General features: G+C 64.8%; 49 protein-coding genes and 1 tRNA gene (2 of these 50 cut by a window edge). 19 read left to right on the top strand and 31 right to left on the bottom strand.

Annotated features, from left to right (window positions below):
• The 3 genes in view from WFP39_RS00795 to WFP39_RS00785 are tightly spaced (at most 54 nt apart) and all read left to right on the top strand, a layout consistent with a single transcriptional unit that may run on beyond the window.
• A protein-coding gene (locus WFP39_RS00795) for a hypothetical protein (protein WP_336917198.1) crosses the window boundary here: on the top strand, positions 1-783 show its 3' portion. It extends 333 nt beyond the left edge of the window; only the last 783 of its 1,116 coding nucleotides appear in the window; its start codon lies beyond the left edge, outside the window; its stop codon occupies positions 781-783.
• 54 nt (positions 784-837) lie between these two features.
• Positions 838-1,602 carry a glycosyltransferase family 2 protein gene (locus tag WFP39_RS00790; protein WP_336917521.1) on the top strand — a complete coding sequence of 255 codons (765 nt, stop codon included), beginning with the start codon at positions 838-840 and terminating at the stop codon, positions 1,600-1,602.
• 5 nt (positions 1,603-1,607) lie between these two features.
• Positions 1,608-2,897, top strand: coding sequence for a nucleotide sugar dehydrogenase (locus WFP39_RS00785; RefSeq protein ID WP_336917197.1), 1,290 nt, complete (start codon positions 1,608-1,610; stop codon positions 2,895-2,897).
• Between the two features lie 22 nt (positions 2,898-2,919).
• Here the strand turns inward: WFP39_RS00785 and WFP39_RS00780 are convergent, their stop codons facing one another.
• From WFP39_RS00780 to WFP39_RS00770, 3 genes are read right to left on the bottom strand one after another with little or no spacing between them, the layout of a single operon-like run.
• The gene (locus WFP39_RS00780) at positions 2,920-3,738 is read right to left on the bottom strand and encodes an NTP transferase domain-containing protein (RefSeq protein WP_336917196.1); all 819 of its coding nucleotides are present in this window, start codon (positions 3,736-3,738) and stop codon (positions 2,920-2,922) included.
• The gene (locus WFP39_RS00775; RefSeq protein ID WP_336917195.1) at positions 3,735-5,159 is read right to left on the bottom strand and encodes an MmgE/PrpD family protein; all 1,425 of its coding nucleotides are present in this window, start codon (positions 5,157-5,159) and stop codon (positions 3,735-3,737) included. The genes WFP39_RS00780 and WFP39_RS00775 overlap by 4 nt, the downstream gene beginning before the upstream one ends.
• Before the next feature lie 36 nt (positions 5,160-5,195).
• A complete protein-coding gene (locus tag WFP39_RS00770; RefSeq protein WP_336917194.1) occupies positions 5,196-5,933 on the bottom strand; it encodes an SDR family NAD(P)-dependent oxidoreductase in 738 nt (245 codons plus the stop codon).
• A gap of 145 nt (positions 5,934-6,078) precedes the next feature.
• Here WFP39_RS00770 and WFP39_RS00765 point away from each other — a divergent pair, with 145 nt between their 5' ends.
• A complete protein-coding gene (locus WFP39_RS00765; RefSeq protein WP_336917193.1) occupies positions 6,079-6,861 on the top strand; it encodes a succinate dehydrogenase iron-sulfur subunit in 783 nt (260 codons plus the stop codon).
• A 1-nt stretch (position 6,862) separates the two neighbouring features.
• Positions 6,863-7,990, top strand: a complete 1,128-nt coding sequence (zapE, locus tag WFP39_RS00760) for a cell division protein ZapE (protein WP_336917520.1) — start codon at positions 6,863-6,865, stop codon at positions 7,988-7,990.
• Here zapE and WFP39_RS00755 read toward each other — a convergent pair.
• The 12 genes from WFP39_RS00755 to WFP39_RS00700 form a co-directional block, all read right to left on the bottom strand.
• A complete protein-coding gene (locus WFP39_RS00755; RefSeq protein ID WP_336917192.1) occupies positions 7,987-9,882 on the bottom strand; it encodes an XrtA/PEP-CTERM system amidotransferase in 1,896 nt (631 codons plus the stop codon). The genes zapE and WFP39_RS00755 overlap by 4 nt on opposite strands.
• Before the next feature lie 10 nt (positions 9,883-9,892).
• Positions 9,893-11,449 (bottom strand): exosortase A, encoded by a 1,557-nt coding sequence (gene xrtA, locus WFP39_RS00750; protein WP_336917191.1) that lies wholly within the window; start codon positions 11,447-11,449, stop codon positions 9,893-9,895.
• On the bottom strand, positions 11,439-12,662 hold the full coding sequence (locus WFP39_RS00745; protein ID WP_336917190.1) for a TIGR03087 family PEP-CTERM/XrtA system glycosyltransferase: 1,224 nt from the start codon (positions 12,660-12,662) through the stop codon (positions 11,439-11,441). The genes xrtA and WFP39_RS00745 overlap by 11 nt, the downstream gene beginning before the upstream one ends.
• Positions 12,662-13,735 carry a FemAB family XrtA/PEP-CTERM system-associated protein gene (locus WFP39_RS00740; protein WP_336917189.1) on the bottom strand — a complete coding sequence of 358 codons (1,074 nt, stop codon included), beginning with the start codon at positions 13,733-13,735 and terminating at the stop codon, positions 12,662-12,664. The genes WFP39_RS00745 and WFP39_RS00740 overlap by 1 nt, the downstream gene beginning before the upstream one ends.
• The gene (locus WFP39_RS00735; protein WP_336917188.1) at positions 13,732-14,634 is read right to left on the bottom strand and encodes an XrtA system polysaccharide deacetylase; all 903 of its coding nucleotides are present in this window, start codon (positions 14,632-14,634) and stop codon (positions 13,732-13,734) included. Before WFP39_RS00735 ends, WFP39_RS00740 begins: the two co-directional genes overlap by 4 nt.
• A gap of 14 nt (positions 14,635-14,648) precedes the next feature.
• On the bottom strand, positions 14,649-15,821 hold the full coding sequence (locus tag WFP39_RS00730) for an XrtA/PEP-CTERM system-associated ATPase (protein ID WP_336917187.1): 1,173 nt from the start codon (positions 15,819-15,821) through the stop codon (positions 14,649-14,651).
• Positions 15,822-15,842: 21 nt separating this feature from the next.
• Positions 15,843-17,513, bottom strand: coding sequence for a preprotein translocase subunit YajC (locus tag WFP39_RS00725; protein ID WP_336917186.1), 1,671 nt, complete (start codon positions 17,511-17,513; stop codon positions 15,843-15,845).
• Position 17,514: 1 nt separating this feature from the next.
• A complete protein-coding gene (locus WFP39_RS00720; RefSeq protein ID WP_336917185.1) occupies positions 17,515-18,567 on the bottom strand; it encodes a P-loop NTPase family protein in 1,053 nt (350 codons plus the stop codon).
• A 10-nt stretch (positions 18,568-18,577) separates the two neighbouring features.
• A complete protein-coding gene (locus WFP39_RS00715; protein WP_336917184.1) occupies positions 18,578-20,095 on the bottom strand; it encodes an XrtA system polysaccharide chain length determinant in 1,518 nt (505 codons plus the stop codon).
• A 16-nt stretch (positions 20,096-20,111) separates the two neighbouring features.
• Positions 20,112-20,756, bottom strand: coding sequence for an XrtA/PEP-CTERM system exopolysaccharide export protein (locus WFP39_RS00710; protein WP_336917183.1), 645 nt, complete (start codon positions 20,754-20,756; stop codon positions 20,112-20,114).
• A 195-nt stretch (positions 20,757-20,951) separates the two neighbouring features.
• Positions 20,952-22,178: a pyridoxal-dependent decarboxylase, exosortase A system-associated gene (locus WFP39_RS00705; RefSeq protein ID WP_336917182.1), complete on the bottom strand. Its 1,227-nt coding sequence runs from the start codon at positions 22,176-22,178 to the stop codon at positions 20,952-20,954.
• Complete coding sequence (locus tag WFP39_RS00700; RefSeq protein ID WP_336917181.1) at positions 22,175-23,701, bottom strand: acyl-CoA ligase (AMP-forming), exosortase A system-associated; 1,527 nt, start codon at positions 23,699-23,701, stop codon at positions 22,175-22,177. Before WFP39_RS00700 ends, WFP39_RS00705 begins: the two co-directional genes overlap by 4 nt.
• Positions 23,702-23,727: 26 nt before the next feature.
• On the opposite strand from WFP39_RS00700, the gene WFP39_RS00695 reads away from it, so the two are divergent.
• From WFP39_RS00695 to WFP39_RS00680, 4 genes are read left to right on the top strand one after another with little or no spacing between them, the layout of a single operon-like run.
• Complete coding sequence (locus WFP39_RS00695) at positions 23,728-24,699, top strand: GNAT family N-acetyltransferase (protein WP_336917180.1); 972 nt, start codon at positions 23,728-23,730, stop codon at positions 24,697-24,699.
• A gap of 9 nt (positions 24,700-24,708) precedes the next feature.
• Entirely contained in the window at positions 24,709-24,978 is a 270-nt protein-coding gene (locus WFP39_RS00690) for an acyl carrier protein (protein ID WP_336917179.1), read from the top strand.
• A 6-nt stretch (positions 24,979-24,984) separates the two neighbouring features.
• Positions 24,985-25,650, top strand: a complete 666-nt coding sequence (locus WFP39_RS00685) for an alpha/beta hydrolase family protein (protein ID WP_336917178.1) — start codon at positions 24,985-24,987, stop codon at positions 25,648-25,650.
• Positions 25,647-26,444 carry a hydrolase 1, exosortase A system-associated gene (locus tag WFP39_RS00680; protein ID WP_336917177.1) on the top strand — a complete coding sequence of 266 codons (798 nt, stop codon included), beginning with the start codon at positions 25,647-25,649 and terminating at the stop codon, positions 26,442-26,444. The genes WFP39_RS00685 and WFP39_RS00680 overlap by 4 nt, the downstream gene beginning before the upstream one ends.
• Here WFP39_RS00680 and WFP39_RS00675 read toward each other — a convergent pair.
• From WFP39_RS00675 to WFP39_RS00645, 7 genes are all read right to left on the bottom strand, one after another.
• A complete protein-coding gene (locus WFP39_RS00675) occupies positions 26,397-27,611 on the bottom strand; it encodes a class I SAM-dependent RNA methyltransferase (protein ID WP_377923207.1) in 1,215 nt (404 codons plus the stop codon). The genes WFP39_RS00680 and WFP39_RS00675 overlap by 48 nt on opposite strands.
• A complete protein-coding gene (locus tag WFP39_RS00670) occupies positions 27,602-28,996 on the bottom strand; it encodes an NAD(P)H-hydrate dehydratase (protein WP_336917175.1) in 1,395 nt (464 codons plus the stop codon). The genes WFP39_RS00675 and WFP39_RS00670 overlap by 10 nt, the downstream gene beginning before the upstream one ends.
• On the bottom strand, positions 28,983-29,369 hold the full coding sequence (locus WFP39_RS00665; protein WP_336917174.1) for a hypothetical protein: 387 nt from the start codon (positions 29,367-29,369) through the stop codon (positions 28,983-28,985). The genes WFP39_RS00670 and WFP39_RS00665 overlap by 14 nt, the downstream gene beginning before the upstream one ends.
• A gap of 1 nt (position 29,370) precedes the next feature.
• A complete protein-coding gene (gene ilvD / locus WFP39_RS00660) occupies positions 29,371-31,227 on the bottom strand; it encodes a dihydroxy-acid dehydratase (RefSeq protein ID WP_336917173.1) in 1,857 nt (618 codons plus the stop codon).
• 103 nt (positions 31,228-31,330) lie between these two features.
• On the bottom strand, positions 31,331-32,062 hold the full coding sequence (locus tag WFP39_RS00655; protein WP_336917172.1) for an N-formylglutamate amidohydrolase: 732 nt from the start codon (positions 32,060-32,062) through the stop codon (positions 31,331-31,333).
• A 10-nt stretch (positions 32,063-32,072) separates the two neighbouring features.
• Complete coding sequence (locus WFP39_RS00650; RefSeq protein WP_336917171.1) at positions 32,073-32,882, bottom strand: 4-(cytidine 5'-diphospho)-2-C-methyl-D-erythritol kinase; 810 nt, start codon at positions 32,880-32,882, stop codon at positions 32,073-32,075.
• 10 nt (positions 32,883-32,892) lie between these two features.
• On the bottom strand, positions 32,893-34,536 hold the full coding sequence (locus WFP39_RS00645) for an electron transfer flavoprotein-ubiquinone oxidoreductase (protein ID WP_336917170.1): 1,644 nt from the start codon (positions 34,534-34,536) through the stop codon (positions 32,893-32,895).
• 76 nt (positions 34,537-34,612) lie between these two features.
• Here WFP39_RS00645 and WFP39_RS00640 point away from each other — a divergent pair, with 76 nt between their 5' ends.
• The 4 genes from WFP39_RS00640 (at position 34,613) to WFP39_RS00625 (ending at position 38,904) form a co-directional block, all read left to right on the top strand.
• A complete protein-coding gene (locus tag WFP39_RS00640) occupies positions 34,613-35,374 on the top strand; it encodes a hypothetical protein (RefSeq protein WP_336917169.1) in 762 nt (253 codons plus the stop codon).
• Entirely contained in the window at positions 35,371-37,098 is a 1,728-nt protein-coding gene (locus WFP39_RS00635; protein ID WP_336917168.1) for a lytic transglycosylase domain-containing protein, read from the top strand. Before WFP39_RS00640 ends, WFP39_RS00635 begins: the two co-directional genes overlap by 4 nt.
• Entirely contained in the window at positions 37,098-37,625 is a 528-nt protein-coding gene (moaB, locus tag WFP39_RS00630) for a molybdenum cofactor biosynthesis protein B (RefSeq protein WP_336917167.1), read from the top strand. Before WFP39_RS00635 ends, moaB begins: the two co-directional genes overlap by 1 nt.
• A gap of 112 nt (positions 37,626-37,737) precedes the next feature.
• A complete protein-coding gene (locus WFP39_RS00625) occupies positions 37,738-38,904 on the top strand; it encodes an OmpA family protein (protein WP_336917166.1) in 1,167 nt (388 codons plus the stop codon).
• Between the two features lie 77 nt (positions 38,905-38,981).
• Here WFP39_RS00625 and dnaE read toward each other — a convergent pair whose 3' ends face one another.
• From dnaE to WFP39_RS00610, 3 genes are all read right to left on the bottom strand, one after another.
• On the bottom strand, positions 38,982-42,449 hold the full coding sequence (gene dnaE / locus WFP39_RS00620) for a DNA polymerase III subunit alpha (protein WP_336917165.1): 3,468 nt from the start codon (positions 42,447-42,449) through the stop codon (positions 38,982-38,984).
• Positions 42,450-42,528: 79 nt separating this feature from the next.
• Complete coding sequence (locus tag WFP39_RS00615) at positions 42,529-43,203, bottom strand: ABC transporter ATP-binding protein (protein WP_336917164.1); 675 nt, start codon at positions 43,201-43,203, stop codon at positions 42,529-42,531.
• Complete coding sequence (locus WFP39_RS00610) at positions 43,196-44,437, bottom strand: lipoprotein-releasing ABC transporter permease subunit (protein WP_336917163.1); 1,242 nt, start codon at positions 44,435-44,437, stop codon at positions 43,196-43,198. The genes WFP39_RS00615 and WFP39_RS00610 overlap by 8 nt, the downstream gene beginning before the upstream one ends.
• A gap of 129 nt (positions 44,438-44,566) precedes the next feature.
• On the opposite strand from WFP39_RS00610, the gene WFP39_RS00605 reads away from it, so the two are divergent.
• On the top strand, positions 44,567-45,784 hold the full coding sequence (locus tag WFP39_RS00605) for a diguanylate cyclase (RefSeq protein WP_336917162.1): 1,218 nt from the start codon (positions 44,567-44,569) through the stop codon (positions 45,782-45,784).
• A 13-nt stretch (positions 45,785-45,797) separates the two neighbouring features.
• Here the strand turns inward: WFP39_RS00605 and WFP39_RS00600 are convergent, their stop codons facing one another.
• Positions 45,798-47,159 carry an aldehyde dehydrogenase family protein gene (locus tag WFP39_RS00600; protein ID WP_336917160.1) on the bottom strand — a complete coding sequence of 454 codons (1,362 nt, stop codon included), beginning with the start codon at positions 47,157-47,159 and terminating at the stop codon, positions 45,798-45,800.
• A gap of 100 nt (positions 47,160-47,259) precedes the next feature.
• Entirely contained in the window at positions 47,260-49,320 is a 2,061-nt protein-coding gene (gene recG, locus WFP39_RS00595; protein ID WP_336917159.1) for an ATP-dependent DNA helicase RecG, read from the bottom strand.
• A gap of 45 nt (positions 49,321-49,365) precedes the next feature.
• Here recG and WFP39_RS00590 point away from each other — a divergent pair, with 45 nt between their 5' ends.
• Positions 49,366-49,638, top strand: coding sequence for an FAD assembly factor SdhE (locus WFP39_RS00590; RefSeq protein WP_336917158.1), 273 nt, complete (start codon positions 49,366-49,368; stop codon positions 49,636-49,638).
• Between the two features lie 119 nt (positions 49,639-49,757).
• Positions 49,758-53,255 carry a transcription-repair coupling factor gene (gene mfd / locus WFP39_RS00585; RefSeq protein WP_336917156.1) on the top strand — a complete coding sequence of 1,166 codons (3,498 nt, stop codon included), beginning with the start codon at positions 49,758-49,760 and terminating at the stop codon, positions 53,253-53,255.
• Here the strand turns inward: mfd and WFP39_RS00580 are convergent.
• Positions 53,252-54,082 carry an EAL domain-containing protein gene (locus WFP39_RS00580; protein WP_336917155.1) on the bottom strand — a complete coding sequence of 277 codons (831 nt, stop codon included), beginning with the start codon at positions 54,080-54,082 and terminating at the stop codon, positions 53,252-53,254. The two genes, mfd and WFP39_RS00580, sit on opposite strands and share 4 nt — an antisense overlap.
• A gap of 70 nt (positions 54,083-54,152) precedes the next feature.
• Between WFP39_RS00580 and WFP39_RS00575 the strand changes: the two genes are divergently transcribed.
• The 3 genes from WFP39_RS00575 to WFP39_RS00565 all read left to right on the top strand — a co-directional run bounded on the left by WFP39_RS00575 (position 54,153) and on the right by WFP39_RS00565 (position 55,642).
• The gene (locus WFP39_RS00575) at positions 54,153-54,950 is read left to right on the top strand and encodes an NAD kinase (RefSeq protein WP_336917154.1); all 798 of its coding nucleotides are present in this window, start codon (positions 54,153-54,155) and stop codon (positions 54,948-54,950) included.
• An 81-nt stretch (positions 54,951-55,031) separates the two neighbouring features.
• A tRNA-Asn gene (locus tag WFP39_RS00570) sits at positions 55,032-55,106 on the top strand.
• Entirely contained in the window at positions 55,073-55,642 is a 570-nt protein-coding gene (locus tag WFP39_RS00565; protein WP_336917153.1) for a YkgJ family cysteine cluster protein, read from the top strand. Before WFP39_RS00570 ends, WFP39_RS00565 begins: the two co-directional genes overlap by 34 nt.
• A 3-nt stretch (positions 55,643-55,645) precedes the next feature.
• Here WFP39_RS00565 and WFP39_RS00560 read toward each other — a convergent pair whose 3' ends face one another.
• From WFP39_RS00560 to WFP39_RS00550, 3 genes are all read right to left on the bottom strand, one after another.
• A complete protein-coding gene (locus tag WFP39_RS00560; protein ID WP_336917152.1) occupies positions 55,646-56,395 on the bottom strand; it encodes a class I SAM-dependent methyltransferase in 750 nt (249 codons plus the stop codon).
• Between the two features lie 38 nt (positions 56,396-56,433).
• Positions 56,434-56,751 (bottom strand): MliC family protein, encoded by a 318-nt coding sequence (locus WFP39_RS00555; RefSeq protein WP_336917151.1) that lies wholly within the window; start codon positions 56,749-56,751, stop codon positions 56,434-56,436.
• Positions 56,752-56,909: 158 nt separating this feature from the next.
• Positions 56,910-57,671 carry the 3' portion of an MFS transporter gene (locus WFP39_RS00550; protein WP_336917150.1) on the bottom strand. Its footprint extends 450 nt past the window's final position, so the window shows 762 of its 1,212 coding nt (coding positions 451-1,212); the start codon falls outside the window, past its right edge — the gene reads right to left on this strand; its stop codon occupies positions 56,910-56,912.

Genomic DNA, 57,671 nt, shown 5'->3' with positions numbered 1-57,671 from the left:
TTCCATATCAGCCGCTGCGGATCGACCTTGACCGGCAAGGCGCTGGCGCGCACCCCGCGCCATCTTGTCATCAACCAGGGCGGCCCCTTGCAGCGCGGGTTCTGGGCCACACTGACTCGCGATTTCACGCAGGCCCTGGAGACAAGCGCGGAGAACCTTGCGGCCTTTCGCAATCTCACGCTGGCCATGATGCGGCGGCGCCTGCCGCAGCAGCAATTTGCCTTCATGAAGTTCATCAGCTGGAACACGCTTTACATGGATTTCGCCATGCAGGCCTTTCCCGGCGTGCCCGCACTGTTCCTGTATCGCGATCCGGTTGAAGTGATCGCCTCTGTGCTCAAGGAAACCAGCGCCGTGCTCTGGGCGAAAGGGCGCCCGCAGGCCGGGTTCCTTGCCGATTGCGATTGGCGCGAAACCGCCGCCATGGGCGAGGTCGAATATCTGGCGCGCTGCTTTGCCCACTACCTGCGCGTGGCCGAACGCGCGCAAGGCCCGGTTTCCCATGTGAATTACCGCAACATCAACCCGGACAATTTCCCAGCGATCGTCGAACGCGGTCTGGGATTTCATCCGGATGCGGGCGAGCTGGCCCTGATGCTGGAACAGTTCCGCTTTCATTCCAAGGATGACAGCAATTCCAAGGCCTTCAAGGCCGACAGCGCCGCCAAACAGGCCGCCATTTCCGATGCCGACAAGGCGCTCGTTGCCCGCTTCTGCGCGGATCCCATGGCTCGGCTCGACAGGTCGCCCGCCAACCTTTTCCCGCATTCAGCCTGCGTATAAGCTGCGCGTGACACTTGCCGCCGCCCGCCCCGGCCCTACGATACGAACGCATTGATGGAGAACACCGTGACCACCGCCACCGACAAAACGCTCAGCGTCGTCATTCCCAACCACAATTACGGCCGCTTTGTGGGTGCCGCCATCGCCAGCGTGGCCGCGCAGACCTATGGCCCGATCCAGCTGATCGTGGTGGACGATGCCAGCACCGACAATTCGGTGGAGGAAATCCACAAGGCGCTCGATGCCGCCACTTCGCTCGATGCCACGGTGATGATCGCGCTGGAGGAAAATGTCGGCAAGCTGGGTGCGCTCAACCGCGCGCTGGAGCATGTGACGGGGCATTACTTCATCATCCTCGACAGCGACGATGTGCTGACCCCCGAATATGCGGAACGCACCATTGCCGAGCTGGAAAAGGCGCGCGAGGAAGACCCCTCGATCGCGTTCCTCTACACCGATTGCATGCTGATCAACCAGGCGGGCGAGCAGCTGGATCGCGGCAAGTCCGCCGCATGGGATCCGGCGCTGCTCGAACGCTATTCCTTCGTGCCTGAACCCGCGACCTGCCTTGCCGCCCCGGTGCTGGACGCTGCCCCTTATGACGAGGCGATCCGCAAGGGCACCAAGCATCACAAGTGGAAGAAGATTGTCGCCAAGGGATGGAACGGCCGCCATCTGGCCGAACCGCTGTTCTGCTACCGCATGCACGACGCCAATCTTTCGGGGATTGGCAAGCGCGTGACCGCCGAAGTCGAAAGCGGCATTGGCGGCGAACGTATCCTGTCAGGCTATTGGCCGCTGCAAACCACCGAGCGCTGATTGTTATGACGAGCTTTCCGCTGACGCTGGAGAAGGCGCGCATTTGCGTCGTGGGCCTGGGCTATGTCGGCCTGCCCGTGGCCGTGGCTTTCGGACAGAAGTTTCCCACTGTCGGGATCGACATCAAGGCCGCGCGCGTGGCCAAACTCAAGGCCGGTTATGACGAGACGAAGGAAGCCACGGCGGAAGAACTCAGCGCGGCAAAGCACCTCACCTTTACCACCGACTGGGCCGATGCGGCGGATTGCAATGTCTTTATCGTCACCGTGCCCACCCCGCTCAACGATCACAACCACCCCGATCTCTATCCGCTGAAAAGCGCGACGGAGGCAATTGCCCGCGTGCTGAAGCGCGGCGACATCGTGATCTATGAAAGCACCGTCTATCCCGGCTGCACCGACGAGTTTTGCGTGCCGATCCTGGAGGAGCTTTCGGGCCTCACCTACAATGTGGATTTCTTCTGTGGCTATTCGCCGGAACGCATCAATCCGGGCGACAAGCTGCGCAAGCTGCCCGACATCAAGAAGATCACCAGCGGCTCCACCCCGGCCGCGGCGGATTTCGTCGACGAATTCTACCGTGCCGTGGTGACCGCCGGCACGCACCGCGCCAGTTCCATCCGCGTGGCGGAAGCGGCCAAGGTGATGGAAAACACCCAGCGCGACCTCAATATCGCGCTGGCGAACGAACTGGCGATGATCTGCAATCGCATTGGAATCGACACGCTCGAAGTGCTCGAAGCGGCGGGCACCAAGTGGAATTTCATGGCGGTGCGCCCCGGCCTTGTCGGCGGGCACTGCATCGGCGTTGATCCCTATTACCTCACCCACAAGGCCGAGGCCATTGGCCACCACCCCGAAGTGATTTTGGCCGGCCGCCGCATCAACGACCGCGTGGGCAAATATGTGGTCAACCAGTTCGTGCGCCTGATGGGCCGCAAGGGCCTGCTGACGGGCAATATCCGCGTGTTGGTGCTTGGCTTTGCCTTCAAGGAAAATTGCCCCGATCACCGCAACACCAAGGTGGCGAGCATTGTCGAGCATCTGAACGAATTCGACATTGCCGCCGATGTCTACGACCCCTGGGTCGACGCGGACGAGTGCGAGCACGAATACGGCATCCGCCCCATCCCCACGCTGGAGCAGGGCAAATATGACGGCGTGATCCTGGCCGTGGCGCATGACGACATTGTGGCGATGGGTGCCGAAGGCATCCGCGCCTTGGGCAAACCCGGCGCGGCGCTGTATGATGTGAAAAGCGCGCTGCCCAAGGATGCGGTTGATCAGCGGCTTTAGGCGATCCGAACGGCGGCAGGCCTTACTTTCCCGCCGCCAAGCGCCGCTTGATGAGCGTTTCCTCGGTCAGGTCGAAGCTGTGCTTGTGGTCGACATCGATCGGCCCCCAGGGGTAATCAAGCCACGAGACATCGACCGACACCTTCATCCGGCGGCCGATCGCATCCATCAGGCCTTGCAGGCCTTTCAGCTTCAGCTTGTAGATGATGAACGGCCACACGCCGAACGCCTTCAGGATGCGCATGTGGCGCTTGCCGAACTGGCCGCCGCCTTCGAACACCTTCACCGCCTTCAGCGCATTGGGGGTTTTCAGCGCGTAGAGGTTGCAGCTGGAAAAGCCGCCATCCTTCAGCCGGTGGAAAGCAAGGCCCGAATTTGCGTATTCCCGCAAGACCACATCCTCGCGCGTGAAGCCGACCACGGCATCGGCGCGGCTGGCCAGCGCATCGCGCACGAAATCGCGGACGATTTCCGGCGTGTGCAGCGCGTTGTCGCCCGTGGTGATGATCATCGGCAGGGGGCTGTCGATCTCGGCCACCGCCTTCAGCACGCTGTCCGCCAGATTGCCGTGCGACTGGACAAACACCACCCGGCCTTCATCGACCCAGCCCTGCATCGCTGGCGTAGCCGTGAGAATATCGGCTCGGTCAACCGAGACGTGGATCTTGGCAAAACAGCCCGATTCCACCAGCGCTTCCAGCACGCGTTCCAGCATCACCTGTCCGTCCAGCGTGACGAGGCATTTGTGCGACAGCCCCTGTATCTTCGCCACCGGATCATCCACTCCTCGGCGGCTGGCGGCCATGACGAGGCAGGAGGGTTGCGTAACGCTCTGGGTCATTTGGGTGCCTTTCCAGCAGGCGTGAAAGCGGCGGCGCGCATCAGATCGCCCGCATCGGCAAGGGTAGGAAACCGGGTGAGCACATCACGCAAGACAACCCGACCATCCCCTTCCAACACACCGATGCAGCACCCCTCGAACTTCGCCCAGTATTCATCCCAAGTGAAGGGCGCAGCCTTGCTGCCCTTGGGCCATTCGTGCACCGATTTCAGGACGCGGCCGTCCTTCAGCGTGATATGCACCTCGGTCGGGAACTCGCCTTCCAGCTTGTCCACCGGGTGGCGGTGAATGAGCGGGAAAAGGCTGCGCACATCCTCGCCCCACACCGCTTCCTCGGTAAAGTCGGACAGGGTGCATTGCCCGCGCGCCAGCACGCAGCCGACGGCATATTCGGCGGAAAACTTCGCTTCCAGCGGGCTTTGCGGATCGGTGTAGAACACATTGTTGAAGTGCACGCGCGGCATATGCAGGTCCACCCGCGCCACATCGGCAGCGGTAAAGCCATGCGCGGCGCGCAGATCGAGCACACCGTCCATCGCCCGGTGGATCGCACCGCAGGTGGGAAAGCGCTTCACGCGGAACTTGTGTTCGGTAATCAGCAGCGGTTCGCCCACGCTTTCCAGCTCGAAACGCAGGTTCTGCCCGTGTTCGATATGGGCGATCGTGTCGCGCAACTCTTCGTAATCGGGCCCAACCATCAGCCGGTTCATGCCTGTGCGCCCGTCCAGCGTGTCGCGCCCGGCGGTAATGCCAGCAGCAGCCATGCGTGCGGCCATGATCCCCCCCTTGGCGGCAAGCCCCGCGTGCACCGGCTTCATCTCGGTACCGAACTGGCTCATGAAGCCGCTCGACATCGAGGTGGCGATGGACAGCGCGCGGGCGCAAGCCTCCGCCTCCAACTCCAGCAGGCGGCAGACCGCCGCGGTCGCCCCCATCACGCCCACGGTGGCGGTCGCGTGCCAACCTCGGTTGCGGTGCGTGGGGTTAAGGCCCTGCCCAATCCGTCCCAGAATCTGCAAGCCGACAATATAGGCATCAAGACACGCCGCGCCGCTCTGTCGCTCTTCCTCCGCCACGGCCATAATCGCTGGCAGCAGCACGGTAGTGGGATGCGCCTTGGGCGGATCGAAATTGTCATCGAAGTCAAGCGCGTGGGCAATAGTGCCATTGACCAGCGCCGCCCATGGTGCGGCGAGCTTTTCCCGGCGGCCAAACACGCTGCATGGCCCCGTGCCCCATGGCGCCACCGTGGCAAACAGCTTGTCCGCCACCGGCTCCACCGCGCCGGGCACCATCACGGCAACCGTGTCCACGAATTCGCGGTGCGCCCAGTCCAGCGCATCGTCCGGCCATTGCGCGGGCACATTGGCGATCCAGTCGCCGTAAACATCGAGCGGATTGGGAGAGAATTTGTCGGTCACGCCCGCCCCTGTAAACATGGGGGAAACGGGACGCAACTAGGGCGCGATAACCTCGCCATCCCAGCCGATCAGCAACCCCGATTGATCCGGGCCAACCTGCATCACCACATCGACCAGCGCCTGCGCGGCCTCGCGCCGCATCTTGAGCTGCCCTGGCGGCAAACCCTGCTGGAACGGAGCGGACAGGCGCGTTTCCACCGTGCCGGGATGCAGCGCCACGACTGCGCCCTGCTTGTGCGTCCGTCCCAGCTCAATCGCCCAGTTTTTCACCAGCATATTGAGCGCCGCCTTGCTGGCACGATAGGAATGCCACCCGCCAAGCCGGTTATCCGAAATGGACCCGACCTTGGCCGACAGCACGGCGAATACAATGCGCCGGTCGCGCGGCATCAGCGGCAGCATATGCTTGGCGATCAGGGCGGGACCGATCGTGTTGACGGCAAAGGCCTGCGCCATCGCGGCCGCATCCATCGCCTTGTAGCTCTTTTCCGGCGGCGTGCCGTCATCCAGCGTCAGTGCTCCGCTTGCCACCAGCACAAGTTCCGGCGGTGCATTGGCCATGCTTGCGGCGGCGGCTGCAATGCTGGCTTCGTCCGTCAGGTCAAAGGTGAATGGCGCAACCAGGTGATGGCGCGGCACATCCCCGCTGCGCGATCCGGCCCTGACCGGCACGGCGCGATCGGCCAGGACGCGGGTAAAGGCTGCGCCAATTCCCCCACTTGCGCCAAAAACGGCAGCAGATGCGGGCCAGTGTGCCGGTGCTGGCTTGGACAATCCCATCTTGCCGTTCTAGCGACCCCCAGCGGCAACGCCACAATGGACCTTCTGCCGTATCCTTTCCGGTTGAACTTCCCCGAAAGCGGGGTTGCTGGCACGTCGTCTCTCACCTAAATGGGCGGGGATTGGAGATCGTAACGCAATGGCCACTTTCACCCTTCCGAAGAACAGCAAGATCAATGGCAACGGCACGGTTCACAAGGCCGAAGGCGCCGCGCGGGTGAAAAGCTTCCGCATCTATCGCTGGAACCCGGATGACGGGCAAAACCCGCGTTACGACACGTTCGAGATCGACCTCGACAATTGCGGGCCGATGGTGCTGGACGCGCTGTTCAAGATAAAGAACGAGATCGACCCCACGCTGACCTTCCGTCGGTCCTGCCGCGAGGGGATTTGCGGTTCCTGCGCGATGAACATGAACGGCAAGAACGGCCTTGCCTGCACCACTGCGATCGAGGATCTGCCCGGCGAAGTGCGAATCACACCGCTGCCGCATATGCAGGTCATCAAGGATCTGGTGCCCGATTTCACCAATTTCTATGCCCAATATGCCAGCATACGCCCCTGGCTGCAGACCGTCTCCACCACGCCGAGCGGGAAGGAGCGGCTGCAATCGCCCGAACAGCGCGAAAAGCTGGACGGACTTTACGAATGCATCCTGTGCGCTTGCTGTTCCACTTCTTGTCCCAGCTATTGGTGGAATTCGGACAAGTTCCTTGGCCCGGCGATCCTGCTGCAGGCCTATCGCTGGCTGGCGGACAGCCGTGACGAGATGACGGGCGAGCGGCTGGACGAACTGGAAGACCCCTTCCGCCTCTACCGCTGCCACACCATCATGAACTGCGCCAATGTCTGCCCGAAGGGCCTTTCGCCCGCGCGCGCCATTGCCGAGATCAAGAAGATGCAGGCCGAACGGCAGGCCTGACCTGTCCGGCCTGATTTCCCGTTACGAATCTTTGCTGGCATCGGGAGAACTGCGCCCCGATGCCGGCCAACGCGCGGCCGCCGAAGTGCTGGCGCGCGTGCAGGCGGGGCTGGAAAAGCCTGCTGAAACCGGCGGGTTCTTGAAGCGGCTTGTCGGTTCCTCCACCCCGCAAGCGGTGCGCGGTGCCTATCTATGGGGTGGCGTTGGGCGCGGCAAATCCATGCTGATGGATCTGTTTCACGAGACATTGGCCCTGCCGCTCAAGGCCAAACGCCGCGTTCACTTCCACGCTTTCATGCAGGAGGTGCACACCCGGCTGCGCGATGCACGCAAGGGCGAAAGCGGTGATCCGATCCCGCCGGTCGCCGCCGCCCTCGCCGCCGATCTGCGCTGCCTCGCCTTTGACGAGATGGTGGTGAACAATTCGGCCGATGCCATGATCATGAGCCGGCTGTTCCGCGCGCTGATCGTGGATCACGGCGTGACCGTTGTAACAACAAGCAACCGCCCCCCGCACGACCTCTACAAGGACGGCATCAACCGCGAGCTGTTTCTGCCCTTCATCGACCTGATCGGCGAACGGCTGGATGTGGTGGAACTGAATGGCCCAACCGATTACCGGCTCGACCGGATTGGTGGTATGGCAAGCTGGCACTCGCCGCTGGGCGAGGAGGCCACCGCGCAATTGCGCGAGCTGTTCTTCCGGCTCACCGATTTCGCACCTGAAGATGCCGCGCATGTGCCCAGTGCCGAACTCGATGTCGGCGGCGGACGCACCTTGCACGTGCCCAAGAGCCTGAAGGGCGTGGCCGTGTTCAGCTTCAAGCGGCTGTGCGGCGAGGCGCGCGGCGCGGCGGATTATCTGGCAATTGCGCAGGCCTATCACACGGTGATCCTCGTCGGCATCCCGCAATTGGGGCCGGATATGCGCAACGAGGCGGCGCGTTTCGTCACGCTGATTGATGCGCTGTATGAAAACCGGGTAAAGCTGTTCGCGAGCGCCGCGGTGGAGCCTGCCGCGCTCTATCCCAAAGGTGACGGCGCGTTCGAATTCGAACGCACGGTGAGCCGCCTCATGGAAATGCAGAGCGCCGATTACATGGCGCTGGGCCACGGCGAGGACGGCTAGACCACACCCAACCGCGCAAGCGACTTGTCGAGCATGATGAGTTGCCACAGCAGGCGCGAATGGTCGCTGCGCCCGGCAATATGCGCCTCGGCCATCCCACTCAGCACCGTCTTGTCGAACCATCCGGTGCGCGCCAGCGCCGAACCGCTCGCCACCCCGCGGGCCTCTGCCGCAAGTGGCCCGCGGAGCCATTGCGCAATCGGCGTCACAAAGCCTTGCTTGGGCCGATAGAGGATGTGGTCGGGCAAATGCCGTTCCATTGCTTTTTTCAGCAGCCACTTGCCTTGCCGCCCCTTCACCCGCAGCGCTTCGGGCAGGGTGGCGGCAAATTCCACCAGACGGTGATCGAGTAGTGGCTCGCGCGCTTCCAGGCTCACCGCCATGCTGGTGCGGTCCACCTTGGTGAGGATATCCCCCGGCAACCAGAACTTGAGATCGGCATATTGCGCGGCGTCGAGGCCGGATCGCGCGGGCGCGCTTTCCATGATCTGCACCACCGCATCCTCTGCGCGGTAATCGCCAATCGCCGCCCGCAAGCCATCGCCGTAGATGGGCAGGCGCAGTTCGGGCGGCACGCTGGACAAGGCGCGGGCATAACCTTGCGCGCCTGAGCCTGCGAGCGATTGCAGCGTGGATTTGAAGCGTAGGGGGCGCGGTGCCCAGTCCGCCTTGGGCCATGCATCGCCCAGCGGCCCCAGCACGGCGGAACGCAGATCGGCCGGCAGCAGTCGCCGCACACGCTCCTCGTGATGATGAAAGACCTGCCGCCGGTATCCGGCCAGCGCCTCGTCCGCGCCATCGCCCGACAAGGCGACCGTCACCTTTTCACGCGCGAGCTGGCACACGCGCCATGTCGGCAGCGCGCTGGCATCGGCAAAGGGTTCGTCGAACATCGCAGCGAGCTGGTCAATCGCATCAAATTGGTCGGCACTGACTGTGCGCGCGGAGTGGTTGGTGCCGAACAGGCGCGCGACTTGGGCGGCATAGCCGGTTTCGTCCACCTCCTGCACATCAAACCCGATGGAACAGGTGTTGACCGGGGCGCTGCTCGCCTCGGCCATCATCGCCACCACGGTGGAGCTGTCCACCCCGCCAGACAGGAACGCGCCCAGCGGCACGTCGGCTACCATGCGGCTGGTCACTGCCTCGCGCAAGTGATGCAGCAATTCGGCCTCCAGATCGCGGGCCTTGCCGCGCCGCCTTTCAGCAAACGAGATGTCCCAATAGGCTTGCGGCGCTGCGGGCGGCGCATCGTGGCGCAGCAATTGCCAGTGGCCCGCGGGCAGCTTGCTGACACCCTTCAGGATCGAGCGGTGATCGGGCACATAGCCAAAGGCCATGTAATCCTCCACCGCCAGCGGATCGGCCTCGCGCCGCAGCAGCGGATGCGCGAGCAGGCCTTTCAGTTCGCTGGCAAAGGCCATCGACCCGTCCGAGAGCAGCGCGGTGAACAGCGGCTTCACCCCGAAACGGTCGCGCGCCAGAAACAGCGTTCGCTGGGCCTTGTCATATATGGCAAAGACGAACATCCCGTTGAGGCGGCTCACGCAATCCGGGCCCCAGCGCTGATAGGCGGCCAAGATTACCTCGGTATCGCCCGCTGTGCGAAACTGCGCGCCCTGCCCTTCCAGCTCGCGCCTGAGTTCGCGGTAATTGTAGATCTCGCCGTTGAAGCTGATGACATGGCGGTCATCGGCGGAATGCATGGGCTGCGGAGAACCGGCCAGGTCAATGATTGACAGGCGGCGGTGCCCCAGACCCACGCCGGGCGCCGTCCACACACCCGAACCATCCGGCCCGCGATGCGTCAGCGCGTCGCACATCCGCTCCACCCGCTGCGGGTCAACCGGTTTGATCGTGCCGCAATGAAAGATCCCCGCAATTCCGCACATGGGCGCCGCCTTAGGGAAGCTGCGCCACGCGATCCATCCATGCGCCCGGTTCACCGGTCGCAGAAAGGAAACGGCGCAGCGACTCTTCTGCCGATACCGGCCCGCCTTCCGGGGCCGACAGGATCAGCGTGATGGTTGGATGCGGATCAAACGTCAGCCGGTCGCGAATGTTTGAAAGCTTCAGTTGCGCCACACTGCCCGTCGTTAGATCGCGGTGGCGGTAGAGCGTCAGCGCCAGCCGCTGCGTATCGGTATAGGCCTGCAAGCGATCGGAAAGGCCCATCCCGAAATCGGGGCCGGGCGAATGCCAGCGCCAATCAGTATCGGGCATGAGCGCGCCCTGCCCGAATGATCCCGCCTCGCGCCCTTCATCCTGCGCGGCATAGAGCGCATAGAACACATCGACATGCGCGCCATCGGCATCCTGATAGAAGGCGAGCAGCCGGTGATCCGCCCCGCCGGCGCGCGGTTCCCACCACAGGCCGGGTGCAGCTTCCACCTGCTGCCAACCGGGCACCGCAGGCAACGCAATCTGCGCGGGGATTTCGGCCACCACCGCCCGCGCGCTGATCGACCAGGCGGCAATGCCGGCAACCAGCGCGGCGATCACGCCAAGGCACATCGTCCCGGAGGTGCGAAAGCGTTCGATCGGGGCGAGCAGCGGCCAGTCGGCAATCGCCTGCCCGTCAACGAAACGGTCATCGCGTGGGCGGTCGAAAAACGGCCACGCCATGGCCAGCAGCAAGCCCATGACCAGCGCGAAGAAAACCCAGCCATAGAAGATGTGGTCAAAACCTACGGCAAATTCGATCCCCTGCGACTGGGCGATATAGATCGTGCCCCAGGCGCGCACGCTATTGGCCAGGATGGGCAAGACAATCGCCGCCACCATGAAGCCTGCGCGCCGCCACCAGCTGACAAAGCAGACATGCGCGGCAAGTGTGCCCAGCGCCACCATCGCCACCAGGAACTTCACGCCCGAACAGGCCTCGGCCACTTCGAACAGGCCGATCGGCGTATCGATGAACACCCCGTCGATCACCGCCGGAATGCCGCTCAGATGCACCAGCGCGATGGTGAGATCGGCGGTAATCATCTGCAGTGCCGGCACCAGCTCGTCACCAAAGGGGACGAGGAACAGCATATAGGCCATAGGAAACAGCAGCGCCGCCGTCACCCGCACGCCCAGCAGAGTTATCGCACTAGCCTGAAGCAACAGCACCAGCGCCAGATGCGTTGCCAGCGCAAGGCCCGTCAAATCGCCCAGCAGCCACAGGAACAGCGCACCCGCGACGCCGATCAGCCCCGGCCACCACGCTTGCGGCGTGATCTTCACCAGCTCGGCCGCGCGCATATGCACCAGCCAGCCGATGATGAAAGGCACGAAAAGGATGTGGTTATAGGTGGAACTGTCCCAGAACTGGCGCGCCATATCGGCCACCACATGGGCGAACATCACCAACAGGAAACCCCATGCCAGCACCAGGTGCAGCAACGGCCGGCGCCAGTGCGGCGCGATGGCCTCGGTCAGCGGAGCGCGGCGCGGAAGGGCAAGGTCACGCAGCACTGCGCGCCTCCTCCCGGTCCATGCCCAGAAAAGCAGGCATACCGGCGAGCATGGCGGGCCATGACTGGTTTTCGGTCACGAAACGCCGTGCGTTCGCGCCCATTGCGCGCGCGACCGGGGGATTAACCAGCAGTTTCACGATCTGCGCCGCAAAGTGCGCATCGTCTCCGCCAATGGCAAAATGCACGCCGTGCTCGGCGGCGATGCCGGTTGCTGCCTCGGCGCTCAGCACTATGGGACGAGCCATCGCCATTGCTTCCAGCACCTTGTTTTGCACGCCTCGCGCGATGGCGAGCGGGGCAACCACCGCATCGGCCGCTGCCAGATAAGGACGCATATCCGCCACCGCGCCGTGCACCGTGCAGCCGGGGATGTTCGCCAGCGCGCGCACCTCGGCAGAAGGCGCACGGCCCACGATATGGAACTGCGCGCCCGGAACATCGCGCTGCACCAACGGAAGGATTCGCCGCGCCATGCAGACAACAGCGGCGACGTTTGGCGGGTAATCCATTTGCCCGGTAAACAGCAGATGCGGCCCCGCACCGACCATGCCAGCAGCGGGTTTCACCGTATCGGGCGCAAAGTAATCCGCATCAATCCCGTTGCCCATCACCTGGATGGAACGAGCCTGCGGCGCGCGCGAGGCAAACAGTGCCGCTTCCGCCTCGCTGATCAGCAGCGTATGATCGGCGCGCGCAGCCAGCGCCGCCTCAACCTGCGCCAGCAGCCGCCCCTCGCGCGCATGGATCCGCGCCATCGGGCCGCGCGCATTGCGGGCATAGGCTTCGAACTTGGCCGAATCGACATCGCACAGATCGACCACCAGCCGCCCTTGCCAGGATTGCGGCACGAATTGGCCCATCTGCCCGGAAAAGACAAAGACCGCTGCGAACCGCCCGCTGGCCAGTTTTTCCTGCACCCATGCCGAAAGCCGCGCATCCGCATAGGCGGCAAGGCTGATGGGCCGCGCTTTCAGAACGGCCTCTACCCCCGCGAGCGGCAAAGGCTTGCGGCGGGTAATCACGCAAGTGGATGCGGCCAGCGCGGCCAGCTCGCCTTCAAACGCGCGGTTGGCATCGTCATCCACGAAGCAGCCGACATGCACCGGCGCGATTTCCGCCAGCGCACGCAGCACATGGGCGGAACGGATGCGGTCGCCCCGGTCGGGCGGAAAGGGCAGCCGATGCGCCAGGAACAGGATGTCGCCGCCCATCACCCCAGCCCCCGCGCAATCAGCGGGCCAAGGCGGTTCGCCACCGGCAAGGGCAGCTTCTTCCACAAGGCGATGCGCGCGGCATGCTTTGCGCTGGTCGGATCAGCGTCGCGCCGCGCATGGCCGGGCGCTGTCCATACACCATAGCTGAGCGGTTGCGGTTCGAACCCCCAATTGCGTTTGAAGTGATAGGCACCGCTGCCGGTCTTGCTGCGCCCGAAATCGAACCGGTCGCAGCCGCGCGCGCGGGCGTGGTTCATCAGCGCATAATACATCACATCATTGGCGCGCCAGTGCCGCGCCGCTGCTATACCGCCGCCCCAATAGGGCATGACCGCGCCCGCGTGATACAATGACAGCACGCTCGAAAGCGGTTCGCCTTCGCGCCACACGGTCAGAATATCCGCATCGAGCGCGTCCATCACCGCATCGAACAGGCTGCGCGGAAAAACCGGCGTGCCCAGATTGCGCACGCTTTGCGCATACACCGCGTAATGCGCCGCCCGGTCGCTTTCGGCGCGGCCAATCGTCACCTTCATTGCGTGGCCCAGCCCGCGCCGCACTTCGGCGCGCTGCTTGCGCGGAATCGCAAGCAATTGCGCTGCGTCATCGGCGGCAAGAGGGGCGACGAACCCGCAATGGCTTTCGCGGCGCAATTCCCAGCCATCGGGCACAGGCCCGCCGCGCAGTTCGACCGTCGTGCAGCTGAGTCTTTCCGCCAGTTCCTGCGCGCCTTTGGCCAGAATGCGCGCCGCAGCAGGATCGCACGCCAATATGCCGCCTTCCACGGCAAAGCCGCTCGAAGCCAGCACCCTGCCGAACAAGGGAGAATGGATTTCGCTGAGCGGCAGGTATCCGGCAATCTGCCCGCCCCGCTCGGCCAGCAACGCACGCGCGGCGTTTCCGGTGCCGCGCTCCACCGCCAGCAACCATGCCGGGCGGTGAAACACGCTGCCGCCATTCCCGGAAGCGAACGCCTCGACCCGCGCGCACTCCTGCGGATCGGCTAGATCGGCCGCGCGCACGGTCAGGGGCCGAATGGACACCTCAGGCGAGGCAAAGGGCGCGTTCATGCCGCCCGCGCTTGCAGCAACGCCTTCTCGCGGTGGGCCAGCACATCCATCCGGCCCCAGGCAAATTCGTGGATCAGCTGGCGCAGCTTGGGCGCCATCTTGTCCAGATTGGTGTAATGGCGCAGCCGTGATTTCAGCGGCGCGCCCGCTACGCGCGGTTGGCCGGGATCGATTTCCCACGGGTGGAAATAGAAGATCGCCGGTCGCCCGTCTGTGCGATTGACCTGCCGGATGGCCCAGCGCGAAAAGGCATAGGGCAGCACGCGGAAAAAGCCGCCGCCGCCAGCCGCCAGCCGCTTGCCGCCGAACATGGCGGTGGTGACGGGTATTTCCACCAGATCGGCCCAGGGCAAGGGACGAAAGGCAAAGCGCGGCGCGTCGGCCCAGCCGTAATGGTCATGCGCCACCGGCGCGACGCTGCTGGAATAGGCATATCCCTGCTCTACCAGTTCGGCAAAGGCCCAGGGTGTGCGGTGGTCGATGGAGAAGCTGGGCGCGCGGTAACCGGTAACGGGCAGGCCGGTTGCATCCTCGATCGCGATGCGCGCCTTGCGAATGTCTTCGGCAAACTCGGCCGGGGTCAGCTTGAATACGCGCGTATGGTCCCACCCGTGGCTGGCGACCTCGTGTCCGCGTGCGGCAACTTCGCGCAGCAAGCACGCATGGCGCTGCGCCACCCAACCCAAGGTGAAGAAAGTGGCGCTGGCCCCGGCTTCGTCGAAAAGGTCGAGAATGGCGTGGACATTGCGTTCCACCCGGTCATCCAGTCCAGCCCAGTCCCCGCGCTCGATCACATCTTCGAACGCGCCGACCTGGAACCAGTCCTCGACATCGACCGACAGGCCGTTGACAATGCGGCTTTGCGCATCAGCCTGTCCACGGATGGTCAACGCATTCACTGTTGATTGTCCCTTCAGGCCGCCTTGCTTTCGTCCATTTCGCCTTCGATCCATTCGATCAGCATGGTCAGCGTCTGGCGGATCGTGCGCTCCTGTTCAAAATTGCGCGCTTCGAGCCGGGCAATCTGTTCCTGCAGCGCGCGGATTTCCGGCTGGATCGCCTGCGCCACGGCGGCATCCTGCTGATTGGCCATTTCGATTACCGCCTGTTGCAGTTCGGCAATCTGCGCATCGCGTTCGGCCAGCAATGTGTCGAGCATTTGCGCATCAATCCCTGTGCCGGTGGCGGGCGACACATCAGCTTCGAAAGCCTGAGTAGGCTCAGGCGCGGCCGGGGGCCCGTGCAGCGGCTGCGGCGTGACCACGGGAAAGGCGCGCTCGCCCGCCATCTCGTCCAGCACCGATTGCAGCATGGCCGCATCGATGCGGCTGCGTTCTTCCACCGCGCCGAGCAGCAGCAGGCGATTGGCGATCTGGTTCACGCGGCGCGGCACGCCGCCGCTCGCCTCGTAAAGCTCGGCAAACACGCGCTGGTCGAAGGCGGGGTTGCCTTGCCAGCCGACCTTTTCCAGCCGGTGCACGATATAGGGCTCGATCTCGCATTTCTGCATCGGTTCCAAATGGTGCGCGGCGATCACGCGCTGGCGCAGCTGTTCCAGATCGGGGTGGCTTTGCAGCGTGGTGCGAAACTCCGGCTGGCCCAGCAGCAGCGTTTGCAGCAGGGGATGGTTGCCCAGTTGGAAGTTGGACAGCATCCGCAGTTCTTCCAGCGCGGATACCGCAAGGTTCTGCGCCTCGTCCACCACCAGCAGGCAGCGGCGACCTGCGCGCGCCTCGTCATGCAGCAGCGCCTCTATCGCGCCAAGCGCGCTGGCCTTGTCGTGCCCTTCGATGTCGAGACCAAAGGCCTGCGCGACCACATGCACGATCTCCTCGCCATCCAGCTTGCTGGTGACGACCTGCGCGACGGTCACCTGCGCCGGGTCGATATTGGCCATCATATGCGCGACCAGCGTGGATTTGCCCGCGCCAACCTCGCCGGTGATGACGATAAAGCCTTCACCCTGCGCGAGGCCATATCCCAGATAGGACAGCGCCTTGCGGTGCGTGACCGAGCGGAAATAGAACTCCGGATCGGGGGTAAGCTGGAAGGGCTTTCCGGTCAGGCCATAGAAATCGTCAAACATGGATCGGCTCCCTCGGATCCGTCAGAAGGAATAGCGCAGGCCCACAAGGGCGCTGGCATTGGTGTAATCGGGCAAGGCTTCGCGCACGACGCCATCGACGCCAACGGCAGCTGTCCCGGTCAACCCGCGGATAAGCTGGCGGTAATAGGCAAGCGCAGCGGAATAGCCCATGCCCTGACCCTGGCTGTCGAACCCGCTGTCGAACCAGTTGGCATAGGCATTGGCGGAAATGCCTGACGCCTGATCGAGTTGCTGGCTGGCATAGGCACCTGCCCAAATGGTCTCGTCCACAAGGCCATCGACATTGGCGAGCGCACTTCCGGCGGCGGCGATATATCGGCGCTGGTCGTAGCCCGCCGCCACGCCGTAACTGGTGCGCCCTGTCCCGCGCGCGATCGAGCCGACCACGCCCCGGCTGCGGAATACCGCGCTGCGCAGCGACCCCAGATTTCCCAGCGCGCAAGAGCCGCCTTCCAGCGCCGCCACGCAGCCGCCCAGATCGCCGGTCAGCAGATTGCGGAAGGCCTGGAACTCTGTCGGCAGACCCGCCAGATTGTCCACCAGCACGCCGCCAAAGCTGTTGATCGTGTCATAGGCGCCGATATTCACCGATGTGCGCGGATTGGGGGCATAGGAGAACGAGCCGGTATAGGTCATCGAACCGTAACGCCGCCCCACCGTGGCGGTGAGCGAGGTGCGGCTGCTGGGCCGCCACATCACGCCCGCATCCCAGATCAATCCGTCGGTTTCGTAAGCGATGGTGCGGGGGGAGGATTTGTCGGTGACGAAACGGCCATCGGGGCCCACCACCGGATCGCCATCCCCGTCGCGCAGCGCATCGCGTGCCGAAACCTGCACATCCTCGTAACCCACGCCGCCCACCAGCGCGAGCGTGGGGGACAACGGCACGGTCACATCACCGCGCACATGGCGGTCATCCAGCCGCTGATCGAGGTTGGAGACATCCTGCCGATTCCAGCCGCCGCCCACACCCACGCCAACCGGCAATACCGTGTCCGGCGCAAATCCCGCGCGCGCGGCGGCCTGCTGGCTGAGGCTGGAATCAAAAATGTCCACTGGCTGATCGCCCGGCGCCAGCACCACTGCATCGGGGGCCTCCACGCGGGTGTAGCCGATGCGGTAGCCGGCGGTCACTTCCAGTTGGTCGATATTGGTTTGCAGCGAAGGCCCGGCATAGACCGAATAGACCTGGCTGGTGGAACTGTCGTCCACATCGAAACCGCCCAGCGAAGTCGCACCGCCGCTTTCCACGCGGGTGCGCGCGGCAAGGCCGCCTGCCTCCACCGTCAAGCGACGCGGCACCAGCGCGAGCGAGGTGCGGGCAATCCCGCTGATCGCATCGCCATCCTCGACATCGCCATACCCGATGCGCCGTTCATAGCGCAGCGAAAGCGAGCCAGCGCTGTTGCGGCCGGCAAAGCCTGTATCGACCCCTGCGGCAAGCCGGGTGTACGTCACCACATCGTCACCCGGCGAAAGCTCGGCGGTAAGCACCTGTGCCGCCTCGATATAGGGCTGCACATTGACATAGCGCCCGGATTGGCCGCGCGCCGAACCACTGGCTTCTGCGCCAGTCGACACGGCCGCTTGCGCAAGGGCGGGCACGGGTGCCATCAGGCACATCGCGAGAGAGGTGGCCGCCAGCAGGCGGGGGACAAAAGATCGGGGCATCCTAGCCTCCATATCCGTAATACGAGCCGAAGCGGCGGCCGCTGGGGCTGAAACGGGCATCGTTCAAAAGCAGCTTGAGGTCGGGGCAACTGGACAGCAGCGTCAGCGCATCTTCCAGCGCGCTCTGCCCGGTCTTGTCGGCGCGGGTGACGACAACCGCCTGCCCCACATGGTGGGCCAGATCGGCGGCGGGCGATGCGGCCAGCGCAGGCGGGGAATCGAAGATCAGCACCCGTTCGGGCGCGCCCTGCGTCAACCGTGCGAGAACCTCTGCCGTGCGCGCGCTGGCGAGGTATTCGCTGTCGGCGTGGGTCTGGTTCCCGGCAGGCAGGACATAGAGCCCGGCGATATCGGTGGCGATCACGCAGTCCTCTATCGCGATGGCGGGATTGGCGAGCGCATCCATCAGGCCCGGCCCCTTGGGCAGGCCCAGCAGCGACAGGATTGATGGCTTGGCGACATCGGCATCCACCAGCACCACTTCGCAATCGCGCTCGGTCGCCAGCGCCAGCGCCAGATTGGTGGCGCAGAAGGTCTTGCCTTCATTGGGCAGGGGCGAACACACCAGTATGCGCTGCGCCAGATCGGCGCGAGGGCCTTCCGTCCCCGCGCGCACCGATTTGAGCAGTTGGCGCTTCACGATGCGGAATTCCTCCAGCAGCGTGGTAACCGGGCCTTCAGGGTTGATGAGCCCGTTATAGGCAAGCCTTTCCCGGTCGATCACGCCGCGACGGCGGGTGAGTTCGATGCGCGGGGCCGGTGGCTCGGAAGGAGCAGCAACCGGGGCGTCTGCCTGTGGTGGTGCGGTGGTAACCGCAACAGCGTCAGCCGGCGGATATGGCGGGGCGGATTCGCTCGCCTCCGCTGCGGCGCGACGCGTGACCTTGTTGTTCAGCGGCCGGTTGACGGGCTGGGCCAGTTCGCGCGGAACGGGTGCGGGGGCAAAGCCCGACTTGCCAATCAGGCCCTCGGCCCGCTCGAACAGCGACTTGCCCCCGGCCTTGCCCGCATCGTCAGGGCTGCCGGGCAGAGGGATCTTGCTGTGTTCGGTCATGCGTTCCCCCTCACGCCATCAGCCCGCGCTGCGCGATTTCCAGGCCAAGCAAGACCACGAAGACAACGCCCAGCCCGCCCGACGCGGCGGCAAAATATTTCATCCGGCGTGCCGCCACTTCCTTGCCCGCCACCGTCAGCGCATGGCTGACCGTGCCGATCACGGGCAGATCGAATGTCCGCTCAAGCTGGCTGGCGGTGGAGAAGGTCGAGCCGAGTTTGCTGAGCGCGAAGGCCGTGCCTGCGCCCGCGCCAAGGCCAAGGATCAACACGCCGAACAGCAACAGCGGCCGGTTGGGGGCGGCGGGCTTGCGCGGGGTGGACGGCGGATCGACCACTTCGAACTGCACCGCGCTGCGCTCGGTCTCCACCTGCCCGCGCAGGCGCAACTGTTCGCGGTCGCGAAGCAATTCTTCATACTGGGTGCGCAGCACTTCGTAATCGCGGCTGATGCGCTGCGCTTCGGCCGATACGCCCGGCTCGCGCGATTGGCTCGCCATGACCGAGGAGATTTCCGCCCGCAGCGCCGCTGCGCGCGATTGCAATGCCTGCACCGAGGCAAGCCTCTGCGCGCGCATGGTGACAAGCGATGTGTAGGCCGGATTCTGTGTCCCGGTTGCACCATTGTCCGCCGCAGCCCGCTCGCGCAGGGTGGCGATCTGCCGGGTAATGGTGACGACGTCGGGGTGCTGATCGGTCAGGCCTTGCGCCCGGTATTGGCTCAGCGTCGCCTCGGCCTGCGCCAACAGCACGCGCGGGCCGCCGCCTTCGGCCGTCAGCAATGTGCGCGGCGTGCTGGCAATCTGCCCGTCGATGGCAGCCAGCGCACTTTCCGCCGCCGCCAGATCCGCCTCGACGCTGCGCAATTCCGCGCGTGAGGCATTGAGACTTTGCTGAAGCGCGGCGGTGCCGCCGATCAGTTCGGGATGCAGCGCTTCGAACTCCAGCCGGCGTTGCTCGGCCTCTTCCAGTTCGCGCTGGCGCTGGGCGAGCTGTTCGTTGATGAAATCGATCGAACTGGCCATGTCGCCGCGCGCACCGCCCAGGTTTTCCTCGCGGAAGATGTCGATCATGCGCTGCACAATGGTCTGCGCCAATAGCGCGTTTTCGCTGTCGCTCAGGTTGCGCCGCCCGCTGCTGGCGGTGATTTCGAACATGTTTTCGCCTTCGGAGGTGACCTTGATGTCCTTGGACAAGGCCTCCACCGCGCGTTCCATGTCGCTGGCATCGGTAATTCCGTCGCCCAGCGAGGTGGAGCGGACCACCTTTTCCAGATTGACCGCGCTCACCAATGTCTGACGCACACGCTCGATCCCGCGCTGCCGGCTCGCGGTGCCGATGCCGATCTGTTCGGCCAGCACATCATCGAGCTGCACGAAAATGCGCGCTTCCGAGGCATAGGAATTGGGGATCAGCGCCACAGCCAGCCACCCGGCCAGACACACTGCCCAAGCAATGCCCAGCGCCAGCCAGCGCCGGTTCCAGACCGACCAGATCGCCGCGCGCACTTCTTCAAGGAGGAGGTTCAATGCCCGTCGCTCCCTGTCAGAACATGCTTTCGGGGATGATGATCACATCCCCCGGCATCAGCATCACATTCGCCTCGCTCTGTCCCCGGCGCAGCAGATCGTTGAGGCGCAGGCCGTATTCCTGCTGACGACCGGTGGTGCGATCAAACCGGATCAGGCGTGCGCGGTTGCCTGCGGCAAATTCGGACAAGCCGCCCACCGCGATCATCGCGTCGAGCAGCGTCATATTGGCGCGATAAGGCAGCGAGGCCGGCTGTTCGGTCGCGCCCACAATGCGCACCTGCTGGCTGAACGTGCCGGCAAACTTGTTGACGATCACCGTCACCAGCGGATCGGCGATGTATTGGCTCAGTTGCAGGCGGATATCCTCGGCCAGCATGGTGGGCGTCTTGCCCACGGCGGGCATATCGGCAACCAGCGGCGTGGTGATGCGGCCATCGGGGCGCACCTGCACTTCGGCGCCCAGCTCGTCATTGCGCCAGACATGGATGGTGAGTTCGTCGAGCGGGCCAATGACATATTCCTCGCCCGGCCCTTCCTGCATGGCGACAAAGGTAGCAGGCGCAAGGCGCGGCGCGGTGCCGGGGCTGGCGCAACCCGTCAGCACCAGCGATGCCGTGGCACCGGCAGCCAGCAGGGAGGCAGTTCTGTTCCTTCGCATTGCGCGCGTCCTCAAAGGTGTTCGGGCAACAGAAGCGGCGGCGGGAAAAGCCCGCCACGGCTCCACGGCCCCTTGGATCCAGCGTGCACACTGGCCAAAAAGGGTGAACATTGCGTTAGCCTTGGCCTCGAAACGCCCTGATTTGCGGGATTTTCAAGGCGCTGTCCCGAAAGGGGACGCAGATCGGTGAAGAGCTTAAACGAGCAATTCGCGCGCCGGTCCCTGCCCCAGAAAGGCGGAAGGACTGGCGCTGGCGCCATAGGCCCCGGCGCAGAACACGGCCACCAGATCGCCCACCTCGGCACGCGGCAGATGCGCCTGATCCGCCAGCCGGTCGAGCGGGGTGCACAGGCACCCTACCACACTGGCCTCCTCCTCTGCCGCTGCGTCAAACCGGGTGGCGATGGCGAGCGGATAATTGCGACGCACCACCGTGCCGAAATTGCCGCTGGCGGCCAGTTGGTGATGCATCCCTCCGTCGCAGACGAGAAAAACCTGCCCGTGGCTTTCCTTCCGGTCGACAATGCGGGTCAGGTAAACCCCCGCCTCGCCCACAAGATAACGGCCGAGTTCGATCGCAATTTCCGTATCTTCCAGCCCTGACGGGACGCTCGCAAGGCGCACCGCCAGCGCGCTGCCCACGGCGGCAATGTCGAGCGGGCGGTCCTTGTCAAAATAGGGAATGCCAAAACCGCCCCCCATGTTGAGATGCACCAGCGGTGCGCCGATTTCGCGCGTCAGCCGCACGGCCAAATCCAGCACCTTGCCCTGCATCTCGATCACCGCGCCCGCATCGAGCGCCTGGCTGCCGGTGTAGATATGCAGGCCGCGCCACACCGCCCCGCCCGCGATGATCTCACGCGCCAGCGGCACAACCGCGCTCTCATCCACGCCAAAGGGCTTGGCTCCGCCGCCCATCTTCATGCCCGATCCGCGCAACTCGAAATCGGGGTTCACCCGGATGGCAAGGCGCGGCGCTACACCCAAAGCTGTGCCGATGGCGAGCGCACGGCGCGCTTCGCCAGCTGATTCCAGATTCAGCGTCACACCCTGCCGGATCGCGGCGGTGAGTTCCCCATCGGTCTTGCCCGGCCCGGCAAAGCTGATCTCGCGCGGGGTAAATCCCGCCTTGCGCGCCATCGCCAACTCGCCGCCCGATGCAATGTCGAGCCCGTCGACCAATTCGGCCATATGTTCGAGCAGCGGCGCGAAGGGATTGGCTTTCATCGCGTAATGAATCTTCAGCCGCGCGGGCATGGCTGCGCGCAGGGCCGCCATACGCGCATCAATCAACGCCCGCGCATAGACGAACAGCGGCGTTCCGCCCGCCTCCTTCACCAGCGCAGATGCCTTGCGCCCGCCAATCGCCAATTCGCCATCGCGCGCGGCAAAACCGGGGGGAATGGGGCCAAGCGGCTTCATTGCGCCGCCTCGCCCTGCACCATCCGCGCCAGCGCGGCGCGGTCAATCTTGCCATTGGGGCCAAGCGGCATGGCGTCGAGATAGCGGATCGTGTGCGGCTGCATGAAGCCGGGCAAATCACGCCGCAACGCATTGTGCAAGCCATCTGCATCACCGGAACCGCGCACGAACAGGCAGATCGCCTGCCCCAACCGTGCATCGGGCACGCCCATCGCGACCGCCTCCACCGCAAGGCCGGTGGCAAGCGCGGCCTCCTCCACTTCGGAAGGGCTGATGCGGTTGCCCGCGCTCTTGATCATCGCATCGCGCCGGCCCACGAAATAGAGCAGCCCTGCCGCATCGCGCACCACCCGGTCGCCCGACCACACCGCCATCCCGCCATAGGCCGAGGCTGCGGGCGCGGGGCGAAACCGCTCCGCCGTGCGTGCTGGGTCGTTCCAATAACCCTGCGCCACCAGCGGCCCGCAATGCACCAGCTCCCCCTCCTCGCCATCGGCCGTGATTTCTCCCGCATCGTTGACCACCAGAACCTCGGCAAAGGGGATCGCCCTGCCCATCGAAGTGGGGTGGCTGTCAATCAGCGCGGGATCGAGAAAGGTCGAACGGAAGGCTTCGGTCAGGCCATACATCGCAAACAGCCGCGCCTGCGGGAAAGTGCCGCGCAGCCGCCGTACCAGATCCACCGTCAGCGCGCCGCCACTATTGGTCAGGCGGCGGAGCGGAATGACAGATTCGGGCGGCCAATCCGCATCCAGCACCTGCACCCACAGGGGCGGCACAGCGGCCAGCGTGGTGACGCCGTGCCGCGCACAGGCCTTCACCACATCGCGCGGCAGCAGGTAATCGAGCGGCACCGCGCATCCGCCCGCCACCCATGTGGAAAGCAACTGGTTCTGCCCGTAATCGAAGCTCAGCGGCAGCACGGCCAATGTCACATCATCGGCCGCCAGCCCCAGATAATGGGCAACGCTGACCGCCCCCAGCCACATATTCGCATGGCTCAGCATCACCCCCTTGGGCCGCCCGGTCGATCCGCTGGTGTAGAGGATCGCCGCCAGATCAGCCGGATCGGCGGCTGACGGTGGCATTTCGCGCCCGTCCGCATAGGCAATAGCCAAAGCCGCCCCCTCCTCCACCACCTGGCACCCGGCGGGAAGGTCGCCGCTCTCCAGCGTGACAAGCCGCGCAGGCGTGCCGATCAGCAGGCGGGCCCCGCAATCGGCAAGAATATGGTTTACCTGCGCCCGTTTGAGCAGCGGATTGATCGGCACATGAACAAGGCCGGCGCGGGCCGCTGCCAGCGGCATCAGGCAGGTCACTTCACCCTTGGCGGCCCATGTCGCCACCCGCGCGCCGGATTCCAGCCCCAGCGAATCCAGCCAGCCCGCAAGCTGCGCGACACGGCTTCTTAAGTCCTTCCAGCTAAGCGTGCCCTCGCGCAGGATCAGCGCCGCATCGCCATCGACCCCGCACACTGCGAGGTGATCGAGCGGGCGCGGCACGGGATCGGGCGCAGTGGACACATGAACTCCATCTGGAGAAGCGGGCTTTGGGCGAAATCGCCTATCACGACACGGTTAACGAACTGCATGGCCTTGGCCTGTGCGGCAAGGGGCCGTTTGCGCGGGTGGAATGGTTTGCGGCCCTGGAAGCGGCGGGCGCGCGCGCCTTTCTCCCCATGGCCCGCGACAGCAGCGGCACCATCGTCTTGCCCCTGATGCGCGGAGCCAAAGGGCTGGAGGTGCTGACCAACTGGTATGCCTTCACCTGGGCGCCGCTGGAATCGGCAGGGGCCAGCCCTGACCTGCTCGATCTCCTGGCGCGCAGCTTGCGGTCCCATGTCCTGACCCTGTCCAAGCTGGACGAAGCCACCGCCGATCGGCTGGCGGCCACCTTTCGCCGCGCGGGCTTTTTTGTCAGGCGCGACATCTGCGACACCAACCACTTTCTCGCCATCGACGGGCGCAGTTTCGCCGAATATCTCGCCTCCCGACCCGGCGCATTGCGCACCACGCTGAAACGCAAGGCAAAGAAGGTGGTGGTGCGCCTGTCCCGCCGCTTCGACGCCGATGACTGGGCCGCTTACGAGGCAATCTATGCGGCAAGCTGGAAACCGGCCGAAGGCGATCCGGCCTTGCTGCGCGCCTTTGCCAAGCAGGAGAGTGCACGCGGCCATTACCTGTTCGGCATGGCATTGGCCGATGGCCAGCCGGTGGCCGCGCAGTTCTGGAGCGTGGAGGATGGCACGGCCTATATCCACAAGCTGGCCCATCTGCCCGCCGCGGAAGCGCTTTCCCCTGGCACCACGCTGACCGCCGCGCTGATGGAGCAGGTGATTGACCGCGACCGCGTGGCCGAAGTCGATTTTGGCACCGGCAATGACAGTTACAAGGCGGACTGGATGGACGCGGTGCGCCCGCGCTTTGCGCTCACCTGCATCCATCCAGCCGCGCCGCGCCACTGGCCACTTCTGGCCAAGGCACTGATCCGCAACCTTGTATCGCCCCCTTCCGACGATTAGGGGCGCAATATGACCGACCCATCCCTGATCGAGACTGAACTGCGCGCAGTCTTGCGCGATTGCCTTGGCCTGCCGCAACACCGCGTGGACGCATTTGACGCAGATACCGGCCTGTTTGGCCACCTGCCCGAACTCGATTCCATGGCGGTCGCAACCTTGCTGACCGAGATGGAGGATCGGCTTGCGATCACGATCGAGGACGACGAGATTGACGGCGAAATGCTGGAAAGTTTTGGCGCATTGCTGGCCTTCGTCACGGCCAAGCGGCAGGCAGGCTGACCCGCGGTGCACATCGCCAGCTACACTGCGCCGAGCGGGCAGGAGGAACTGGCGCTGACCTTCGGCGATCCGTCCGCCTCCATGCGCCTGCTGGTGCTGCCCGCCTGGTTTGATGAAGCAAACAAGCTGCGGCATTTCACCGTGGAGGTCTTGCGCAGGCTCGAACGCGAAGGGGTTGCCAGCGTGATGCCCGATCTGCCCGGCTGCAACGAAAGCCTCGCCCCGCTGGCAGCGCAGGATCTGGCAAGCTGGCGCGGGGCCGCTCGTGCCGCATCGCAGGCCTATGGATGCACCCATGTGCTGGCCATCCGCGCAGGCGTGAATCTGGCGCCCGATCTGCCCGGATGGGCCTTTGCGCCGCTTGCCGGAAAAGCGGCATTGCGCGCCCTGCTGCGGGCGCGGGTCGTCGCAGCGAAGGAGGCAAACCGCAGCGAAAGCAGCGAGGCCTTGCTCGAAACCGGCAAAGGCGAAGGGCTGGCGCTGGGCGGATATCATCTGGGCGCGGGCATGGTGACGGCGCTGGCCGAGGCGGAACTGCCCGCGCATGGCCTGCACACGCTGACCCCGGCGGATTTTGGCGCGGCGGGCCTGTGGCTGCGCGCCGAGCCCGATCACGATGCCGCGCAGGCCGAAGCGCTGGCAGTGCGAGTCGTGCAGGATTTGGGTGGATGAGTCGTCGCCATTTTACCTTTGCTTGCGCAGGAGAAACGCTCGCCGCCACGCTGGATGATGCGGAAGGCCGGGTGGGCCTGCTGATTGTAACGGGCGGCAACGAGGTACGCAGCGGGGCGTTCAGCGGGCAGGCAAGGCTGGCCGCCCGAATCGCGGCTGCAGGCTATCCGGTGCTGCGATTCGACCGGCGCGGCGTGGGCGATTCCACCGGCAGCAACAGCGGTTTCACCGGAAGCGCGCCCGATATCGCCGCCGCCATCGCGGCTTTCCGCGCACAGGCACCCCATATCGAGCGCCTTGTCGCTTTCGGCAATTGCGATGCGGCCAGCGCGCTGCTGCTTGCCGGCGGTGCAGGATGCGATGCACTGGTGCTGGCCAACCCGTGGACCTTCGATTCGGCGGACGAAGCCCCAGCCCCGCAAGCGGTCCGCGCACGCTATGCGGCAAAGCTGAAATCCCCGCGCGAAGTGCTGCGCCTTCTCAGTGGCGATGTGTCGCTCGCAAAGCTGCTGAACGGCCTGCGCCGTGCTCTCAGTCCCTCTCGGCCCCCTTCGGGCCTGTTGGGCGACATACAGGCCGGGCACGCGCGCTTTGCGGGCAAGACTGCCATCCTGCTGGCCCCAAGAGACCGCACGGCGCAGGCGTTCATGGCGGCGTGGCCTGCCAGCAAGCGACTGTGGCAGCTGTGCGAAGGCGCCGATCACGGATTTAGTGACGAGGCTTCCTCCGCATGGCTTTTCAACGCGTTATTCACCGTCCTTGAGGAAGAGGCTGGCCAGCTCGACATGGGTTGACCAGCGGAACTGACCCACCGGGCGGACCTCAGCCAACCGGTAGCCTGCCGCAGCCAGCAAGGCACCATCACGCGACCAGCTGACGGGATTGCAGCTTACATAGGCGATTTTTGCGACCCCGCTTGCGGCCAGTTGCTCGACCTGCGACCGCGCCCCGGCACGCGGGGGATCAAGCACGACCCCGTCAAACCGCGCCAGTTCTGCCGGTTGCAACGGATTACGGAACAGATCGCGGTGCACCGCTTCAACGGGCCGACGGTGGCGGGATGCGGCCGCCTTGCAGGCCAATACCGCGTCGCGCGCCGCCTCTGCGGCCAGAACCGGGATGTGCGGGGGCAGCGCAAAGGTGAAGGTGCCCAGCCCTGCGAACAGATCAGCCACCGCGCGGCAATCGCCCAGCCATCCGCGCACCGCGCCAGTGAGTGCATCTTCGCCATCCTGCGTCGCCTGCAGGAAGGCGCCTTGCGGAAACGGCACCGCCACGCCGCCCAGCGTCACAGTGACCGGCTCCGGTTCCCAGAATGTTTCCGCGCCAAAACCCTGATCGAGCGACAGCCTTGCCAGAGCGGTGTCGCGGCAGAAATCGAGGAGGTCCTCGGTCTGTTCCAGCCCTTCGACAGGCAGGTTGCGGATGGTGCAATCCACCCCTTGATCGATCAGAGTCAGATCAATCTCGGCCGAAAACTTGCCTTTTCGTTTAGAAAGATAATTGCGTAACCTGCCACTAATCGTGAACAAATCCGGGGCGAGCACATGGCATTCGCGCAGATCCACCACCCGGTGCGATCCGGCGGCATGAAAGCCGATCAGCGCCCGGCCTCCGCCTCCGTTCACTGCCCGTAGCGAAGCCCGGCGGCGCGACCGCGGCGGAGAGAGATGCGTGGGCGCGACCCTTGCGGGCTCCATCCCCTGCGCTCTGGCGGCATGGACCACGCGCCCTTTCACCATGTCCGCAAGCCCGGTATCGTCCACCTGCTGCAATTCGCACCCGCCGCATTGGCCGAAAAGGCGGCACGGCGGATCGATATGGTGCGGCCCCCGTGTGATCGTGCCGTCGGCCGCGACCAGATCGCCCGGCGCGGTGCCGGGAACGTGGCGGCCCGACGCGGTGACGCCATCGCCCTTGGCGGCGATGCGGATGATTTCTTCCAGCCCGCTCACAGAAATGCTCTCCACGCCTGCGGCAGGTGCGCCGCCAGCAGCCCAGCGGAAAATGCAGGACCGGCAAGCCGCGCCGCCTCGGCATGGAGCCAGCACGCCTCTTCCGCCGCCCGAACCGGATCATCAGCACTGGCGGCAAGGCGGCTGGCCACAAGCCCGGCCAGCACATCGCCCGTGCCAGCGGTACTGAGCCAGCTTGAAGCAGGCGGCATGAAAGTGAGCGGCGTCCCCGGTGCGGCAATCAGCGTATCCGGCCCCTTGGCGAGCACCACCGCGCTCAACGCCTCGGCCAGTTCAACGACCTCCTCGATCCGCGCGTCCCCCACAACGCCGAACGCCTCGCTGAGCGCCTCGCGTTCCCCCTCATGCGGGGTCACGATCAGCGCGGCGGTGCGCCCCTGCAGCATGGGGGGCTCCAGAAGGTGCAGGGCATCGGCATCGCACACGGTGGGAATGTCGCGTTCGAGCACCGCGGCCAGAATGGCTTGCGCCTCGCTCCCCCGGCCAAGGCCCGGCCCGATCAGCACCGCGTCGATCCACCGGTCGTGGAGCAATTCCTCGGTCGGAACGCGGCGAAGCACAATGTCGGGCGGCACGGGAAGACCTTCCCGCCCGCTCGTCTCGATCCGGACATAGCCGGCTCCCCCTCCTTGCGCTGCGCGTGCCGCCAGCACCGCTGCACCAGGCATGGCTCCGCCCACCACGCTCAGCAGGCCGCGACTGTATTTGTGCGCGCCCATGGGCGGGCCTGCGAGATGCGGACGGGTTGAGACCCGCATGGCATCGGCCACTTGGGCAATGCCGATATCGACCAGCCGCCGTGCGCCCATCAATTCCATCGCGGGCATCTGCCAATGCGCGGGCTTCCACGCGCCCAACGCAATCGTCAGATCGAAAACCGGGAGGTCGGCGTTGAGACAGGCGCCGCTGTCGGCATCCACCCCGCTGGGCAGATCGACCGCGATGCGCAGGCGATGCGCCCCAGCCAGATCGTTCAGCAACCGCTCCAGCGCCGGGTCAAGCGAACGCGCCAGCCCGCTGCCGAACAGGCAATCGACAAAGACTTCCCCTGCGGAATGGGCAACGGTTTCCCCGCCCCACGATGCGCGCGCCGCGCGGGCTGCAGCCGTGCGCGGCTCCAGCGGTGCCACCACCTGCACCGCCACGCCCCGTTCGCGCAGGATACGCGCAATGACATAGCCATCGCCGCCATTATTGCCCGGCCCGCACAGCACGGTAACCGGACGCCCTGCGGAAAGCCGCCAGATATAATCCGCCGCACCCGCCCCGGCGCGTTCCATCAGGCTGGACACGGTTTCCTCGCCGTCAATCAACGCCTGTTCTGCCGCCCGCATCTGGGCAACGGTGAGGATCTGGTCAGGGCGTGGCATCGCCTGCCGTTTCGCCGGTTCTGCCGGCAATCGTAGCGGGCAGGATATAGCGATCGGCCGCTACCGTCACCGCGATTTCGCCATCATAGACGGTGATCTGCGCCGGGTCCGCACCATCGGCCGCTGCCACGCCCGATCCATCGCCTTGCACCGCAAGACGGCGGAAACCGCCATCCTCGTGATGGATAATCAAAATCAGAGCGCCGTCTTCCACCGCGCGTTCGACGGTGCAGACAGGAGCCAGTTCCGCCGCGCCGCCCGTGGCGCAGGCGATGGTTTCGCCGCGCGCGGCCGCTTCGCCTTCCGCCTCGTCTCCGCTCGCTGAGCAGGCCGCCAGCGCCAGCAGGATGACGGCGGGAACAGGCGCGCGCATATCAGCCGCGCTTGAGTTGCGAAATATCGCGGATCGCCCCGCGCGCGGCACTGGTGGTCATTGCCGCATAGGCCTTGAGCGCGACCGACAGCTTGCGCGGCCGTTCCTTGGCCGGTTGCCATGCGGCATCGCCCCTGGCCTCCATCGCGGCGCGGCGGCGAGCGAGTTCCTCGTCCGAAACCAGCAGGTTGATGCTGCGCTCCGGAATATCGATGGCGATGGTGTCGCCATCTTCCACCAAACCAATCGCGCCGCCCTCTGCCGCTTCGGGCGAGGCATGGCCGATCGACAGGCCCGACGTGCCACCCGAAAAGCGCCCGTCGGTGAACAACGCGCAAGCCTTGCCCAGCCCCTTCGATTTCAGGTAGCTGGTGGGGTAAAGCATTTCCTGCATGCCGGGGCCGCCCTTTGGTCCTTCATAGCGGATCACCACCACATCGCCCGCCTTTACCTGATCGGTCAGGATAGCGGTAACGGCATCGTCCTGGCTTTCGAACACGCGCGCAGTGCCGGTGAACTTCAGGATGCTTTCATCCACGCCCGCGGTCTTCACGATGCAGCCGTCAACGGCGATATTCCCATACAGCACGGCCAGCCCGCCATCCTGGCTGAAGGCGTGCTCCTTGCTGCGGATCACGCCGTTTTCGCGGTCGAGGTCGAGTTCCTTCCACCGGCGGTTCTGGCTGAAGGCGACCTGCGTGGGCACCCCGCCTGGCGCAGCGCGGTAGAACTCATGCACCTTGGGGTTATTGGTGCGGCTGATGTCCCAATCATCCAGCGCATCACCCAGTGTGGGGCTGTGCACGGTGGGAAGCGCAGTGTGAATGAGGCCTGCGCGTTCCAACTGGCCGAGGATCGCCATGATACCCCCTGCGCGGTGAACATCCTCCATATGCACATCGCTTTTCGCCGGGGCGACCTTGGACAGGCACGGCACGCGGCGGGAAAGCCGGTCGATATCCTTCATCGTGAAGTCCACCCCCGCTTCGTAAGCGGCGGCGAGCAGATGCAGCACGGTGTTGGTTGATCCGCCCATCGCAATATCCAGCGTCATCGCGTTTTCGAACGCGGCAAAGCTGGCGATGGAGCGCGGCAGGACGCTCTCGTCGTCCTCCTCGTAATAACGCTTCGCCAGCGCCACGGAGAGGCGGCCGGCGCGTTCGAACAGGCTCTTGCGGTCGGCATGGGTGGCCAGCACCGATCCGTTGCCGGGCAGCGACAAGCCCAGCGCCTCGGTCAGGCAGTTCATCGAATTGGCGGTGAACATGCCGCTGCACGATCCGCAGGTGGGGCAGGCGGAACGCTCGATCTCGGCCACTTGCTCATCGGTGTAACTGTTATCCGCGGCGGCAACCATGGCATCGACCAGATCGAGCGCATGTTCCTTGCCATTGAGTACGACCTTCCCCGCTTCCATCGGGCCGCCCGACACGAACACCGCCGGAATGTTGATCCGCATCGCGGCCATCAGCATGCCCGGCGTGATCTTGTCGCAGTTGGAAATGCACACCATGGCGTCCGCGCAATGCGCGTTGACCATGTATTCGACGCTGTCGGCAATCAGATCGCGGCTGGGCAACGAATAAAGCATCCCGTCATGGCCCATGGCGATGCCATCATCCACCGCGATGGTGTTGAATTCCTTGGCGACCCCGCCCGCCGCCTCGATCTCGCGCGCGACCAGTTGGCCCAGATCCTTCAGGTGCACATGGCCCGGCACGAACTGGGTGAAGCTGTTGACCACCGCGATGATCGGCTTGCCGAAATCCTCATCCTTCATGCCGGTGGCGCGCCACAGGCCGCGCGCGCCGGCCATGTTGCGGCCGTGAGTGGTGGTGCGGGAACGGTAGGCGGGCATTGTCGTGTCTCCTTGCGGCCCATGCTCTTGTCACCTTGGACGACAGGGTCAAGCGCTTTGCAAGGCCGCCCCCCGCAAGCCGCGCCGGATTAGGCCATCCGGCCTAGGCGCTGCCGAGGCGCTGAACGCAGGTTTTCGCCATGCGCACCAGCATATCGGCAAGGCCGGGCTGGAACTTTTCCCGCCCCGCAATATCCTGCCGCAGCTCTATGCCCACATAGGGCAGGCCAACCGGCTCGCAATGCCGGTTCATCGTGGCGTTGAGCAGGACGCCCGAATAGGGCTCCTGATCGCCCACAGTCAGGCCTTCGACCTCCAGCATGGAGATGGCAATGCGCGCGGCACGGTCATCGCGGTTGTAAAGGACGCCCACTTGCCATGGCCGGGGCTTGTCGCAGGTGGCAAGCGCCGGGGTAAAGCTGTGCAGCGAGACGACCAGCGCCGGTTTCATCTCTGCCAGCAGGTCGGCCAAGGCCGCGTGGTATGGATCGAAGAACCGGGTGAGCCGCGCCTCGCGCTCCTCTCGCGACAGGGCATTGCCGGGTATGGTGTGCCCGTCACTGCTGGCGGGCACCACGCCAGCGCTGTCGCGGTCGCGGTTGAAATCGCACACAAGGCGGCTGACCTGGCCCTGAAACGCGGCAAAGCCCGCCTGCTGCGCCATGATCGTGCCGATGGCCTCCACGCCGATATCGATGGCGATATGTTCGCCCAGCAATTCGGGTGCGATACCGAGGTCGATATCATCGGGCACGCGGTTGCTGGCGTGATCCGACACGACAAGGACACCGCCGGGTTGCGGCTGGCCAACAAGGCGATAGGCTTCGTGATCCATTTTCCTGCAATTAGCGGAGCTTGCCCGCCAATGTCCACCAATCGGGACGAAATTCGCTGATCACTGCCGCCGCCGCATCGCGCTGCCATTCGTGCTCGTAAAGGGCATAACAGGTTGCGCCGGAGCCGGACATTTCCACCTTCCACGCGCCGCCCGTCAACCGAAGGCGCAGGAGCACTTCACCAATGCCGCGGCACAGCCCGGCCGCGGGCCGGCGCAAGTCGTTCCGGCCTGCCTGGGCGATTTCGCGCGCGGTTCCCTGCGGCAGGGCGCCACGGTCGATACCGTCCCACGCCTTGAATACCGGGCCGGTGGCAAGCGGCACCCGCGGGTTGACCAGCAGCACGGGCGTTCCCCCCAAATCATCGACCACCTCGGCCCTGTCCGCACCGGTGCCCATCCCGATATGCGTGCGGCTTTCGACGCAGGCAGGCACATCCGCGCCCAATTTTGACGCCCGCGTGCGCCAGTCATCGGGCAGACCGTGCAGCGCCTGCACCATGCGGAACACCGCGCCTGCATCCGCCGATCCGCCGCCAAGGCCAGCGGCAACCGGCAGGTTCTTTTCCAAGGTCACGGCAAGCCCCCGCGCGCGCGGCAGCGCGGACAGCGCTTTTGCCACCAGATTATCGAACGGATTGTCCAGCCCGCCCGCAAACGCGCCCACGGTCGTCACGCTGTCCTGCGCTGCGGGATGCGCGGTCAGCACGTCGCCGGCATCGACGAAGGCGAACAGTGTTTCCAGCTCGTGATAGCCATCCTCGCGCCGCCGCCGCACATGCAGGGCAAGGTTGATCTTGGCATAGGCGATTTCTCTCACAGGCCAGCCATCACATATTCGGATAGGTCGGGCCGCCGCCGCCTTCGGGCGTGACCCAATTGATGTTCTGGTTCGGGTCCTTGATGTCGCAGGTCTTGCAGTGGACGCAGTTCTGCGCATTGATCACATAACGCGGCTCGCTGCCATCCTCCTGCAACCATTCATAGACCGCCGCCGGGCAATAGCGCGTCGAGGGCCCGGCATAGACGCCCAGCTCGCTTGTCCGCTGCAATTCCATGTCCGCCACTTTCAGGTGGCACGGCTGATCCTCGGCATGGTTGGTGCCCGAAAGGAACACGGAAGACAGACGGTCGAATGTGATCTTGCCATCAGGCTTGGGATATTTGATCGGCTGGTACAGATCGGCACGCCCCGTGCTTGCCGCATCGGTATGGTGCCCCAGTGCGCCGGTGATCTTCACACCCAAAGTGCGCAGCCACATATCCGCACCTGCAAACAGGCTGCCCAGTCCGCCGCCGAATTTGGCGACCAGCGGCTGCGCGTTCTGCACCTTCTTGAGTTCGTCCGCGATCCAGCTTGTCCTCACTGCCGCATCGTAATCGGCCAGCGTGTCCCTTTCGCGGCCTGCCGCCAGTGCGGCGGCGATGCTTTCGGCGGCCAGCATCCCGCTTTTCATCGCAGTGTGGCTGCCCTTGATGCGCGGCACATTGACGAAGCCCGCCGCGCAGCCGATCAGCGCCCCACCGGGGAAGGCGAGCGTCGGCACACTCTGCCAGCCGCCCTCGTTGATGGCGCGCGCGCCATAGGCCACGCGCTTGCCGCCCTCGATCACCGCGTGGATAGCCGGGTGCGTCTTCCAGCGCTGAAACTCCTCGAACGGGGAGACATAGGGGTTCTTGTAATCAAGCGCGGTCACAAAGCCCAAGGCCACTTGCCCATCGGCCTGGTGGTAGAGGAACCCGCCGCCCCAGCTGTCGCTTTCCGACAGCGGCCAGCCTTGCGTGTGGATCACCCGCCCCGGCTCATGCCGATCGGCAGGAATGTCCCACAACTCCTTGATCCCAAGCCCATAAACCTGCGGCTGACAGTCTGCGTCCAGCGCAAATCGCGCCTTCATCTGCTTGGTCAGATGGCCGCGCGCGCCTTCGGCAAACAGCGTGTATTTCGCGTGCAGTTCCATGCCCGGCTGGTAATCGGGCTTGTGGCTGCCATCGGCGGCGATACCCATGTCCTGCGTGGCAACGCCCCTGACATTGCCGGCCTCATCGAACAGCACTTCGCTTGCCGGAAAGCCGGGGAAGACCTGCACGCCCAGCCCCTCAGCCTGTTCGGCCAGCCATCGCGTCAGATTGCCGAGTGATCCGGTGAAATTGCCCTTGTTGCTCATCAAGGGCGGCATCAGCAGATGCGGCAATTCCCACTTGCCGTTCGCGGTCAGCACCCAATGGTGGTTCTCGGTCACCGGCACCCGTGCCATCGGGCAGGTCGCGCGCCAATCGGGCAGCAATTCGTCGAGTGCACGCGGATCGACCACCGCGCCCGACAGGATATGCGCGCCAACTTCCGCGCCCTTTTCCAGCACGACAACCTCGCAATTGGCGTCGATCTGTTTCAGCCGGATCGCGGCGGCAAGGCCCGCTGGCCCCGCGCCCACGATCACGACATCCACCGGCATCGATTCCCGCGCGTTCATCCCAAGGGCTCCTGCAAAAGGTTGTTCATGGCATCAGGGCTTGATCGCTGGCGGCAGGCAGGTCAAGAGCAGGCGCATGGAAAGCCGCCCATCCCCCGGCCCTTCCGCTGATCTGGCGGAGCAGTTCGCCGCCGCGATCGCCTGGTGGCGGGATGCGGGCGTGGATTGCGACTTTGCCGACAGCCCGGTGCGCTGGATGCAAGATGCGACGGATGCGCAGGGAAAGCCATCAGGCGTCGCCGAGCAAGAGCCTGCCCCCCGACCTGAACAGCCAGTCCCGCCCCCGCTGCCTCGCATCGGCGGAGAGCGCGCAAACTGGCCAACCAGCTTTGCCGAATTCGTGCCCTGGTGGCTGACCGAACCAAGTCTGGGCCCGCCTGCCCGCCGGATCGCCCCGCGCGGCGTGGCATCGGCGGCACTGATGGTTCTGGTGCCCATGCCCGAAGCGGAGGATCACGATCATCTGCTGTCCGGCCGGCACGGCACGCTGATTGCCAATATGCAGCGGGCGATGGGCCTAGCGCCTGATGCGATATGTGTCGCGGCGGCGCTTCCCTCGCATCTGCCGCATCCCGGATGGGACAGCTTGCGGACAAGCGGCCTTGGCGATGTGCTGCTGCATCTGCTCGACCTCGCCGCACCGCAGCGCCTGCTGGTGCTGGGCATGGATATCCTGCCGCTGCTTGGCCTTGATAAGCGGCGGGGCGTGCAGCAATTGCCGCTGAACGAAGGTGCGCTGCCCTTGCTTGCCAGCCATGCGCCCGACAATCTTCTGGCGAACAGCGTCGCCCGCGCGCAGCTGTGGGAGCGCTGGCTGGAATGGACTGATACGCTATGAAAATATTCGCCACGGGCGCTGTCGCCCTTATTGCCGTGCTGGCGGCATTTCCTGCAACGGCACAAGGATCGCGCGATTATTACCTTGCCCACATTGCGCAAACCGATGTGCCGCGCCAGCTCTCCGATGCCGATGCAGCCTGGTATCGCACGCTCTTCCGCGCAATTGATGAGGAGAACTGGGCCGAGGTGCAGCGCCTGTTTGCGGAGCGCGCCGAGGGCCCGCTGCACGCGGTGGCGCGGGCGCGCTATTACCTCCACCCCCGTTCTCCGCGTGTTGAAGTTGAACAGATTCGCGCGTGGCTGGAAACGGGGCGCGAATTGCCTATGGCACCACAGCTTGTCCGGCTGGGGTCCACGCGCGGCCTGACCGATCCGCCGCGCCTGCCGGTGGAAAACCAGGTGCGCCCGGTGGGCAGCTTCCCCCGGCGTGTGCGCCCGTCATCCATCGACGATTCGACCATGCCGGAAGGGGTGAGCAGCGCGATCCTGAACGCCATCACCAACGACAATCCCGATGGCGCGCGGCTGTTACTTGATGGGGTCGACGCGGCGCTTTCGCCAGAGGCGCGGGCTGAATGGCGCACGCGGGTTGCCTGGTCCTATTTCATCGAGAACATGGACCCGCAATCGCTGGCGCTGGCACGCACTGTGGCCGAAGGGCGTGGCCCATGGGTGGCCGAGGGCGAATGGACGCGCGGCCTGGCCGCCTGGCGGCTCAACGATTGCGACGAGGCTTTGGCGGCCTTCCGCAGTGCCGCCATGCAGGCACAGAATATCGAACTGCGATCTGCGGCACTCTATTGGGCCAGCCGTGCGGCGCTGCGGTGCCGCCAGCCGGCGCTGTCGAGCAGCTTGCTGGCCGAAGCGGCGGGCGAGGACCAGACGCTTTACGGAATGCTGGCGACCGAACAACTGGGCCGCCGCCAGAGCGACCGCTTTTCCGCGGCCGATTTCACCGCGCAGGATTGGGCGCTGCTCAGCCGGCATTCCAATGTGCGCACATTGGTGGCGCTGGCGGAGATCGGGCAAGACGGGCCAGCGAGCGAAATCCTGCAATATCAGGCCCGTATTGGCCCCGCCGAAGAATATGCGCCGCTCTCGCGCCTCGCCCGCGAACTTGGTTTCGTGCAGACACAGCTTGCCATGGCGCACAACGCTCCCACCGGCGCGCGCGCCGATCCGGCCAGCCATTATCCGGTCGGAAAGTGGACACCGCTCAACGGCTGGCGCGTCGATCCGGCGCTGGCCTTTGCGCATATCCTTCAGGAATCCAATTTCCGCGCCAGCGCGCGCAGCCCGGCCAATGCGCAGGGGTTGATGCAGATCACCCCCATCACTGTGCGCCAGCATGCGCCGCGCCTTGGTCTGGATGCCGACCGGGTCGATATCTTCGAACCGCGCACCAATCTGGCGTTCGGCCAACGCAATCTGGAAATGCTGCAGGAAGACCCCGCCACCCGCGACAAGCTGCCCAAGATCATGGCAGCCTATAATGCAGGCCTCACGCCGGTGCGGCGCTGGGAAAGCGAGATCCGCGATTTCGGCGATCCGCTGCTCTACATGGAAGCCATCCCCTATTGGGAAACGCGCAGCTATGTCGCCATCGTGATGCGCAATTACTGGATGTATGAAAGGCAGGCCAATGCCGCCTCGCCCAGCCGCCTCGCGCTGGCGCAGAACCTCTGGCCTGCTTTCCCCGGCACGGGATCAGGAGAGAACTGATGGCCATCGACACATCGCGCGCGTTCAAGCCCATCAATATCGCGCTGCTCACCGTATCCGACACCCGCGGCCCGGATGAGGACACGTCGGGCGATATCCTGGCCCAGCGCATCACCGATGCCGGGCACAATCTGGCCGCGCGCACGATCGTGAAGGACGACGCCGATGTGATCGCAGCGCAACTGCGCGTCTGGATCGATGATCCTGCGATTGACGCAGTCATTTCGACCGGCGGCACCGGGCTGACGGGCCGCGATGTGACGCCCGAAGCGCTCGACCGGGTGAAAACGCGCGACATCCCCGGATTTGGCGAGATTTTCCGTCTGATAAGCTTCAGCACGATCGGCACTTCCACCGTGCAATCGCGCGCCTGCGCGGTGGTGGCGGACGGCACTTACATCTTTGCCCTGCCCGGTTCGAATGGCGCGGTGCGCGACGGGTGGGACGGCATCCTTGCCGAACAGCTCGATTCCCGCAACCGGCCCTGCAATTTCGTCGAACTGATGCCGCGCCTGCGCGAGGTCTGATTTCGTCCAAAAGCGACCTGGCCGGGAACCTCTCGCTAGTCGCGGGATTGTCGCAAAGTGGGCTTAATCGAAAAGCCCCACGGATTTTGACAATCAAGGAAGGGTCTTACGCATGAAGAAATGCGCAATCGGCTTGCTGCTCGCATCCAGCGTTCTGGCAAGCCCGGCAATCGCGCGCGATGGCCAAGTTTACCTGGGCATCGAAGGTGGCGTTGTCCACGCCGAAGACACCCGCTTCGACATCGCGGGGACAAATCTGTCCATCGATGCCGAAGCCAAGGATATCGGCTGGGAAGCGGGCGGCATCATCGGCTATGACTTCGGCCCTGTCCGCCTGGAAGCCGAAGGCAGCTACAAGCGCTTCGGCATCGACACCATCACTGGCCCGGTGGGGCCCATTCCCACAGGGGGCAATTATTTCGCGACGGGCACCTATGATGCGAGCGGCAGCGCGCGCGTGTGGAGCGGCATGGGCAATCTCATGCTCGATTTCGGCGGCAATGACGGGATCGGCTTCTCCATCGGTGGCGGCGCAGGCATTGCCGATGTCGACTTCCGCAATGTCGCTGTTCCCGGTCGAGTAGCGCTGGACGACAACGATGTTCGTTTTGCCTGGCAGGGCGTGGCGCGGCTTTATGCCCCGGTTACCGACAACATCGATATCGGTATCAAGTATCGCTACTTCAACGTCGAAAACGCGACGCTTAACGACCGCTATAGCATCAATGAGCAAACCGCGACCGGCGCAAATTCACGCAATGCCCGGTATGATCTGACCACCCATTCGGTGCTGGCGAGCCTGATCTACAACTTCGGTGGCGCACCAGCGCCGGCGCCGGTGGCTCCGCCGCCGCCCCCGCCGCCCCCGCCGCCGCCTCCCCCGCCGCCGCCGCCTCCACCCCCGCCGCCTCCGCCGCCGGTGGTGCAGTGCAACCAGGGCCCCTACATCGTGTTCTTCGATTGGGATTCCTCGGCGATCACGGCTGAAGCGGCCACGGTGCTCAACTCGGCCGTCACGGCTTACGGCAATTGCGGCAGCGCCGCGATCATGCTGGCCGGCCACGCGGACCGTTCGGGCTCGGCGCAGTACAATGTCGGCCTGTCGGCACGCCGCAACGCCGCGGTGCAGGAATATCTGGTGGGTCGCGGCATCCCCGCGGCACGCATTTCCAGCGAAGCCTTCGGCGAAACGCAGAACCGCGTTCCCACCGCCGACGGCGTGCGCGAACTGCAGAACCGCCGCGTGGAAATCACCTACGGTCCGGGTTCGGGCCGCTAAGGTTTGGTTTCACCGACACGCAAACAAACAGGGGCCGGAGGGGAAACCTTCCGGCCCCTTTTTCATCGGTCCAATCGTCAGGCGACCAGGCGCAACGAGGAAGTGGCCCGGCGCGGGCGCAGCGAGATATTGGCAAGTCCCGGCTCCGTCGCCAACCTGTCGACCAATTCGCCTGACAGCGCAAAATCGCCGCCCAGGCGCACCAGCGGTTCGACCGCTTCGCCAATCTTCAGGCGCACCAGCACTTCGCCATGCTTCGGTTTGCCGGGAAGGAGGCAGGCGCGCAGTGCGGCCAACCCCTCCTCGCTCTCGATCTCGCATTCCAGCACCATGCGCGCGGCATCGTGCACCTCGGCAAGGGGCCGCGCGGCGCGCACGGTGAAACGCGGCTGATCGTCGGGATTTGGCTTGTCCACTTCCACCGTCAGCAGCACGCAGGTCCCTTCGGCTGCCCAGCGGGTGAAGTTGTCCACCAGCCCTTCCTCGAAACAGGCGGCGGAAAACTGCCCCGTTGCATCGGAAAAGGTCGCGCGAATAAAGTCCTTGCCGCGCTTGGTGCGGCCCTTGCTGGCGCTTTCGACCAAAACAGCCATCACCGCCTGCACACCCTCGCCTGTAATTTCCCCACTGGCGAGCGAGGCGAAGGTGCGCGCGCCATGCGCGGAGGCGGCCACCTTGTATTCCGCCACCGGATGCGCGGCAAAGTAGAAGCCGAAGTTCTCGCGCTCCGCCTCCATCTGCTGCGCGCGGTTCCATGGCGGAGTGTCGGCAAGGCGCAGGGCAGGTTCGGCATGATCCTCCCCGCCGAACAATCCGCCCTGCCCGCTGGAGCGTTCGCGCGTGGCCGCATCCGATACAGCAAGCAGCATATCGGCATTTGCCAGCACCAGCGCGCGGTTGGGCTCCAGGCAATCGAGCGCGCCCGCGCCCGCCAGCCCTTCCAGCATCCGGCGGTTCATCGCACCTGCGGGGGCGCGGCGGAACAGGTCCTCAAGGCCGGCAAAGGGACCATTCGCCTCCCGCTCGGCCACCACCTGCTCCATCGCCTTTTCGCCGACATTGCGGATGCCTGCCAGCGCATAGCGTACCGCATGGCCTTCTTCGGTCTGTTCCACGCTGAATTCGGCCTGCGATCTGTTGATGTCCGGCCCCAGCACCGTAATGCCGTTGCGTCGCGCATCGTCCACGAACACGGCCAGCTTTTCCGACTGGTGCATGTCGAAGCACATCGAGGCGGCGTAGAATTCCTCCGGATAATGCGTCTTGAACCATGCTGTCTGGTAACTGAGAACGGCATAAGCGGCCGCATGGCTCTTGTTGAAGCCATAGCCGGCAAACTTGTCGATCAAGTCGAACAGGCTGTTCGCCTCCGCCTTGGGAATCTGCGACACCTGCGCACAGCCATCGATGAAGCGCTGGCGCTGCGCGTCCATTTCGGCCTGCACCTTCTTGCCCATCGCGCGGCGCAAAAGGTCTGCATCGCCCAGCGAATAGCCCGCCAGAATCTGCGCAGCCTGCATCACCTGTTCCTGATACACGAAAATGCCGTAGGTTTCGGACAGGATACCTTCCAGCTTGGGATGCGGATATTCGATCGGCGCCTCGCCGTTCTTGCGCTTGCCGAACAGCGGGATGTTGTCCATCGGGCCGGGGCGATAGAGCGAGACGAGCGCGATGATGTCCTCGAACACGGTGGGCCGCACCTGCGCCAGCGTGCGCCGCATCCCTTCCGATTCCAGCTGGAACACGCCCACGGTGTCGCCGCGCTTCAGCAGGGTAAACACCGCCTCGTCGTCCATCGGCAGCCGGTCGAGATGCACCTCCACCCCGCGCCCCGCCAACAGGTCCACCGCCTTTCGCAGCACCGACAGCGTTTTCAGGCCGAGGAAGTCGAACTTCACAAGTCCGGTATCCTCGACATGCTTCATGTCGAACTGCGTCACCGGCATATCCGATCGCGGATCGCGGTAGAGCGGCACCAATTGCGCCAGCGGCCGGTCGCCAATCACCACGCCTGCCGCATGGGTGGAGGAATTGCGCGGGAAGCCTTCGAGTTGCAGCGCCAGATCGACCAGCCGCTTTACCTCGTTATCGTTCTCATACTCGCGCCGGAAATCGGCCGCACCATTCAACGTGCGCGCCAGTGTCCACGGGTCGGTGGGATGGTTGGGCACCATCTTGGTCAGCCGGTCAACTTGGCCATAGGGCATTTGCAGGATGCGCCCGCAATCGCGCAGCACGGCGCGCGCCTTCATCTTGCCGAAAGTGATGATCTGCGCGACCTTGTCATGCCCGTAGCGGTCCTGAACATAGCGGATCACCTCGCCACGCCGCGTTTCGCAAAAGTCGATATCGAAGTCCGGCATCGACACGCGTTCGGGGTTGAGGAAACGTTCGAACAGCAGGCCCAGCCTGATCGGGTCGAGATCGGTAATCGTCAGCGCCCAGGCCACCAGCGACCCTGCGCCCGATCCGCGCCCCGGCCCCACCGGTATCCCTTGCGCCTTGGCCCATTTGATGAAATCGGCCACGATCAGGAAGTAGCCGGGGAAACCCATCCGGGTGATCACGTCGACTTCGAAATTGAGGCGGTCGGTATAAACCTGCCGCTCCTCGGCGCTCATCGCGCCATAGGGCTCCAGCCGCGCCGCCAGACCGCGCGCCGCGTCCTCGGCCAGCATCCGCGCCTCGCCCTCCTTGTCGCCGGCAAGGCTGGGCAGGATCGGTTTCCGCTTCGGCGGAGCATAGGCACAGCGCTGCGCCAAGACCAGCGTGTTGGCGGTCGCTTCGGGCAGGTCGGCGAACAGTTCCTCCATCATCGCGGCGGACTTGACGAAGGCTTCCGGATTGGAGCGCGGGCGGTCTGCGCTGTCGATATGGGTGGAATGGGCAATGCACAGCATCGCATCGTGCGCCGCGTGCATATGCGGTTCGGCAAAGTTGGCCGGATTGGTGGCGACGAGCGGAATGTCCAGCGCATAGGCCAGATCGATCAAGGCAGGCTCGGCAGCCTCCTCTGTCGCATCGCCCCGGCGTGCCAGCTCGATATAGAAACGCTGCGGGAACAGCGCCATCAGGCGTGCGGCAAGGTTATTCGCGTCCTCTCGCTTGCCCAATGCGCATAGCCGCGTCACCCCGCCCTCTGCCCCGCCGGAAAGCGCGATCAGTCCGCCAGTGCGCCCTTCAAGTGCGCTGAGGGGAACGTGCGGCTCCATTTCTGGCGGCCGGTCGAGATGCGCGCTGCTGACCAGATGCGAAAGGTTGAGCCAGCCTTCCTCGTCCTGTGCGAACAATGGCAGGTAATCGACCGGCGCATCAGCCCCGCGCGACACGCCGAGCAGCGCGCCGATGATCGGCTGCACGCCGTATTCCGCGCAAGCCTTGGCGAACATGGACGCGCCATACAAGCCGTTGCGGTCGCAAATGCCGATGGCGGGAAAGCCGCGTTGCTTGGCAAGCGCGGCAATCGCCTTGGGATCGATTGCGCCTTCCAGCATCGAATAGCTGGAAAACACGCGCAAGGGGACGAAGGGAGAAAAGGCCATGGTGCAACACTAGGACAAGACGCGCCAAGAGCAATCGGCGCCGATGGCTTTCAACAGCCTTTTGCGCCGGAAGCGTGCGCTATTCCAGATGGCCTTCGTGCAGGCGCACCACCCTATCCATCCGTGCCGCCAGCCGCTCGTTATGTGTGGCGACAAGCGCCGCACTTCCATGCCCGCGCACCAGTTCAAGAAACTGGTCGAACACCTTGTCCGATGTCTTTTCGTCCAGATTGCCCGTCGGCTCGTCCGCCAGCACAAGTTTCGGGCTGTTCGCCAGCGCACGGGCCACGGCGACACGCTGCTGCTCGCCGCCCGAAAGCTGGCTTGGCCGGTGCGTCAGGCGGTGCTCCAGACCCAGTGCTCCCAGCAATTCGCTTGCCCGCACCTGCGCCTCAGGCCGCGGCTTGCCGATCAGCAATTGCGGGATCACGACATTTTCCAGCGCGGTGAAATCGGGCAGCAGGTGGTGGAACTGGTAGATGAAGCCCAGGTGATCGCGGCGAAGCTGTGTGCGCGTGGCGGCATCGACATTGCTGGCATCCACCCCCGCCATGCGGATCGTGCCCGAAAAACCACCTTCCAGAAGGCCCACTGCCTGCAGCATGGTGGATTTGCCCGAACCCGAAGGGCCGAGCAGCGCCACGATTTCCCCCGGCATCACATCGAGATCGACCCCGCGCAGCACCTCGATCACCTCGCCGCCCTGTTCGAAACTTCGGGCGAGATTGCGCAGAGACACAATCGGCTCACTCATAACGCAGCACCTCCACCGGATCGGTATTGGCCGCGCGCCAGGCCGGATACAGCGTGGCGAGGAAGGCCATCCCCATCGCCATGCCGGCAATCAGCAGCACCTCCACCGGATCGACCCGCGCGGGCAGTTCGGTGAGGAAACGCACTTCAGGATTCCACAATTCCTGGCCCGACATCGCCTCGATCGCGTTCACGATTGGCTGACGGAATGCCAGCACCAGCAGGCCCAAAGCCACGCCCGCCAGCGTGCCGATCGTGCCCACGACAGAGCCGGTGGTGACAAATATCTTCAGCAGGCTCTGCCGCCGCGCGCCCATGGTGCGCATGATCGCGATATCGCGTGTCTTGGATCGCACCAGCATGACCAGCGAGGAGAGGATATTGAACGCCGCCACCAGCACGATGATGCCCAGCGCAAAGGCCATCGCCACGCGCTCCACCTGCAAGGCTTCGAACAAGGAAGCGTTCATTTCCTGCCAGATGGTGACCACCGCCTGCCCTTCCAGCGCGGCGGCGACAGGTGCCATGATCTGCGGCACTTTCTCGGCATCATTGGTGGTCACTTCGATCGCGCTGATCGCGTCACCCATCAGCAACAGGGTCTGCGCATCGGACATCGGCATGATGACCATGCGTTCGTCAAAATCGTAAATGCCGACCTCGAAAATCGCGCTGATCGTGTAGCCGATCTGGCGCGGGACAGTGCCAAATGGCGTTGTGCGACCCTGCGGATTGATGATCGTCAGCGTATCGCCCAGCCGCGCACCCATTTTGAGCGCCAGCCGCGACCCGATGGCAACGCTGCGCTCGCCCTCGCGCAAATCGGCCAGATCGCCCATCAGGACGCTGGGCGACAGGCGCGCAATGTCGGCCGGCTGGTTGCCGCGCACAAGAACCGCCTCCGCACGGCCGTTGAGCGTGGCGAGCAGCGGCTGTTCCACCATCGGGATGGCGCGAGTGACGCCGGGCGTCTGGCGCACCTCGTTCAGGACGTTTTCCCAGTCCTCCAACCTCCCGCCATAGGCCTGCACCACGGCGTGGCCGTTGAGCCCGGTGATGCGGTCGATGAGTTCCGCGCGAAAGCCGTTCATCACACTCATCACGATCACCAGCATGGCAACCGACAGCATCACCACGCCGATGGAGATGGAGGCGACCAGCGTGATCACCGCCTCGCTGCGGCCGGGCAGCATGTAACGTTTGGCAATCGTCCATTCGAAAGGGGAAAGGATCAAGGTAGCGGGCCTGACTGAAATGGAGGGTCCGAAACGGGTCGTGCCGCGGATTTAGGTGGCGTGCGCGCGGCTGGCAATAAGTTTGGTGTTAACCATACCCTTACCCTGCGCCCCTAGGCTGGGCGCGTGATGGGAACCTTCGGACATTTTGCCGTAACCGCAGGGCACAGGCAGAGCGCGCGATCGAGCGCGACCAGCGGCAAGTTGCTGCTGGCAACGGCTCTGCTGCTGGGGGCACTGCTGGCGCTTTCGGGCTGGCTGGCGCGCGAGGCCACGCGTGAAATGCGCGATGCCGGCCGATGGGAGAGCGAGGCGTTCGAGGTGATCGACGCGATCAACAATCTGCGGCTGGGCGTCGTGTCCGTCCGTCGGGGCGAACGCGGCTATCTGCTTACCGGCGACCCCACTTATCTGGAGCCTTATGTCGAAGGACGCGCGCACATCGCGCAGGCGTTTGACAAGCTGCAAAAGCAGGTCATCACGGATCAGGAGCAGCAGGCACGGGTGAAGGCGATGGATGGCGCGCTGCAGGTCTATCTGGCGCAGGCCGCCGGCACAGTCGAACTGGAACGCCAGGGCCGGCACGCCGAAGCCGTCAGCATCGTGCGATCAGGGGCAGGACGGCAATTGATCAACAATCTGTTGCGGCAGCTCGACAGCTTTGAAAGTGCGGAGCGAAGCCTGCTGGCCGAACGAAAGAGGCGCGCTGAACGCGCCGCAGCGCGATCGGACCAGGCGCAGATCGCGCTCAACGCCACGGGCCTGCTGCTGCTTGCGGTCGGCCTGTTCGCCAGCTTCGCGCTGCGCAGGGCCATTGCCAACGAGGAGCAGGCGCGCGCTGAGCTCAAATGGCTGGCAACGACCGATGAATTGACCGGCCTTGCCAATCGGCGCGAAATGTTTGCCGGACTTGACCGGCTGATTGCATTCGCTCGGCGGCAAAAGCGCCCCCTCGCCGTGGCCGTGATCGACATCGACCGGTTCAAGCTGGTCAATGACACGCACGGCCATTCTGCGGGGGACGAGGTGATCCGCTGCGTGGCGCAGATGGGTCTCGCCTTGATGCGCGAACAGGATCTGGTGGGGCGACTTGGCGGGGAGGAATTCCTGATCGCGTTTCCCGATTGCACGGCCGAAGATGCCGCCTCCGCCTGCGAACGGTTACGCGAAGGAATTGCCGCGCTGCCCATCATCCTGCCCGAAGGGAAAGCGCTGGCCGTCACCCTCAGCATCGGCGTTGCTGCCTTGCGGCCCGATGACGACCGCACCCGCCTGATCAGCCGGGCGGACGAGGCGCTGTATCAGGCGAAAAAGGCAGGGCGCGATCAGGTCAAGCAGGCAGCCTGACCGCGTCTTTCCCTCAGGCCGCGACCGGCTGATGCATATAAACCGCGCGTTCGTGGCTGAAGGCCTTGAACCCGAAATAGCCGTGATAGCTGCCCATGCCGCTGCCATTCACTCCGCCAAAGGGAAGGCGGTTTTCGAGGTAATGCGAGAACACCCCGTTCACCGTTGCCCCGCCTGACGAAGTGCGGGCCAGCACCTTTTCGACATTCGCCTCGTTCGGGCTGAAGACATAGAGCGCCAGCGGCTTGTCGCGGGCGGAGATATAATCGATCACCTGATCGAGCGTATCATAGGTCATCACCGGCAGGACGGGGGCAAAGATTTCCTCCTGCAGAATGGTCATCTGCGGGGTCACATCGGTGAGCATGGTGGGGTGGATGGTGAGATCAGCCTCGTCCATCTGCCCGCCCACGGCCACGGTCGCACCCTTGGCAATGGCATCGTCCACCATGCCCTTAACCCGGTCGAAATTGCGCCTGTTGACGATCTGGGCGATGGCCGCCTTGTTGATCTGCCCCTCCTCGTCATAGAGGTTCTTGCGCACATTGGCGGCAAAACCATCGACCAGCGCCTGCATTTGGTCTTCCTTCACGAACACATAATCCGGGCAGATGCAGGCCTGCCCGCCGTTGAACTGCTTGGCCCCAGCCAGCGCAGCCGAAATCGCGCCGATATCCGCGCCGTCATCGATAATGACAGGCGACTTGCCACCCAGTTCCAGCGTGACGGTCGCCAGATGCTTGGCCGCTGCGGCCATGACCACCTTGCCCACGCGCGTGCTGCCGGTGAAGAAGATGTGGTTGAACGGCAACTCCAGCAGCGCTTCGGCCACATCCACCTCGCCTTCGAACACGGCAACTTCGTTTTCCGGGAAGACTTCGCTCACGATCACTTTGGCAATCTTTGCCACGTGCGGACACAGATCGGTCAGCTTCAGAATGCAGCAATTGCCGGCTGCCACTGCCGCTGCAAGCGGCCCAAAGACGAGGCCGAGCGGGAAGTTCCACGGCCCCAGGATCAGGCACACGCCGCGCGCCTCGTACATGATCATCGCCTTGTCGGTTTCGACCTTGCTGGGCTGCACCGGTGTGGGCGCCATCCATTCGTCCAGACTGTCGATGTTCAGCTGGATATTGCCGAGGATGTTGAGCACCTCGGTCACGCGGATCTCGCCTTCGGGCTTGCGCGTGTCCTTCAGCACGGCAGCGACGATGTCGTCGGCATGCGCTTCGATCGCGGCCTTCAGCTTTTGCAGCTTGGCCTTGCGCATGTCGGCGCTGGAGGCCTTTACATCCCATTGATGCGCCTGTTGCAGAGCAAAGACGCGGGCGATTTCCGGGGCCAGTTCGGCGGCGGTGGGCAGTGTTTCGGTCATTGTCTCTCCCAACAATTCGAATGGTGCGACCGGTATGGCGGTGTCGCAGCGATTGCGAGGTGCGGCACTCCTGTCAAGGGTGGACCAAAGGCCGCGGTCCTCACCCGCCGCGCAGCAGACTTACGCCCCAGTCGCGTTCCAGCAGATAGAGCAGCACCCGCGCCGCTTGCCCCCGCTCCGACGCCAGCCCGCCGTCATGCTCCATCAGCAGGCGCGCATCGTCATTGGCAGCGTCGATCAGCCGGGTGACCTGTTCGAGCGTGGCAATGGAAAAGGCTTCCTCCCCCGATTGCCGCGTGCCCAGCAATTCGCCCCCGCCGCGCAATTCCAGATCCTGTTCGGCGAGATAGAACCCGTCCTGCGATTCGCGCATCAGGGCAAGGCGCGCGCGGCCCGTTTCGGAGAGTTCATCGCCGCGCAACAGCAGGCAGGTGCTCTTTTCGCTGCCCCGCCCCACGCGCCCGCGCAATTGGTGAAGCTGGGCAAGACCAAAACGCTCGGCCTGTTCGATTACCATCAAGGTGGCGTTGGGGACATCCACGCCTACCTCGATAACCGTCGTCGCCACCAGCAATTTCGCCGCGCCGGAGGAGAATCGCTCCATTGCCGCATCCTTGCGTTCAGGTGGCAATTGCCCGTGCACCAGCACCACAGCGTCCCCGAAACGGTGCTGAAGCGCGGCAAAGCGCGCCTCTGCGGCGGCGATATCGTCCGTCTCGTTGTCGCGCACCATGGGGCAGACCCAATAGGCCTGCTGCCCGGTTGCCAGATGCCGCGCCAGCCCGGCGACCACATCCTCCATACGCGCGGCAGAAATGACGCGCGTGTCGATGGGCTGGCGGCCGGGGGGCATTTCATCCAGCCGGCTGACATCCATCTCCCCATGCTGCGCCAGCACCAATGTGCGCGGAATGGGCGTGGCGGTCATCGCCAGCGTGTGCGGGGTGACGCGGCCCTTCTGCGTCAGCAGCAGCCGCTGGCCCACGCCAAAGCGGTGCTGTTCGTCGATCACCACCAGGCCCAGATTGCGGTATTGCACCGCGTCCTGAAAGATAGCGTGCGTCCCGATCACAATATCGATCGAGCCGTCCATCAGCCCCATCAGAATGCTTTCGCGCGCGCGGCCCTTGTCGCGCCCGGTCAGCAAAGCGACCTCTACCCCGGTCGGCGCTGCCAGCTTGCGGATCGTGTCGAAATGCTGGCGGGCAAGGATTTCGGTCGGCGCCAGCAGCGCGGCCTGCGCGCCCGCCTCCACCGCGATCAGCATGGATTCGAGCGCCACCACCGTCTTGCCTGCGCCCACATCGCCTTGCAGCAGGCGCAACATGGGCGCATCCTGCGCCATGTCACCGGCAATTTCGGCAATCGAACGCGCCTGCGCCGCCGTGAGCGAATAGGGCAATTGCAGCCGGTTGCGCAGCGATCCGTCGCCTTGCAAGGGTTGCCCGCGCCGACGCCGGTTGGCCTGCCGCACCAGCATCAGCGCCAGCGCATTGGCAAATATCTCGTCATAGGCCAGCCGGTCGCGTGCGGCCTTGTCCTCTGCTCGGTGTGCACGGATGAGCGCGTCGCGCCAGGCGGGCCAGCCCTGCTTGGCCAGCATCGACGGCTCGATCCATTCGGCGAGATCAGGGAGGCGGCCCAGCACCTGCGCCACAATGCCGGCCATGCGAGGCTGTGTCAGCCCTTCGGCCAGCGGATAAACTGGCTCGCACAGATTTCCCGCCAGCGCGGAACTCTCTGCGGCGATGTGATCGGGGTGCACCATCTGGCGCATATCGCCATACCGGTCGAGCCGCCCGGCTACCCAGCGCTTTTCCCCGACCGGCAATTGCTTGCGCGCGGTATAGCTGGCCTTGCCGAACCAGGTCAGCGCGCAAATATCGCCCGCCCCGTCCTGCGCCAGCACGCGATAGGGCGCGCGAGCGGACGCCCCGGCGCGGTGTTCCACCGGGGTGAGCGCAATGACGATCTGCTCGCCTTCTGCCGCGTCGTCGAGCGCAACAACCGCGCGCCGCATCACGAAACGCTGCGGCAAATGATAGGCGATGTCGCGCAACCGGGTGAGGCGCAGCTTCTCCAGCGGCTTTCTGAGCTTCGGCCCCACGCCATCAAGGCTGTCGGGTTCGGCGAACAGCGGGTTGAGGATTTCGGGGCGCATCGTATAGCCCTAGCCGATTGCGCGGCCGTGGGGTAGGAGGCTGGCATGAGTCAGCCCCCCGATATTCCCACCCGTCTTGCCCGCCTGAAATTCCGTGCCTGGCATCGCGGCACGCGCGAGGCGGATTACATGATTGGCGGCTTTTTCGACCGCTATCATGCCGATTGGGGTGAGGCCGAAGTCGCCTGGTTCGAAGCGCTGGTGGATGAAGAGGATGTCGACATCCTCGCCTGGGCTTTCGGCACCGCACCCGCGCCTGAGCGCTTCCATGGCCCGTTGCTCGATGCCTTCCAGCGGATCGATTACGTCAATATCTGACGCGTCGGGCCAACTTTCGGACAGGGTGGCGCGCGGGCTCACCTTTCGCTATCGCCGCCGCAGCTTAACCCCCTTCTCAAACTGAGAAGGGGGCATTTGCGTTTGCCTGAAGGTCATCCATGCCCGATTTTTCCCGCATCCTTGCCGCCACCACGCCGCTGACGCTCGCCAGCCTTGCGCGGGGGGCGCAGCCGCTGGTGCTGGCCGATATGGCGCGCGCGGCGGCGGCCAATGGCAAGGGCGGCCGCGCGGTGTTCATTGCGCCCGATGATGCGGCCATGCGCGCGGTTGCCGATGCCGCGCATTTCTTTGCGCCCGAACTGGAAGTGATCGAATTTCCGGCGTGGGATTGCCTCCCGTTTGACCGCGCCAGCCCTGCCCTGTCGGTCTCCGCGCGCCGCTTGGCCGCGCTGTACCGCCTGCAGGCGGGCGGCCGCGGGGTGCAACTGGTGGTGACCACCATCAACGCCGTGCTGCAACGTGTCCTCACCCCGTTCCGCATCCGGGAAAGCGTGCGCGAGCTGAAACCGGGCGTCACCATCGGGCACGAAAGCCTCGCCGCCCTGCTGCAACGGCAGGGCTACAGCCGCACCGACACCGTGGCCGATAGCGGCGAGTTTGCCGTGCGCGGGTCGATCTTCGATATCTACCCGTCCGGGCTTGAAGCCGGCCTCAGGCTCGATTTCTTCGGCGACGAGCTGGAGAGCTTGCGCCTGTTCGATCCCGCCACGCAGCGGACGACCGGCACGGTGGAGGGGCACCTGCTGCTTCCGGCAAGCGAAGCCTTGATCGACGAGGCGAGCATCAAGCGCTTCCGCAGCCGCTACCGCGAAACCTTTGGCGCCGCAGCCACGCAGGATCCGCTTTACGAAGCGGTGAGCGAGGGGCGGCGTCTGGCGGGCATGGAGCATTGGCTGCCCATGCTGGAAGACAAGCTCGCCACGCTGTTCGATTATCTCAACCCCGCCGATCAGGTGGTGATCGATGCCGGCGCGCTGGCAGCGGCAGAGGAGCGGCTGGCCGACATTGCCGATTACCACCGCCAGCGGCGCGAAGTTTCGGGGCAGGCCAAAGGCTCCTACCGCCCGCTTGACCCGGCCGCGCTTTACCTCACCCGCGCCGAACTCGATGCGGGCACGGCCGCGCAGCCCATCCACAAGGCGGTGATCTTCGCTGAACCCGCGAGCGACAAGGTGATCGATTTCGGGTTCCGCTCCGCCCGCGATTTCACCCCTGAACGCGCCGCCGGGCAAAGCGCCTACGAAGCCGCCGCGCGCCATTTCGCCGATGCCGCGAAAGCGGGAAAGCGGGCGCTGCTGGCCGCCTATTCCGAAGGATCGCGCAGCCGTATCGCCTCCATCCTGACCGAAGCGGGCACCGAAATGCTGCTGGCCGACACATGGCAGGAGGCACTGGGCAAGGCCGCCAAAGGCATGCCGGTGGCGATGGTGCTGCCGCTCGACACCGGCTTTGCCAATGACGAGATCGATCTGGTCAGCGAACAGGATCTGCTGGGCGACCGGCTGGTGCGCCGCCGCCGCAAGAAGAAGGACGCCGACGCCTTCCTCGCCGAATTGCAGGCGCTGCGCCGGGGCGATCTGGTGGTGCATCTGGATCACGGCATTGGCCGCTATCTGGGGCTGGAAGCGATTGCCGCGGGCAAGAGCCTGCACGATTGCGTTTGCCTGGAATATGCGGGCGGCGACAAGCTCTACATCCCCGTCGAAAATCTCGAAGTCCTCTCGCGCTACGGTTCGGGCGAGGACGGCGCGGTGCTCGACCGGCTTGGCGGCGAGGCGTGGCAACGGCGCCGCGCGCGGCTAAAGGAACGCATCGGCCAGATCGCGGCCGAATTGATGCAGGTGGCAGCCCAGCGTGCGCTGAAAGTGGCCCCCGTGCTGGAAGCGGATGAGGCATCCTACAACCAATTTGTCGACCGCTTCCCTTGGGCCGAGACCGAGGATCAGGAAGCCGCGATTGCCGATGTGCTGGGCGATCTGGCGGCGGGCAAGCCGATGGATCGCCTCGTCTGCGGCGATGTCGGCTTCGGCAAGACCGAGGTGGCAATGCGCGCCGCCTTTGTCGCCGCCATGGCCGGGCAGCAAGTGGCGGTGGTCGCCCCCACCACGCTGCTCGCGCGCCAGCATTACAATGGCTTTGTGGACCGTTTTGCCGGCTTCCCGCTGCAGATCGGGCGCCTCTCGCGGCTCGTCCCCGCAGCCGAAACGAAAGCCACGCGCGAAGGGCTTGAGGCAGGGCAGATCGACATCGTGGTCGGCACCCACGCGATCCTGTCGAAGACAACGAAGTTCAAGAATCTTGGCCTTGTTATCGTGGACGAGGAACAGCGGTTCGGCGTGAACCACAAGGAACGGCTGAAGCAATTGCGCGCCGATGTGCATGTCCTCACCCTTACCGCCACGCCCATTCCGCGCACGCTGCAAATGGCGATGAGCGGCCTGCGCGAACTCTCCACCATCCAGACGCCGCCGGTCGATCGGCTGGCGGTGCGCACCTATGTAATGGAATGGGACGACATGGTGATCCGCGAAGCGCTGCTGCGCGAACATCACCGCGGCGGGCAGAGCTTCATCGTGGTGCCGCGCATTGCCGATCTGGATCAGGTGGCCGACTGGCTGCACCAGAACGTGCCCGAAATCCGCTATGTCGCCGCCCACGGCCAGATGGCGCCGGGCGAGGTGGAAGAGCGGATGAGCGCCTTCTACGAGAAGAAATACGAGGTGCTGCTGTCCACAACCATTGTGGAAAGCGGCCTCGACATCCCGTCTGCCAACACGATCATCATTCACCGCGCCGACCGGTTCGGTCTTGCGCAGCTTTACCAGCTGCGCGGGCGTGTGGGCCGCTCAAAAATCCGCGCCTATGCCTATCTCACCACTCCTGCCGATACCGCGCTGTCCGAAGTGGCGGAGAAGCGGCTGAAAGTGCTGGGCGATCTCGATTCGCTGGGTGCAGGCTTCCAGCTTGCCAGCCACGATCTCGACATTCGCGGCGCGGGCAACCTGCTGGGCGATGAGCAGAGCGGCCATATCCGCGAGGTTGGCTTTGAACTCTACCAGTCGATGCTGGAGGACGCGATCCTTGCCGCCAAGGCGGGCGCGATGGGGCTGGAGCGCAAGGCGGAGGCCTTCAGCCCGCAAATCACCGTCGATGCGCCGATCATGATTCCTGATGATTACGTGCCCGATCTCGCGGTGCGCATGGCGCTGTATCGCCGCCTCAACGAAGCGCAGGGCAAGGCGGAACTGGAGGCGATGGCCGCCGAAATGATCGACCGTTTCGGCCCGCTGCCCGCTGCAACGCAGAATCTCGTCAAGCTGATCGAGGTGAAGCAACAAGCGATTGCCGCAAATATCGCCAAGATCGATGTGGGCGCGCGCGGCACGCTGGTGACCTTCCACAAGGACAGCTTCCCCGATCCGGCAGGCCTTATCGCCTATGTCGAACGGCTGAAGGGCACCGCGCGCCTGCGCCCTGACATGAAGCTGGTGATCGAACGCGCCTGGGGCAACCCGCAAAGCCGCCTCAACGGTCTCGCGCAGCTCACCAAGGGCCTCAGCAATATCGTGACAAAGGCGGGTAAGGCCGCACCCTAAAGCTGCGCAAATTCTTCTGGCGGCATGGGCTTGCCGCCCAGAAACCCCTGCCAGGCAAAGCACCCTTCGCGCATCACTGCGTCGCGCTGGGCTTCGCTCTCGATCCCCTCGGCGATCACCGCCAGATCGAGCGCGCCCGCCAGCGCGACGATGCCGCGCAGCACTTCCAGATCGCGGCGATCATCCGCAATGCCTTCCACCATCGACCGGTCCAGCTTGAGAAAATGCAGCGGCAGCTTCTTGAGGTAGCGGAAATTGCAGAATCCCGCGCCGAAATCATCGAGTGCAATGCGGATCCCCAGATCGACCAGCTTGGTCAACTGGGCAGCGGAACTGTCCAGATCATGCACCAGCGCCTGTTCGGTGATTTCCAGCGTCAGGCGTTCTGGCGCAAAGCCGCTGGCGCAAAGAGCAGCCGCCACCGCATCGGGAAAATCGGGCGCAGCCAGATCGGCTGCGGTGATATTCAGCGAAAGATGCAGCCCCGCTTCCCACTCAGACGCCAGCATCAGCGCCCGCCTGATCACATGATCAGACAGGGCACGCGCCAGATCGGCTCGCATGGCGATGCGAAACAATTCGTCCCCGGCAATCAGGCCGCGCTGCGGGTGCGGCCAGCGCACCAGAGCCTCTGCTCCGGCTACTGCCCCACTGGCGCAGCAGTATTGCGGCTGGAACAGCATGGCGATCCGATCTTCGGCCATGGCCCCTTGCAGTTCGTTTGCCACCGCCTGCGGAACACGCGCGCGCCGGTCCAACTGGCGGCGGCGATCGCCGGCGGGCGTGGCAACAAGGTGGCTGAATGGCATCTGCTGCTGTTGCAGCATTGCGCGCTCCGCGTCACGCCCCTGCAAGCCGCGCGTTGCAAATCGGGACGGGATGGCTAGGCTTTGGCGCATGACAGATGCGAACGGCACAATCGACACCTCGCGGCTGGCGCTGCTCGCCTCGCCAACAGACCGCGCGCGCGAAGCGGCGAGCGCGCTGGCCGATTGCATGGACTGGGTGCCGCTGGACGAAGCCAGCGCCGTGGTCGTGCTGGGGGGCGATGGCTATTTGCTCGATGTTCTGCACCAGATGCTGGACGAGGAGAAGGTGCGCCCGGTCTATGGTCTCAATCTGGGCACTGTCGGCTTCCTGATGAACCGGCACCGCGGATGCGAAGGCCTCGCGCGGCGGGTGGCGAAGGCGAAGCCGATGCAGGTCTGCCCCTTGCGCATGACAGCAATCGATCAAGACGGCATCGCGCATCACAGCTGCGCCATCAACGAGGTGAGCCTGCTGCGCGAAACCCGCCAGACCGCCAAGATCGAGATCAGCGTGAACGACAAGGTGCGTATCCCCGAACTGGCGGGCGATGGCGTGCTGCTGGCAACGCCGGTCGGCTCGACCGCCTACAACCTGTCGGCGCACGGGCCCATCCTGCCGCTCGATTCGCACATGCTGGCGCTCACCCCCATCAGCCCGTTCCGCCCGCGGCGCTGGCGCGGGGCGATTCTGCCTGATCGCAGCCGCGTGACATTCCGCATCCGCGAGCCCGCCAAGCGGCCCGTCATGGTGGTGGCCGACCAGAAGGAATTCCGCGACGTGGCCGAAGTTCACGTCGAAATTGCCCGCGACAAGGAGATGACGCTCCTGTTCGATCCCGGCCACGCGCTCGACGAACGGATCGTGGCCGAACAGTTTGTGGTGTGAGTTATGCCTTGGTGTGAAAGCAGGGTTGCAAAAGGGATTCGTCGCCCATATAGGCACGGGCCTGCCCGCCAGATGGGCTGCTCCCCGATAGCTCAGCGGTAGAGCATTCGACTGTTAATCGAATGGCCGTAGGTTCGAATCCTACTCGGGGAGCCACTTTCCTGACCAGACCCGGAAAACCCAAGCCGCACCCTGCCGAAGGCGCGCTGTGCCTGTCATGCGGGATGTGCTGCGACAACACGATGTTCGGCCGCGTGATCGTCAGCCGCTGGGAAGCCGCGCGCCTTTCTCGAAAAGGTGTGGAAATCGATCATTATGATGATGGCGAGCGCAGCTTCGCCCAGCCCTGTCCGCGCTTTGCCGATGGCTGCTGCGGCATCTACACATCCCGCCCGCACACCTGCCGCGCCTATGTCTGCGAGACGGTAAGCGCCCTGCGCGCCGGCGACATTACCGCGAATGAGGCGCAGGGCCGCGTCGATGCCACGCTGGCGGCACGCGCCGCGCTTGCCCCACAGGCAAGGGGCGCGGACCTTTTTGAATACCGCAACGCCATTACCGATGCGCTGGCAACAGGAACCGATCCGGCCAGCCTGCCCGGCTGCACGCCTGAACTGATCGAGCTGGAAACACTGCTCAACCGCTGGTTCCGTACCGAAGATTACGCCAAGTCGGTGCCGGAGCGGCGCTGAAGCCTAGCCGGGCTTGCGGAAACGCAGGGCAAATTTGTCGCTGGTCGGCTGCGCCTCGCGCGGGGGGACATTGCGCGGGTCGTCCGGATTGTGCAGCAGGTCGCTTACCGCTTCGAGCACAAACCCCGCCGCGGTCACCTGCGCGATAACCGCCATCGGATCGATTCGGTGCAGCGTGGATGTGGCGGACAAGCCTGTGCCCGGCGCGTTGTGATCTTCCACGAAATATATTCCACCGGGACGCAGCAGGCGCGCCACCCCTTCGTTCACCACCGCCACATTGCCATTGGCGAGATCGTGGTAGTTCTCGGTCGTCCAGACCAGATCGACCGGTTGCGGCAGGGCCAGCGTGTCATACCCTTCCGCCACCACCACTTCGATATTGCCGTATTCGGCCGCCAACGCGTTGATCGCGTCGAGCCCGCCGGGACGCTGGGCGAAGAAGGCGGGCATCAGCGCATAGACCTTGCCCTGCGGCCCGACGCTGGCGGCCAGGATACGGGTGTAATAGCCGCCGCCCGGCGCAATTTCGGCAATTGCCATTCCCGGCTGCACCCCGGCAAAGGCCACGATCTCGGCAGGTTTGCGCAGCGGATCGCGCGCTGTGTCAGCTGAAGGGCGGCGCGCATCGGCTACGGCCATAGCGATGGCGGCGCTGGCAGTTGCGGCAGATCCGCCGTGATCGTGAGCGATTGCCGGGGCAGATAGGCCAAGCACGGCCGCGCAAAGTGCAAAGGACAGCGTGGGGCGCATGGTGTTTCCCTTATGTGCAGAAGGACGGCAACAATCCATCAGCGCAGGTGATCGACCCGGCGGCACTGGTGCGGCGCCTCGCGCGTCAGGCCGGTATAGGTCGCTTCGATGCCCCGGCTGTGGAAGGTGTAGCCCTCGCCCTCATACCGCGCGCCCGATGCAGCAGGAACTTGCCGCAATTCCGCCAGCAGCCGTCCCTCGCGGCGCAGCGCGATGGTTTCAGGGCCGGTATTGGTTACGCGCAGGACGAAAGTCCCGCAGTCATAATAACTCACCTGGCCAGGCCCGTCCGTGGTGGCGCACCCGCTGGCCAGTGATGCCGCCACGCCAAGGGCAAATAGGTTAACGATCTTCATGCCTTCTCTCCCCAACCATCAGATCATCAGGCAATCCGAAAAAGTCGCTCCATCGAAAGGGGCGCTGCTTTCCCATTATGCGGACGGTCAGAATACGCGAATTCGCCCTGTGCTCAAGGCTGAGCGGATGGGAGCCCGGATTGGGGCACAGGGTCGCGCTACTCCCCTTGAATAACCCCTGCGCCGCGCGTGGCATGGATACGCACCGTTTGCATCGCCACCAGCACGACCAGCCCAATCATCACCGCGCCCCAATACCATGGCGCGTCGTGCCCTAGGTGGCCGTAGATCAGCCCGAACACCGGCGGCGCCACGATGCGGCCCACCGCGTTTGACGCCATCAGCAGCCCCATCGTGCTGCCCTGCCGTTCACCCGGCGTGTTGCGGCTGAGCAGCGCGCCCACCGTGGGAAAGGCAAGGCTGTGCCCTGTCATCAGCAGGCCCATCAACAGCACCCCCGAAACCGGTGTGCGAATGATCGGTTGCAACAGCATCGACAGCGCCAGCACCGCCAGCCCCATCACGATCACCCGCGCCTCGCCAAAACGGGCCACCAGCGGGCCGATCAGCACCAGTTGCGCCAGCAATCCGCCGCTGCCGATGGCGAGGAAGGCCAGCCCCAGATCGCGCGCGCTCCAGCCGAAATTGGCCTCGCTCCACAGGCCATATATGGCCTCCATGCTGGCAAAGGCGGCAATGCCGAAAAAACCGATCACGAACAGGCGCAGCAGCAGCGCATCGCCGCTGACGAAGCGGATGGCATCCGAATAACGCGGCAGCGGGCGTCCCCTGCCCGGTGGTTCCACCGCATCGCGCAGCAGCAGCGCGCACCATGCGCTCGCCAGCAGCGAAAGCCCACCTGCGGCATAGATCGGCAGGTGAAAGCTCGCCGCGGCCACTTCCTGCCCCGCCAGCAGGCC

The sequence above is a fragment of the Alteraurantiacibacter lauratis genome (assembly GCF_037154155.1).
Lineage (GTDB): Bacteria > Pseudomonadota > Alphaproteobacteria > Sphingomonadales > Sphingomonadaceae > Alteraurantiacibacter > Alteraurantiacibacter lauratis.
Note: the sequence above shows the minus strand (reverse complement) of the source record. Positions and strands in the feature narration are given on the sequence as shown.

Excerpts from the sequence above, each read along its gene's own strand:
- WFP39_RS00790 (WP_336917521.1), top strand. The coding sequence starts at position 838 with ATGGAGAACACCGTGACCACCGCCACCGACAAAACGCTCAGCGTCGTC.
- WFP39_RS00785 (WP_336917197.1), top strand. The coding sequence starts at position 1,608 with ATGACGAGCTTTCCGCTGACGCTGGAGAAGGCGCGCATTTGCGTCGTG.
- WFP39_RS00780 (WP_336917196.1), bottom strand. The coding sequence starts at position 3,738 with ATGACCCAGAGCGTTACGCAACCCTCCTGCCTCGTCATGGCCGCCAGC.
- WFP39_RS00765 (WP_336917193.1), top strand. The coding sequence starts at position 6,079 with ATGGCCACTTTCACCCTTCCGAAGAACAGCAAGATCAATGGCAACGGC.
- WFP39_RS00755 (WP_336917192.1), bottom strand. The coding sequence starts at position 9,882 with ATGTGCGGAATTGCGGGGATCTTTCATTGCGGCACGATCAAACCGGTT.
- WFP39_RS00745 (WP_336917190.1), bottom strand. The coding sequence starts at position 12,662 with ATGGGCGGCGACATCCTGTTCCTGGCGCATCGGCTGCCCTTTCCGCCC.
- WFP39_RS00740 (WP_336917189.1), bottom strand. The coding sequence starts at position 13,735 with ATGAACGCGCCCTTTGCCTCGCCTGAGGTGTCCATTCGGCCCCTGACC.
- WFP39_RS00730 (WP_336917187.1), bottom strand. The coding sequence starts at position 15,821 with ATGTTTGACGATTTCTATGGCCTGACCGGAAAGCCCTTCCAGCTTACC.
- WFP39_RS00725 (WP_336917186.1), bottom strand. The coding sequence starts at position 17,513 with ATGCCCCGATCTTTTGTCCCCCGCCTGCTGGCGGCCACCTCTCTCGCG.
- WFP39_RS00720 (WP_336917185.1), bottom strand. The coding sequence starts at position 18,567 with ATGACCGAACACAGCAAGATCCCTCTGCCCGGCAGCCCTGACGATGCG.
- WFP39_RS00710 (WP_336917183.1), bottom strand. The coding sequence starts at position 20,756 with ATGCGAAGGAACAGAACTGCCTCCCTGCTGGCTGCCGGTGCCACGGCA.
- WFP39_RS00705 (WP_336917182.1), bottom strand. The coding sequence starts at position 22,178 with ATGAAGCCGCTTGGCCCCATTCCCCCCGGTTTTGCCGCGCGCGATGGC.
- WFP39_RS00690 (WP_336917179.1), top strand. The coding sequence starts at position 24,709 with ATGACCGACCCATCCCTGATCGAGACTGAACTGCGCGCAGTCTTGCGC.
- WFP39_RS00680 (WP_336917177.1), top strand. The coding sequence starts at position 25,647 with ATGAGTCGTCGCCATTTTACCTTTGCTTGCGCAGGAGAAACGCTCGCC.
- WFP39_RS00670 (WP_336917175.1), bottom strand. The coding sequence starts at position 28,996 with ATGCCACGCCCTGACCAGATCCTCACCGTTGCCCAGATGCGGGCGGCA.
- WFP39_RS00665 (WP_336917174.1), bottom strand. The coding sequence starts at position 29,369 with ATGCGCGCGCCTGTTCCCGCCGTCATCCTGCTGGCGCTGGCGGCCTGC.
- ilvD (WP_336917173.1), bottom strand. The coding sequence starts at position 31,227 with ATGCCCGCCTACCGTTCCCGCACCACCACTCACGGCCGCAACATGGCC.
- WFP39_RS00655 (WP_336917172.1), bottom strand. The coding sequence starts at position 32,062 with ATGGATCACGAAGCCTATCGCCTTGTTGGCCAGCCGCAACCCGGCGGT.
- WFP39_RS00645 (WP_336917170.1), bottom strand. The coding sequence starts at position 34,536 with ATGAACGCGCGGGAATCGATGCCGGTGGATGTCGTGATCGTGGGCGCG.
- WFP39_RS00640 (WP_336917169.1), top strand. The coding sequence starts at position 34,613 with ATGGAAAGCCGCCCATCCCCCGGCCCTTCCGCTGATCTGGCGGAGCAG.
- WFP39_RS00635 (WP_336917168.1), top strand. The coding sequence starts at position 35,371 with ATGAAAATATTCGCCACGGGCGCTGTCGCCCTTATTGCCGTGCTGGCG.
- moaB (WP_336917167.1), top strand. The coding sequence starts at position 37,098 with ATGGCCATCGACACATCGCGCGCGTTCAAGCCCATCAATATCGCGCTG.
- WFP39_RS00625 (WP_336917166.1), top strand. The coding sequence starts at position 37,738 with ATGAAGAAATGCGCAATCGGCTTGCTGCTCGCATCCAGCGTTCTGGCA.
- dnaE (WP_336917165.1), bottom strand. The coding sequence starts at position 42,449 with ATGGCCTTTTCTCCCTTCGTCCCCTTGCGCGTGTTTTCCAGCTATTCG.
- WFP39_RS00615 (WP_336917164.1), bottom strand. The coding sequence starts at position 43,203 with ATGAGTGAGCCGATTGTGTCTCTGCGCAATCTCGCCCGAAGTTTCGAA.
- WFP39_RS00605 (WP_336917162.1), top strand. The coding sequence starts at position 44,567 with ATGGGAACCTTCGGACATTTTGCCGTAACCGCAGGGCACAGGCAGAGC.
- WFP39_RS00600 (WP_336917160.1), bottom strand. The coding sequence starts at position 47,159 with ATGACCGAAACACTGCCCACCGCCGCCGAACTGGCCCCGGAAATCGCC.
- recG (WP_336917159.1), bottom strand. The coding sequence starts at position 49,320 with ATGCGCCCCGAAATCCTCAACCCGCTGTTCGCCGAACCCGACAGCCTT.
- WFP39_RS00590 (WP_336917158.1), top strand. The coding sequence starts at position 49,366 with ATGAGTCAGCCCCCCGATATTCCCACCCGTCTTGCCCGCCTGAAATTC.
- mfd (WP_336917156.1), top strand. The coding sequence starts at position 49,758 with ATGCCCGATTTTTCCCGCATCCTTGCCGCCACCACGCCGCTGACGCTC.
- WFP39_RS00580 (WP_336917155.1), bottom strand. The coding sequence starts at position 54,082 with ATGCTGCAACAGCAGCAGATGCCATTCAGCCACCTTGTTGCCACGCCC.
- WFP39_RS00575 (WP_336917154.1), top strand. The coding sequence starts at position 54,153 with ATGACAGATGCGAACGGCACAATCGACACCTCGCGGCTGGCGCTGCTC.
- WFP39_RS00565 (WP_336917153.1), top strand. The coding sequence starts at position 55,073 with ATGGCCGTAGGTTCGAATCCTACTCGGGGAGCCACTTTCCTGACCAGA.
- WFP39_RS00560 (WP_336917152.1), bottom strand. The coding sequence starts at position 56,395 with ATGCGCCCCACGCTGTCCTTTGCACTTTGCGCGGCCGTGCTTGGCCTA.
- WFP39_RS00555 (WP_336917151.1), bottom strand. The coding sequence starts at position 56,751 with ATGAAGATCGTTAACCTATTTGCCCTTGGCGTGGCGGCATCACTGGCC.